At 41.1% G+C, this 56,411-nt stretch carries 60 protein-coding genes, 1 tRNA gene and 1 other RNA gene (2 of these 62 only partly in view); 39 read left to right on the forward strand and 23 right to left on the reverse strand.

The annotated features are described in order from the left end of the window. The 3 genes in view from ENLAB_RS13560 to ENLAB_RS13570 are tightly spaced (at most 12 nt apart) and all read right to left on the reverse strand, a layout consistent with a single transcriptional unit that may run on beyond the window. Positions 1-44, reverse strand: partial view of an ABC transporter permease gene (locus tag ENLAB_RS13560; protein ID WP_244351582.1) — the 5' portion only. It extends 1,117 nt beyond the left edge of the window; only the first 44 of its 1,161 coding nucleotides appear in the window; its start codon is at positions 42-44; the stop codon falls past the left edge of the window. Between the two features lie 12 nt (positions 45-56). Beyond that, entirely contained in the window at positions 57-938 is an 882-nt protein-coding gene (locus ENLAB_RS13565; RefSeq protein ID WP_244351585.1) for an ATP-binding cassette domain-containing protein, read from the reverse strand. Then, entirely contained in the window at positions 935-1,321 is a 387-nt protein-coding gene (locus tag ENLAB_RS13570) for a GntR family transcriptional regulator (RefSeq protein ID WP_170920129.1), read from the reverse strand. Before ENLAB_RS13570 ends, ENLAB_RS13565 begins: the two co-directional genes overlap by 4 nt. Before the next feature lie 100 nt (positions 1,322-1,421). Here ENLAB_RS13570 and ENLAB_RS13575 point away from each other — a divergent pair, with 100 nt between their 5' ends. After that, positions 1,422-1,991: a DNA-3-methyladenine glycosylase I gene (locus tag ENLAB_RS13575; protein WP_244351588.1), complete on the forward strand. Its 570-nt coding sequence runs from the start codon at positions 1,422-1,424 to the stop codon at positions 1,989-1,991. Between the two features lie 13 nt (positions 1,992-2,004). Continuing rightward, positions 2,005-2,538 carry a dihydrofolate reductase family protein gene (locus tag ENLAB_RS13580; RefSeq protein ID WP_244351591.1) on the forward strand — a complete coding sequence of 178 codons (534 nt, stop codon included), beginning with the start codon at positions 2,005-2,007 and terminating at the stop codon, positions 2,536-2,538. An 82-nt stretch (positions 2,539-2,620) separates the two neighbouring features. Here the strand turns inward: ENLAB_RS13580 and ENLAB_RS13585 are convergent, their stop codons facing one another. Further along, positions 2,621-3,172, reverse strand: a complete 552-nt coding sequence (locus ENLAB_RS13585; RefSeq protein WP_244351594.1) for an NADPH-dependent FMN reductase — start codon at positions 3,170-3,172, stop codon at positions 2,621-2,623. 253 nt (positions 3,173-3,425) lie between these two features. On the opposite strand from ENLAB_RS13585, the gene rpsP reads away from it, so the two are divergent. The 16 genes from rpsP (at position 3,426) to ENLAB_RS13665 (ending at position 14,315) form a co-directional block, all read left to right on the forward strand. Then, the gene (gene rpsP, locus ENLAB_RS13590; protein ID WP_005228917.1) at positions 3,426-3,701 is read left to right on the forward strand and encodes a 30S ribosomal protein S16; all 276 of its coding nucleotides are present in this window, start codon (positions 3,426-3,428) and stop codon (positions 3,699-3,701) included. Positions 3,702-3,712: 11 nt separating this feature from the next. Continuing rightward, the gene (locus ENLAB_RS13595; protein ID WP_005228918.1) at positions 3,713-3,958 is read left to right on the forward strand and encodes a KH domain-containing protein; all 246 of its coding nucleotides are present in this window, start codon (positions 3,713-3,715) and stop codon (positions 3,956-3,958) included. Between the two features lie 112 nt (positions 3,959-4,070). After that, on the forward strand, positions 4,071-4,328 hold the full coding sequence (locus ENLAB_RS13600; RefSeq protein WP_005228919.1) for a hypothetical protein: 258 nt from the start codon (positions 4,071-4,073) through the stop codon (positions 4,326-4,328). An 88-nt stretch (positions 4,329-4,416) separates the two neighbouring features. Continuing rightward, a complete protein-coding gene (locus ENLAB_RS13605; protein ID WP_244351598.1) occupies positions 4,417-5,241 on the forward strand; it encodes a hypothetical protein in 825 nt (274 codons plus the stop codon). A gap of 155 nt (positions 5,242-5,396) precedes the next feature. Next, positions 5,397-5,921 (forward strand): ribosome maturation factor RimM, encoded by a 525-nt coding sequence (gene rimM, locus ENLAB_RS13610; RefSeq protein ID WP_244351600.1) that lies wholly within the window; start codon positions 5,397-5,399, stop codon positions 5,919-5,921. Next, positions 5,911-6,657 carry a tRNA (guanosine(37)-N1)-methyltransferase TrmD gene (trmD, locus tag ENLAB_RS13615; protein ID WP_244351602.1) on the forward strand — a complete coding sequence of 249 codons (747 nt, stop codon included), beginning with the start codon at positions 5,911-5,913 and terminating at the stop codon, positions 6,655-6,657. Before rimM ends, trmD begins: the two co-directional genes overlap by 11 nt. A gap of 166 nt (positions 6,658-6,823) precedes the next feature. Then, entirely contained in the window at positions 6,824-7,171 is a 348-nt protein-coding gene (gene rplS, locus ENLAB_RS13620) for a 50S ribosomal protein L19 (RefSeq protein ID WP_002357176.1), read from the forward strand. Positions 7,172-7,297: 126 nt separating this feature from the next. After that, positions 7,298-8,068, forward strand: coding sequence for an aminoglycoside phosphotransferase family protein (locus ENLAB_RS13625; protein WP_244351606.1), 771 nt, complete (start codon positions 7,298-7,300; stop codon positions 8,066-8,068). 345 nt (positions 8,069-8,413) lie between these two features. Continuing rightward, positions 8,414-9,427 (forward strand): alcohol dehydrogenase AdhP, encoded by a 1,014-nt coding sequence (gene adhP / locus ENLAB_RS13630; RefSeq protein WP_086293046.1) that lies wholly within the window; start codon positions 8,414-8,416, stop codon positions 9,425-9,427. A gap of 101 nt (positions 9,428-9,528) precedes the next feature. Then, on the forward strand, positions 9,529-10,248 hold the full coding sequence (locus tag ENLAB_RS13635; protein WP_186366412.1) for a response regulator transcription factor: 720 nt from the start codon (positions 9,529-9,531) through the stop codon (positions 10,246-10,248). Between the two features lie 268 nt (positions 10,249-10,516). After that, the gene (locus tag ENLAB_RS13640) at positions 10,517-10,921 is read left to right on the forward strand and encodes a VOC family protein (RefSeq protein ID WP_081118438.1); all 405 of its coding nucleotides are present in this window, start codon (positions 10,517-10,519) and stop codon (positions 10,919-10,921) included. 192 nt (positions 10,922-11,113) lie between these two features. Continuing rightward, entirely contained in the window at positions 11,114-11,539 is a 426-nt protein-coding gene (locus tag ENLAB_RS13645; RefSeq protein ID WP_077454240.1) for an Rrf2 family transcriptional regulator, read from the forward strand. A 134-nt stretch (positions 11,540-11,673) separates the two neighbouring features. Then, positions 11,674-12,324 carry an NAD(P)H-binding protein gene (locus tag ENLAB_RS13650; RefSeq protein ID WP_244351609.1) on the forward strand — a complete coding sequence of 217 codons (651 nt, stop codon included), beginning with the start codon at positions 11,674-11,676 and terminating at the stop codon, positions 12,322-12,324. Positions 12,325-12,501: 177 nt separating this feature from the next. Then, positions 12,502-12,963, forward strand: coding sequence for a free L-methionine (R)-S-oxide reductase MsrC (locus ENLAB_RS13655; RefSeq protein WP_244351612.1), 462 nt, complete (start codon positions 12,502-12,504; stop codon positions 12,961-12,963). Between the two features lie 180 nt (positions 12,964-13,143). After that, on the forward strand, positions 13,144-13,371 hold the full coding sequence (locus ENLAB_RS13660; protein WP_005237217.1) for a hypothetical protein: 228 nt from the start codon (positions 13,144-13,146) through the stop codon (positions 13,369-13,371). 170 nt (positions 13,372-13,541) lie between these two features. Beyond that, on the forward strand, positions 13,542-14,315 hold the full coding sequence (locus tag ENLAB_RS13665; RefSeq protein WP_244351615.1) for a hypothetical protein: 774 nt from the start codon (positions 13,542-13,544) through the stop codon (positions 14,313-14,315). Positions 14,316-14,389: 74 nt separating this feature from the next. On the opposite strand, the gene ENLAB_RS13670 is transcribed toward ENLAB_RS13665, so the two are convergent. Beyond that, complete coding sequence (locus ENLAB_RS13670; RefSeq protein WP_077454236.1) at positions 14,390-14,725, reverse strand: antibiotic biosynthesis monooxygenase family protein; 336 nt, start codon at positions 14,723-14,725, stop codon at positions 14,390-14,392. Between the two features lie 711 nt (positions 14,726-15,436). Here ENLAB_RS13670 and ENLAB_RS13675 point away from each other — a divergent pair. The 4 genes from ENLAB_RS13675 (at position 15,437) to ENLAB_RS13690 (ending at position 20,091) form a co-directional block, all read left to right on the forward strand. After that, positions 15,437-17,098 (forward strand): peptide ABC transporter substrate-binding protein, encoded by a 1,662-nt coding sequence (locus ENLAB_RS13675; protein WP_244351618.1) that lies wholly within the window; start codon positions 15,437-15,439, stop codon positions 17,096-17,098. Between the two features lie 182 nt (positions 17,099-17,280). Continuing rightward, positions 17,281-18,354: a dipeptide epimerase gene (locus ENLAB_RS13680; protein WP_244351621.1), complete on the forward strand. Its 1,074-nt coding sequence runs from the start codon at positions 17,281-17,283 to the stop codon at positions 18,352-18,354. 21 nt (positions 18,355-18,375) lie between these two features. Continuing rightward, positions 18,376-19,290: a C40 family peptidase gene (locus tag ENLAB_RS13685; protein WP_244351623.1), complete on the forward strand. Its 915-nt coding sequence runs from the start codon at positions 18,376-18,378 to the stop codon at positions 19,288-19,290. A gap of 36 nt (positions 19,291-19,326) precedes the next feature. Beyond that, the gene (locus tag ENLAB_RS13690) at positions 19,327-20,091 is read left to right on the forward strand and encodes a serine hydrolase (protein ID WP_244351626.1); all 765 of its coding nucleotides are present in this window, start codon (positions 19,327-19,329) and stop codon (positions 20,089-20,091) included. Positions 20,092-20,144: 53 nt separating this feature from the next. Here ENLAB_RS13690 and ENLAB_RS13695 read toward each other — a convergent pair whose 3' ends face one another. Beyond that, positions 20,145-20,846 carry a GntR family transcriptional regulator gene (locus ENLAB_RS13695; protein ID WP_244351628.1) on the reverse strand — a complete coding sequence of 234 codons (702 nt, stop codon included), beginning with the start codon at positions 20,844-20,846 and terminating at the stop codon, positions 20,145-20,147. A gap of 171 nt (positions 20,847-21,017) precedes the next feature. On the opposite strand from ENLAB_RS13695, the gene ENLAB_RS13700 reads away from it, so the two are divergent. Together ENLAB_RS13700 and ENLAB_RS13705 are read left to right on the forward strand one after the other, a co-directional pair. Next, positions 21,018-22,322 carry a PTS sugar transporter subunit IIC gene (locus tag ENLAB_RS13700; RefSeq protein WP_244351629.1) on the forward strand — a complete coding sequence of 435 codons (1,305 nt, stop codon included), beginning with the start codon at positions 21,018-21,020 and terminating at the stop codon, positions 22,320-22,322. 15 nt (positions 22,323-22,337) lie between these two features. Further along, on the forward strand, positions 22,338-23,753 hold the full coding sequence (locus ENLAB_RS13705) for a glycoside hydrolase family 1 protein (protein ID WP_081119488.1): 1,416 nt from the start codon (positions 22,338-22,340) through the stop codon (positions 23,751-23,753). A 53-nt stretch (positions 23,754-23,806) separates the two neighbouring features. Here the strand turns inward: ENLAB_RS13705 and ENLAB_RS13710 are convergent, their stop codons facing one another. From ENLAB_RS13710 to ENLAB_RS13730, 5 genes are all read right to left on the reverse strand, one after another. Further along, entirely contained in the window at positions 23,807-24,907 is a 1,101-nt protein-coding gene (locus ENLAB_RS13710) for a mandelate racemase/muconate lactonizing enzyme family protein (protein ID WP_244351631.1), read from the reverse strand. A gap of 667 nt (positions 24,908-25,574) precedes the next feature. Next, the gene (locus ENLAB_RS13715; protein WP_244351633.1) at positions 25,575-26,633 is read right to left on the reverse strand and encodes an acyltransferase family protein; all 1,059 of its coding nucleotides are present in this window, start codon (positions 26,631-26,633) and stop codon (positions 25,575-25,577) included. Between the two features lie 19 nt (positions 26,634-26,652). After that, on the reverse strand, positions 26,653-27,510 hold the full coding sequence (locus ENLAB_RS13720) for an acyltransferase (RefSeq protein WP_244351635.1): 858 nt from the start codon (positions 27,508-27,510) through the stop codon (positions 26,653-26,655). A 169-nt stretch (positions 27,511-27,679) separates the two neighbouring features. Continuing rightward, positions 27,680-28,043, reverse strand: a transfer-messenger RNA (tmRNA) gene (gene ssrA, locus ENLAB_RS13725). A gap of 62 nt (positions 28,044-28,105) precedes the next feature. Continuing rightward, positions 28,106-28,876, reverse strand: a complete 771-nt coding sequence (locus ENLAB_RS13730; RefSeq protein WP_081119492.1) for a Cof-type HAD-IIB family hydrolase — start codon at positions 28,874-28,876, stop codon at positions 28,106-28,108. 145 nt (positions 28,877-29,021) lie between these two features. Between ENLAB_RS13730 and ENLAB_RS13735 the strand changes: the two genes are divergently transcribed. From ENLAB_RS13735 to ENLAB_RS13745, 3 genes are read left to right on the forward strand one after another with little or no spacing between them, the layout of a single operon-like run. Beyond that, a complete protein-coding gene (locus ENLAB_RS13735; protein WP_081119493.1) occupies positions 29,022-29,372 on the forward strand; it encodes an SdpI family protein in 351 nt (116 codons plus the stop codon). Then, positions 29,353-30,066, forward strand: coding sequence for a winged helix-turn-helix domain-containing protein (locus ENLAB_RS13740; RefSeq protein ID WP_077454215.1), 714 nt, complete (start codon positions 29,353-29,355; stop codon positions 30,064-30,066). Before ENLAB_RS13735 ends, ENLAB_RS13740 begins: the two co-directional genes overlap by 20 nt. After that, positions 30,066-31,526, forward strand: coding sequence for an ATP-binding protein (locus tag ENLAB_RS13745; RefSeq protein WP_244351638.1), 1,461 nt, complete (start codon positions 30,066-30,068; stop codon positions 31,524-31,526). Before ENLAB_RS13740 ends, ENLAB_RS13745 begins: the two co-directional genes overlap by 1 nt. A gap of 117 nt (positions 31,527-31,643) precedes the next feature. On the opposite strand, the gene ENLAB_RS13750 is transcribed toward ENLAB_RS13745, so the two are convergent. From ENLAB_RS13750 to ENLAB_RS13760, 3 genes are all read right to left on the reverse strand, one after another. Then, a complete protein-coding gene (locus tag ENLAB_RS13750; protein ID WP_244351640.1) occupies positions 31,644-32,117 on the reverse strand; it encodes a hypothetical protein in 474 nt (157 codons plus the stop codon). Continuing rightward, a complete protein-coding gene (locus ENLAB_RS13755) occupies positions 32,096-32,833 on the reverse strand; it encodes a hypothetical protein (protein WP_077454213.1) in 738 nt (245 codons plus the stop codon). Before ENLAB_RS13755 ends, ENLAB_RS13750 begins: the two co-directional genes overlap by 22 nt. A 180-nt stretch (positions 32,834-33,013) precedes the next feature. Further along, positions 33,014-35,098 carry an LTA synthase family protein gene (locus tag ENLAB_RS13760; RefSeq protein WP_077454265.1) on the reverse strand — a complete coding sequence of 695 codons (2,085 nt, stop codon included), beginning with the start codon at positions 35,096-35,098 and terminating at the stop codon, positions 33,014-33,016. A 237-nt stretch (positions 35,099-35,335) separates the two neighbouring features. Here ENLAB_RS13760 and ENLAB_RS13765 point away from each other — a divergent pair, with 237 nt between their 5' ends. Genes ENLAB_RS13765 through ybaK form a run of 3 tightly spaced genes read left to right on the forward strand, consistent with a single transcriptional unit; the run spans position 35,336 to position 37,805 of the window. After that, on the forward strand, positions 35,336-36,505 hold the full coding sequence (locus ENLAB_RS13765) for a class I SAM-dependent rRNA methyltransferase (RefSeq protein ID WP_279612829.1): 1,170 nt from the start codon (positions 35,336-35,338) through the stop codon (positions 36,503-36,505). A 5-nt stretch (positions 36,506-36,510) separates the two neighbouring features. Further along, positions 36,511-37,263: a type I 3-dehydroquinate dehydratase gene (aroD, locus tag ENLAB_RS13770; RefSeq protein WP_244351643.1), complete on the forward strand. Its 753-nt coding sequence runs from the start codon at positions 36,511-36,513 to the stop codon at positions 37,261-37,263. Between the two features lie 50 nt (positions 37,264-37,313). After that, entirely contained in the window at positions 37,314-37,805 is a 492-nt protein-coding gene (gene ybaK, locus ENLAB_RS13775) for a Cys-tRNA(Pro) deacylase (RefSeq protein ID WP_081119499.1), read from the forward strand. Positions 37,806-37,860: 55 nt separating this feature from the next. Here the strand turns inward: ybaK and ENLAB_RS13780 are convergent, their stop codons facing one another. Together ENLAB_RS13780 and ENLAB_RS13785 are read right to left on the reverse strand one after the other, a co-directional pair. After that, positions 37,861-38,898 (reverse strand): tagatose 1,6-diphosphate aldolase, encoded by a 1,038-nt coding sequence (locus ENLAB_RS13780; protein ID WP_081119500.1) that lies wholly within the window; start codon positions 38,896-38,898, stop codon positions 37,861-37,863. 139 nt (positions 38,899-39,037) lie between these two features. Continuing rightward, the gene (locus tag ENLAB_RS13785; protein ID WP_244351645.1) at positions 39,038-40,300 is read right to left on the reverse strand and encodes a BaiN/RdsA family NAD(P)/FAD-dependent oxidoreductase; all 1,263 of its coding nucleotides are present in this window, start codon (positions 40,298-40,300) and stop codon (positions 39,038-39,040) included. 160 nt (positions 40,301-40,460) lie between these two features. On the opposite strand from ENLAB_RS13785, the gene gdhA reads away from it, so the two are divergent. From gdhA to ENLAB_RS13800, 3 genes are all read left to right on the forward strand, one after another. Beyond that, positions 40,461-41,810, forward strand: a complete 1,350-nt coding sequence (gene gdhA / locus ENLAB_RS13790) for an NADP-specific glutamate dehydrogenase (protein ID WP_086293007.1) — start codon at positions 40,461-40,463, stop codon at positions 41,808-41,810. A gap of 102 nt (positions 41,811-41,912) precedes the next feature. Next, a complete protein-coding gene (locus tag ENLAB_RS13795; protein ID WP_005229134.1) occupies positions 41,913-43,259 on the forward strand; it encodes a glucose-6-phosphate isomerase in 1,347 nt (448 codons plus the stop codon). 352 nt (positions 43,260-43,611) lie between these two features. Then, positions 43,612-43,821 carry a hypothetical protein gene (locus ENLAB_RS13800; RefSeq protein WP_086292927.1) on the forward strand — a complete coding sequence of 70 codons (210 nt, stop codon included), beginning with the start codon at positions 43,612-43,614 and terminating at the stop codon, positions 43,819-43,821. A 61-nt stretch (positions 43,822-43,882) separates the two neighbouring features. On the opposite strand, the gene ENLAB_RS13805 is transcribed toward ENLAB_RS13800, so the two are convergent. The 4 genes from ENLAB_RS13805 to ENLAB_RS13820 form a co-directional block, all read right to left on the reverse strand. Continuing rightward, complete coding sequence (locus ENLAB_RS13805; protein WP_077454205.1) at positions 43,883-45,685, reverse strand: glycerophosphoryl diester phosphodiesterase membrane domain-containing protein; 1,803 nt, start codon at positions 45,683-45,685, stop codon at positions 43,883-43,885. Positions 45,686-45,856: 171 nt separating this feature from the next. Next, positions 45,857-46,456, reverse strand: coding sequence for a TVP38/TMEM64 family protein (locus ENLAB_RS13810; protein ID WP_077454204.1), 600 nt, complete (start codon positions 46,454-46,456; stop codon positions 45,857-45,859). 188 nt (positions 46,457-46,644) lie between these two features. Then, a complete protein-coding gene (locus tag ENLAB_RS13815; protein ID WP_077454203.1) occupies positions 46,645-47,115 on the reverse strand; it encodes a threonine/serine exporter family protein in 471 nt (156 codons plus the stop codon). After that, a complete protein-coding gene (locus ENLAB_RS13820; RefSeq protein WP_077454202.1) occupies positions 47,112-47,870 on the reverse strand; it encodes a threonine/serine exporter family protein in 759 nt (252 codons plus the stop codon). The genes ENLAB_RS13815 and ENLAB_RS13820 overlap by 4 nt, the downstream gene beginning before the upstream one ends. A gap of 278 nt (positions 47,871-48,148) precedes the next feature. Between ENLAB_RS13820 and ENLAB_RS13825 the strand changes: the two genes are divergently transcribed. Continuing rightward, entirely contained in the window at positions 48,149-48,715 is a 567-nt protein-coding gene (locus ENLAB_RS13825; protein ID WP_244351647.1) for a TetR/AcrR family transcriptional regulator, read from the forward strand. An 84-nt stretch (positions 48,716-48,799) separates the two neighbouring features. Beyond that, positions 48,800-48,887: transfer RNA gene (locus tag ENLAB_RS13830), tRNA-Ser, on the forward strand. 205 nt (positions 48,888-49,092) lie between these two features. On the opposite strand, the gene ENLAB_RS13835 is transcribed toward ENLAB_RS13830, so the two are convergent. Beyond that, positions 49,093-49,752: an Ltp family lipoprotein gene (locus tag ENLAB_RS13835; RefSeq protein WP_244351649.1), complete on the reverse strand. Its 660-nt coding sequence runs from the start codon at positions 49,750-49,752 to the stop codon at positions 49,093-49,095. Positions 49,753-49,980: 228 nt separating this feature from the next. Here ENLAB_RS13835 and ENLAB_RS13840 point away from each other — a divergent pair, with 228 nt between their 5' ends. After that, positions 49,981-50,169 carry a hypothetical protein gene (locus ENLAB_RS13840; protein WP_244351651.1) on the forward strand — a complete coding sequence of 63 codons (189 nt, stop codon included), beginning with the start codon at positions 49,981-49,983 and terminating at the stop codon, positions 50,167-50,169. A 59-nt stretch (positions 50,170-50,228) separates the two neighbouring features. Here ENLAB_RS13840 and ENLAB_RS13845 read toward each other — a convergent pair whose 3' ends face one another. Beyond that, a complete protein-coding gene (locus ENLAB_RS13845; protein WP_005229155.1) occupies positions 50,229-50,378 on the reverse strand; it encodes a hypothetical protein in 150 nt (49 codons plus the stop codon). 465 nt (positions 50,379-50,843) lie between these two features. Here ENLAB_RS13845 and asnB point away from each other — a divergent pair, with 465 nt between their 5' ends. Then, a complete protein-coding gene (gene asnB, locus ENLAB_RS13850; RefSeq protein WP_077454264.1) occupies positions 50,844-52,739 on the forward strand; it encodes an asparagine synthase (glutamine-hydrolyzing) in 1,896 nt (631 codons plus the stop codon). Between the two features lie 53 nt (positions 52,740-52,792). Here the strand turns inward: asnB and ENLAB_RS13855 are convergent, their stop codons facing one another. Beyond that, a complete protein-coding gene (locus ENLAB_RS13855; protein ID WP_244351653.1) occupies positions 52,793-53,596 on the reverse strand; it encodes a Cof-type HAD-IIB family hydrolase in 804 nt (267 codons plus the stop codon). 261 nt (positions 53,597-53,857) lie between these two features. Between ENLAB_RS13855 and ENLAB_RS13860 the strand changes: the two genes are divergently transcribed. Then, positions 53,858-55,297 (forward strand): NCS2 family permease, encoded by a 1,440-nt coding sequence (locus tag ENLAB_RS13860; protein ID WP_244351668.1) that lies wholly within the window; start codon positions 53,858-53,860, stop codon positions 55,295-55,297. Positions 55,298-55,397: 100 nt separating this feature from the next. Next, on the forward strand, positions 55,398-56,411 hold the 5' portion of the coding sequence (locus ENLAB_RS13865; protein ID WP_005231893.1) for a multidrug efflux MFS transporter. Its footprint extends 192 nt past the window's final position; 1,014 of the gene's 1,206 nt are visible here — the first part of the coding sequence; the start codon lies at positions 55,398-55,400; its stop codon lies off the right edge, out of view.

The following is a 56,411-nucleotide window of genomic DNA, read 5'->3' on the forward strand; positions in this document are numbered from 1 at the left end:
ATCAGCAGCTTGCCATAGCGTTCTTTAAATAAATTGCTTAACATCGTTTTCCACCTCTATCCTTCCACCAATGTTTCTTGTCGTAAATTTGCTTCAAACAGATCTTCCAAAGTCAAAGGTAATTCTTCAAAAACCAAAGGATCAAGTTGCTGAATCTCAGCCGCCAGCTCCTCTGTGTAATTGTCAAACAAAGCGGTCAAGACTCGGCCTTGCTTTTGAATCAGCTTGGAGTGCTGCTTGATAAGGGGAGGAATCTGTTTGCTGCGAAAGACGAGTTGTAGTTTGCGAGATTGCTCGCGAATCGTTTCCAAACGGTAGTCTCCTTCAATCGTTTTCCCTTTGATCAACAAGGCACGATCAATAATATGTTCTAATTCATTTAGATTATGAGAAGCGATCAATGCGGTACGATTCGATTCGCTGAGGCTTTCCAGCAATAGTCCGATCACTTTTTTACGGACGATCACATCAAGCCCATCAAAAGGTTCATCTAAAAGTAAGAACGTCGCATTTGAGGCAATCGCAAGAATCATTTTATAAAGACCTTGCATACCTTTTGACATCCGTCGGTAGGAAAGCGTCAGAGGAAGACCGTGACTTTGCATCAATTCTAAGTAAAGATTTTGATCGAAATTTGGATAAGCAAGCCGATAAAATTGATTGAGCTTTTTCAAAGAGTAGGCCGAAAGAAAGTTTTCTTTTTCATCAATATAAAAAAGTTGTTCTTTTAATTGCGGGTGCTGATCCAGGCGTTGGTTATCGATCGAAATTTCGCCATCATCTAATAAATAATGTCCAGCGATCGTTCGAAACAACGTGGTTTTCCCAGAACCATTGCGGCCGATCAATCCTACGATTTCTCCTTTTTCCAAGGAGAAGTTCACGTTTTCTATGATAGTTGTTTGCTCCATTTTCTTGGTCACATGTTCGATCTTCACTGTGGGTCGCCTCCTAACTCTTGTTCAAAGCCATTCATCCAATCGGTCAACTCGCGTATGCTGATCTGTAAATGGCGTGCTTCAATCATCAATTCTTTCAAACGTTCTTTCACTTGTAAGATCCGAATCTCATCGCGAGGCAAGTCCTCGGTGACTTTCACAAAAGTGCCTTTTCCTTTGATGGTGACAAGGACTTGCTCATTTTCCAATACTTTGTAAGCTTTGCTGACGGTATTTGGATTCATCAACAGGTGCTTAGCCATTTCACGAACTGAAGGCACTTGGTCTCCGGCGGTTAGAACACCGTTCAGAATATCTTCTTTTATACTTAAAACCAATTGCTCATAATAAGGTTTGCTGCTGGCTTTGTTAATGCGAACCACAAAATCAGCTCCTTTCATTTATGTGTACTAGTATACGTAGTACACTAGTGGAAGTAAAGTCTTTTATGATAAAATAAGCAAAAAGGAGCTGATGAGAACAATGAAGCGATGTGAGTGGGCCAACAGTACGCCAGCAATGCAAGAGTATCATGATTCGGTCTGGGGAAAACCTGAGTATGAGGATCAGCAGTTATTTCGAAAACTGGTGTTAGATATGAATCAAGCAGGATTGAGCTGGCAAACGATTTTAAATAAAATGGCAAATTTTGATGCGGCATATGATCAGTTTGAAATCACCAAAGTAGCGAACTATACGGAAGAAAAAGTGGAAGAGCTGATGATGAATCCAGGAATCATTCGCAATCGACGAAAGATTGAAGCAGCGATCATCAATGCCCAAGAAGTTTTGAAGATTCAAGAAGAATACGGCAGTTTCTCTGCATTCTTGTGGCGATATGTCAATCATGAGCCGATCATCAATGAATTTCAGCAGCAATCCGATGTACCGACCCATTCGGAAATATCCGATCAGCTAGCAAAAGACTTGAAAAAGCGAGGCTTTAAATTTGTCGGAACGACAACTATTTACGCCTTTATGGAAGCGGTTGGTATGGTCAACGATCACTTAGTCACTTGTGTTTGTCGAAGATCAGAAGCAATCGTAAAATAAAGGAGTGAGATTAATGGGAAAAGTGATATTTTATGGTGCAATCAGCTTAGATGGCTATTTAGCAGGGCTAGAGGATCAACTGGACTGGCTGTTTCAAACCGATACCGGTGTTGCAACGACCTATGAAGCATTTTTTGCGACTATCGACACGACCGTGATGGGAAGAAAAACCTATCAAGAAGCGAAAAAACTGATGGATGAGGGACCGTTGTATCCTGAAACGACAAATTATGTTTTTTCCCATACCCGAAAAGATCCGCTGCCGGATGCAACCCTAGTGGCATCGGATCCAGTTGCATTTGTTTCAGCATTGAAACAAGAGAAAAACGTATGGGTAGTGGGTGGGGGTTCCCTATTAAAACCCTTACTAGAAGCGGATCTGATTGATGAATGGTTTATTCAAATCGCGCCGGTGCTTTTAGGAGAGGGCAAGCCACTGTTTGAAGCGGGGGATTACGCGAGGCGCTTGACGTTTGTTGAAACAAAACAGATGGGGGAACTGACAGAACTTCATTATGTTCGAAAAGCTGAGCAAACAAGCGAGTAAAAAATACAAACTATTTTTCTACGCAAAAAAGACCAAGAAACTCAACGCTGAGTTCCTTGGTCTTTTGATACAGATTCATGGATTAGTTGAATCGTTGAAAGAGTTCAATATATTTTCCAATGATCGTTTCAAAGAAGCTTACTGTATCTGGATTGATTTCGTTGTTTTCATCAATCAAGTTGGTGATTCCACCGATATAGGCTTCTGGTTGTTGCAGAGTAGGCATATCCAAAAAGACTAATGATTGACGTAGGTGATGGTTTGCACCAAAGCCGGCGATTGCTCCTGGAGAAACGCTGACAACCAATGCTGGTTTACCACCCCAGCTGCTAGCACCATAAGGACGAGAACCGACATCTAAAGCATTTTTCAACGCTGCAGGAACAGAGCGATTGTATTCTGGTGTAAAGAAGAAGACACCATCAACGGCGCTTAATGCTTCACGAAATGCTGTCCATTCAGCAGGAACTTTTCCTTCAACTTCCAAATCTTCATTGTAAAATGGCAAGTTGCCGATCTCAATGAAAGATGCTTCAAAACCTTCTGGTAATAATGATGCGAATTTTTTCGCTACGAGTTTATTAAATGAACCTTCCCGTAAACTGCCGACGATAAAACCAATTTTTTTTGTCATGTAAAATTCCTCCTTGTTGTTTTCTACTCTTTTAGCTTACCAAAAGTAAGTGAATGGTGCAAATAAAACGATTTGACTTAAAAAGTTTCTCTATCACTAATGATACGCGTCCTGATCCATTCTGGCAAAAGATAACCATGCTCAGAAAATAAGAAAGAAGAAACTTTTTTTAGCTGTAAAGAAAAAACTCTTTACACCACCAGAAAAACCTGTTAAACTAGCTCTTGTGATTAAATCAATGGAGGTGTAAATAATGGCAGTAAAAATTCGTTTAAAACGCATGGGTTCTAAAAAGAAACCTTTTTACCGTATCGTCGTAGCAGATTCACGTTCTCCTCGTGACGGACGTTTCATCGAAACAGTTGGTACTTACAATCCTTTACTAGACCCAGCTGAAGTAACAATCAAAGAAGATCTAGTTCTTGATTGGTTATCTAAAGGTGCGCAACCTTCAGATACAGTTCGTAACATCCTTTCTAAAGAAGGCGTTATGAAAAAACACCACGAAGCAAAATTCACTAAGAAATAAGGTGACTTTGGATGAAAGATTTGCAAGAATTAGTCTTAACGATCGTTTCACCACTTGTTACCAAACCTGAGGATATCAAGCTTGAGCTGGTAGAGTCAGATGATTTCTTGGAATATAATCTTACTGTGGCACCAGAAGATATTGGTCGTATCATCGGTAAACAAGGGCGGGTTGCCAAAGCAATTCGAACGATCGTTTACAGTGTACGGACAAATGGACCAAAAAAAGTTCGTTTGAATATCATTGATGGTAAATAAGCAAGAATGAAAAGCATTTCTCTTTGAGGAATGCTTTTTTTGTAAAATTCATGCTTAAGATGGAGGACAAAAAAAGGTGGTTTTGAGATAATCAAAAGGAGGAGGTGCTTGTATGTCTCAACTAATCGCATGGATCGTCGTTCTTTTGATCCTCGTCTTTATTTATAAAATTGGTTCTTTTCTTTGGCGAACGCTAGGGATCTTGTTGTTGCTCTTTTTAATTTGGGTCTATCGTGAGGAGATCATGACGCAATTGAACCAATGGACACAAAACTTTCGTTGGGGCGACCTATCGACGATCGCCAATCAAGTTTGGCAATGGATCAAGGATGGCTTTCAATCACTGCAAAATTGGGTGACAAATCTTTAAAAAATCAACAAAAAAAATGACAGACAATCTGACTTGTTTGTCATTTTTTTTTATTGAGGGGTATCCTTTGTATAAGGAGGGGAACATCATGAAAAAAGAACTAGGATTACTCGTTACGCTGCTGACGATGGGCGCCTTAGCTGGCTGCAATAATCAACAGGAACCAGAAACAAGTCAAGCCAGTAGTGCCGAAACAACAGCGACGAGTATGGTGGAAAGTACCCAAACGCAAGCAAGTAGTCAATCAGAAACCAGTCAATCAAGTACGTCTTCTAGTCAGGCGGCTTCTAGGGATTCTTCAAACACGAATAGTACTGCAGATATCTACGCTCAAATACAAGCGGTATTCCCTGATCTTGTCTTGCCCAAGGACATTCCACTTGCTTCAGGTAAAGTGTTGAATGCAGCCACAGCTGGCAGCCAAGCCGATGCCTCAATTCTTTATTATGGACTTGATCAGCAGTTGCCTCTCAATGACAAGGCTTTGAACGAGGAAACACCGATTGCTGCTTTTCAATCAAAAGACTATCAATCAGCGGATGAAGCTGCTGCAGCGGTCAATGTAACAGCTGATGATGGCGGACAAGCCGTTGATCTCGGATATGGCATTACTGGGCATATACAAGGAGCTGCTGGCTCCAGTTATTTGAGCTGGCAAGAAGGAAATTGGTCATTGACTGTTCGAGCAGTCAATCAAGAGGAACAAGATCCAGTTCCGGTTGCCAAAGAAGTGGTAGCGTATCTGGAAGAAGCTATGCTCCCAGCGCCTGAGGCCGGTCAAATCACCATCGATATGGGAAAAAATGACCATACAGCAACTACCGTGGTCTGGCAACAAGAAAAGACCCTTCGAACGGTGCAACATCAAGATGCACGTTCGGCATTGAAAATGGCCGTTTCTATGAATCAATAAAGCCTATATTAGGACAATGCCCCTTTGATCAAGCGTCGAAGGGGCGTTTTTCGCGCGATGATTTTGAGGAAAACATGGGACGCTAGGAAACGGCTAGAATTCACTACTTTGCTATGCTAAAATAGAACAGAAGCTAGAAGAAATGGGGAACGAACGTGACAGAATATTTAAACGTAGGGAAAATCGTCAACACACATGGGATCCGTGGAGAAGTACGTGTGATATCACAAACGGATTTTCCAAAGGAACGCTACCGAAAAGGGGCCGAATTGACACTTTTTCGTGAAAATAAAGAGCCATTACCATTGATCGTTTCAGGTCATCGCAAACACAAAAATTTTGATTTGTTAACATTTGAGGGCTATCCCAACATCAACGACGTTGAACCGTTTCGTAACGGCATTTTAAAAGTTACCAAGAATGATTTGGTGGATCTAGCAGAAAATGAGTTTTACTACCATGAAATTATTGGTCTGGAAGTCGTCGAAGAAGATGGCACAATCATTGGTAAAGTAAAAGAGATCCTTTCACCAGGTGCCAATGACGTTTGGGTCGTTCAACGAAAAGGGAAGAAGGATGCCTTGATTCCTTATATCGAGTCGGTTGTCCACACGATCGATCTTGAAAATGGTCAGGTCACTGTGGAAATCCCAGAGGGGTTGTTAGACGATGAGAATTGATGTATTGACACTATTTCCGCGAATGTTCGAAGGTCCTCTAGGAGAATCGATCATCGGCAAAGCACGGGAAAAGGGACTGTTAGAAATCAACGTCTCTAATTTCCGTGACTATTCCGACAACAAACATCAAACAGTGGATGACTATCCTTATGGTGGCGGAGCAGGAATGTTATTAAAAGTCCAACCTGTCTATGACAATATCAAAGCGATTGAAGCAGCGGCACCAGAAACGAAAAAGCGGGTGATCCTATTAGACCCAGCGGGAAAACCCTTTGATCAAAAGATGGCGGAAGAATTCTCTACCGAAGAGCACCTTGTTTTTATTTGCGGTCACTATGAAGGCTATGATGAACGAATCCGTTCATTGGTCACTGATGAAGTGTCACTGGGGGATTACGTCTTGACTGGTGGCGAATTGGGGGCAATGGTCATGATCGATGCGACAGTCAGGCTATTACCAGAAGTTTTAGGCAATCAAACCTCCGCACAAACCGATTCTCATTCCACTGGTTTATTAGAACATCCGCAATATACACGCCCAGCAGAGTTTAACGGAATGAAAGTGCCGGAAGTTTTGATGAATGGCAATCATAAATTGATCGAGCAGTGGCAATTAAAAGAATCATTGCGCCGCACCTTTCAGCGCCGACCTGATATGCTAGAGAATTATCCGTTGACGGCAGAAATGCAGAAACTTTTAAAAGAAATTGAAGAAGAAGCGAAAGCTGGCAACTAAAATAGTGCCAGTTTTTTTGATATTCTGCGCCATGACAAGAAAATTCTCTTTACAGCCTATGGTCGTCTGTGGTAAGATGTTTCAGTGAGTGTGAACTCAACTATTACGATGTTCCGCTGGAGCTTTCATGCTTTAAGAATGTTTGGGAATAAGGAGAATGATAAACATGAATCCATTGATTCAAGAACTAACTCAAGAACAATTACGTACGGACATCCCAGCTTTCCGTCCTGGGGACACTGTTCGCGTTCACGCGAAAGTTGTCGAAGGAACTCGCGAACGTATCCAGTTATTTGAAGGTGTTGTCATCAAACGCCGCGGTGCTGGTATCAGCGAAACTTATACAGTTCGTAAAGTATCAAACGGTGTAGGTGTTGAACGTACCTTCCCATTGCACACACCACGTGTTGCACAAATCGAAGTTGTTCGTTACGGTAAAGTACGTCGTGCAAAATTGTACTACTTGCGTGCATTACACGGAAAAGCAGCTCGTATCAAAGAAATTCGTCGTTAATCATTTATTATCAGATGAAGCAAAAGCCCTTGATTTCAAGGGCTTTTTTCTTTTGACTAAGGGGAAAGAAACTTCTATTTGTTGTGATAAAATGAAGAAACGACTATACAAATAGGAGGGGTTTCATTGAATGAAAGAAGTAACAATCTTGGACGAGAAGAAATAATCATCGAAAAGGAGTTCGTCAGACGGCCAAAGGTTCCATGGTCGAAGGACGTTCAACGCTTTTTACGTTTTTTGCATGATCAGCAGATAAATTATGTGCCGAAACCATTAGGGTTTGATCAGGAAGAACATGAGTTAGTTTCTTTTGTTCCAGGGGAGGTATATGATCAGCCATTGCCGGATGAGCTTTATACTGATGAGGTTCTTTGTTTAGTAGCTGAACGATTAAGAGATTTTCATGATCGAAGTGTTGGTTTTCTGGAAAGGTTAACTGGTGAGGAACAGTGGATGTTGGATTACTCTGGCCCAATACAAGTGATGTGTCACAATGATTTTGCTCCGTATAATATGACGACCGTGGATGGGGAGCCATTTGGTCTTTTTGATTTTGACACAGTAAGGCCAGGAAGCAGGTTGTGGGATGTTTCTTATGCTGCTTATCGCTGGGTACCCTTGTACTTTGATGGGAAAAGTCGTCTGAGTGAAACACAATGTCATCGATTGGAAATTTTTGTGGATACTTATCGGCTGTCCAATAATGACAGGTTACAGATTGTCGATTGTTTGATCGACCGCCTTTCAGCGCTAGCTGCTTTTATGATCAGAGAAGGAGAAGAAGGGAATGGAAATTTTCAGAAAAACATTGACGAGGGACATCTCTTTAAATACCAACATGACATTCAGCGCCTGAAAGAAAATAAATCCCAAATCATCGACTTGATAAAAAAATAGAAGGATAGGGAATGATTTAAAAAAAGTTTACATGATAGTGGAAGTCTCTCTTGATATTTTTTATTATAGAATCGTTATTTATATCGGTGATTTCACTCATTTTTTCGTCTTCATCTTTTATCTAATTCGGTATTAAAGAAAAAAATTGAATTATTTCATTATTTTTTTCTAATAAATGATTACAGAAAAAAAGCAATATATTCCCCTTTTTCCGATGATTTCTATGGTAATCTTCTCGATAGAGAACTTTCTTTTATCTAGCTATTACTGACCTCTATGCGTTAGTTAATTACTTCACAAATAAAAGGAAGTTCTTTATTTAAACGAATTGAAAGAGGTGTCTTTGTGAAAGCAGCTGTAGTATCAAAAGATAAGGTTGTAAAAATCGAAGAAAAAGAATTGAGAGCGCTTCGTCCGAATGAAGCATTATTAGAAATGGAGTGTTGCGGTGTCTGCCACACTGACTTGCATGTAAAAGATGGCGACTTTGGCGATGCATCTGGAATCGTACTTGGTCACGAGGGAATCGGTAAAGTCGTTGCGATCGGTGATGATGTTACTTCTCTAGCAATTGGTGACCGTGCAAGTGTTGCTTGGTTGTATGAAAGCTGTGGATCATGTGAATACTGTGTGAACGGGAATGAGTCATTATGTCGTTCTGTTAGAAATGCCGGCTATTCTGTAGATGGTGGTATGGCTGAAGAGTGTATCGTTGTAGCTGACTATGCAGTGAAGGTGCCTGAGGACTTAGGTTCTGCTGAAGCCAGTAGCATTACTTGTGCAGGCGTAACGACATATAAAGCGGTGAAAGTTTCTGATATTAAACCAGGTCAATGGATCGCCATCTATGGTTTAGGCGGATTAGGAAACTTAGCCTTGCAATATGCAAAAAATGTCTTCAATGCAAAAGTGATTGGGATCGACATCAACGACAAGCAGTTGGACTTTGCAAAAGATCACGGCGCTGACCTTGTGATCAATCCCGCGAAAGAAGATGCAGCGAAAGTCATTCAAGAAGTAACCGGTGGCGCACATGCAGCTGTTGTAACTGCTGTTTCAAAAGCAGCCTTCAACTCTGCTGTCGATGCCGTTCGTGCGGGCGGTACGATTGTAGCAGTCGGTCTTCCACCAGAAAGCATGGACTTGAACATTCCTCGACTTGTATTGGACGGTATTAAAATCGTCGGTTCCCTTGTTGGAACACGGACTGATTTAGCAGAAGCTTTCCAATTCGCAGCTGAAGGAAAAGTCGTTCCTAAAGTTGTTATGCGTCAGTTAGAAGAGATCAATGATATTTTTGATGAAATGCTCTCTGGCCAAATCAAAGGGCGGATGGTCATAGATTTTCAAGAGAAATAAATGGAAAGAGAAATACCAACAGATAAATTTTAAACGAAGGAGAAAATTTCGTGTGTAATTTATTGATCATTGACAGCAATGAGCGGGGAGCAGTTAATGATATGATTCGTTTGATCGATCGTCATTTCCCAAATGTCATCTTACTTCCGACGGTTGATTCGAAAAAAGCGCTTCAGCGAACATGTCTTGAGCAAACGGTTGAAATTGCAGTGATCAATGCGGATGGCGAAGGAGACTGTTTTGAATTATACAAAGAATTGCTCTCTTTTTGCCCGAATGCAAAAGCAATTTTGTATTCTGCAGTAGAAAGCTTTGCTATCGCTCAAAAAGCGTTGCGTTACGGCTTGATCGATTATTTAGTGGAACCGATCACCAATGATTTTGTTTATGCATTGGACCGAGGGATTCAATCCATCAATCAGATTTCTTTGCTGCACGTCGAGAAAAACAATGAGGCTTCTCCTTCGCTTTCTTTAAGACATAAGATATTGCGCTATATTCATGAAAATTATAGAGAACATATTACATTAGACACTTTAGCAGATCACCTGCATTTAAGTCGGTATCACACCAGCCGTTTGATCAAGAATACCTTAGGGATGACCTTTTCATTGTACTTGATGATTTATCGTATTGAGGTTGCTAAAAAAGAACTTTCAACAAGTGATCGATCAATCAGTGAAATCTCTGTCAGAGCGGGATTCAATGATCCAAATTATTTTAGTAAGAAATTTAAAAAAGCAACTAGTTATACGCCCAAAGAGTATCGAAAAATTTATCGTGGGAAAGCTACCGTGATCGATTCAAGACTTGAGTTTTGAGTATTAAAAAAAGTAGAGCAGCTTGCGTTGAATTGATCAGCGAAAAAATGGCTTCTATGCGATGCGTATTTGGTTACTTTTTCATAGGTAAGAAAAGCAAAAAGGTCTTGCATACAAAGACCTTTTTTTACTTAAAAAAACATTTTTGGATGAGCTGATAGAAACCAAGAGCAAATGATAAGGTTTGATGTTTTTGTGAATCAACTGATAGGTGGTATAATGAGAGCGGATTCGTTAATGCAGCTTATCAAAGAAAAGAGGCAAGAAAATGGCGAACAAAATGGTGTTTATAAATTTGCCTGTCACTGATATCAAACGTGCAACCTCCTTTTATGAAGCGTTGGGATTTGTCAAAAATGAAGAGTTCTCAAACGAGACTAGCAGCGGGATGGTTTGGAGTGAATCGATTTGGGTGATGTTGTTAGAACATGAGTTTTATCAACAGTTTCTGAATGGCAGACGTATTGCGGATACGAAGAACACAAGTGGTGCATTGATTGCGTTTAGCTTCGATACTCCAGAAGAAGCGAAGAATTTTGCGAAGATTGCAGAAGAAAATGGCGGCCAATCGTTCCAAGTTGACATGGGTATTCCAGAAGACGTGATGGTCGGCTATGAAATCGTTGATCCCGACGGCAATCAGCTTGAATCAGCGTGGATGAATGGCTATTAGCAAAGTGATCGTTTAAATAAAAAGTAAAAAAGTGGTTCAGTATGCAGTTCCTTCAAGAAGTTAGGCTTTTGTGCTAACTTTTTGAGGGCTGTTTTTTCTTGACGGGATTCTTGAGTTTTGTAAGATTGATCAGTCCCCTTTGTCTAAATGCTAAAAAAGAGGTATGATACAAGAAAAAGGAGTGGAGACGAAGTGAAATATTCAACCAAATACAGCGACGCCATTCACATCCTCGCTTATATCCACCTCTTTAAAGGAACTGATTTATCAAGTGATCGGATCGCCCAGAGTGTTGAAACGAATCCTGCCTATGTTCGCCGGATTATGAGTGATTTACGGGTTGCTGGATTGATCGAAAGCCAAAGAGGAAAACCAAACCCTAAACTAACGAAGGAACCAAATGAGATTTCTTTGTTAGACATTTATGCGAGTGTTGAAAAAGATCACCATCTTTTACATGCGGACAAAAAGACCAATCCCAATTGCTTGATTGGGGGGAATATCCAAACGGTATTAGAGGAAACTTACGATGTGCTGCAAAAGAAAATCGAGCAGGAGATGAGTGCCATCTCGCTGCAATCAATCATTGAAGGCATTCGAGGAGAAGCCAAACAGTAGATTGAACGGACACAACACAGTAAAAAGAACTTTCACCTGCTAAGCAATTTCTTGACAGGAAAGAAAGTTTCTTTTATACTCTAGTTGTAACTTGATTAGTAACAACTTGTTTTGAAAAAACAAAAGTAGGAAGGATGATCATTATGAAAATCGGTATTATTGGCGCAACAGGGAATGCAGGTTCAGCAATTTATCAAGAAGCAGTACAGAGAGGACACGAAGTGACTGCTATCGTGAGAAATGAAGCGAAGGCCAAAGAACAACTTGGTGAGACGGTCAAAACACTTACAAAAGATGCTTTTTCGTTAACAGAAGGAGACCTCGACGGGTTTGACGTATTGGTCGATGCGTTTGCGACAAGTCCTGACCAAGCGTACTTGCATGTGGATTTGGCAGCAAAATTAGTGCACCTGTTTCGAGAAAAGAACACACGCTTGTTCTTCATTTTAGGAGCTGGCAGCCTGTTCAACGAAGCGGGCGAACGCAATCTTACCGAATTGAAAAAAGCCCCAGGAAGTGAAAGCTGGATTGCGATTCCAGAAAATCAGCTAGACGAATACCTCTTTTTAGAAACCGTCAAAAATGTCCCTTGGGTGGGGATTTCTCCTGGGAACGTCTTTCAAGAAGGACCAGCTAAACCAGCGATTTTAGGGAAAGATCACTTGCTATTCAATGACCAAAAGGAATCAGTAACATCCAGTGGTACGTTAGCCAAAGCAATCCTTGATGAAATCGAAACAGTGCGACATGAAAATACTCGTTTTACTGTGATTGATGCAGAGTAGTTCAGCAGATGATTGAGAAGGAGAACCCAATCGATCAAGATCGGTTGCTGACAAAGGTTAGTAAGTAGACTGATTCAGGCGACTTCTCTTTATTCACATTTTTTGTTTCCAGTACCCAGCAATTTAGACGAGACAAATCCTCTGTGTTTGCTTATAATCAAGGACAGAGGTGAGAAAATGAATAAAAAAATCGAAGCGTATGAATTGATGCTTCTGCAATTAAAAGGGTTGTTAGAAGCGGAGAGTAATTGGATCGCCAATCTAGCCAACTCTTCTGCTTTACTGAATGAAACATTGGAAGATACAGTATTTGCCGGCTACTACTTATTTGAAGAAGGCGAACTGATCTTAGGCCCATTCCAAGGAAGAGTATCTTGCACCAGAATCACTATGGGCAAAGGGGTTTGTGGGGAGTCAGCCGCAAAACAAACGACATTGATCGTCCCGAATGTCAAAGAACATGAGAACTATATTTCTTGTGACTCAGCAGCAATGTCTGAAATCGTAGTTCCCATGGTAGCTGGTAATCAGCTGCTTGGCGTGCTGGATATCGATAGTGGAAAAACAAATAGTTATGATGCGATCGATCAGAAATATCTGGAAGAATTTGCGGCGTTATTGGTAGCAAGTCGCCAATAAAACACTTGTTTTTAATATTAACCTAAAAACAACATAATGTTTTAAAACGAAGCGTTCATTGGATTATGAACGCTTTTTTTAGTTATTATTTACAAATTACGGGCATATTGCTTTATTTAATTAAAATTAGATGATAATATGATAATACAATTAGAAAAATGAATTTTTAAGGAGAGAATTATGGAAGCAGAAACAATTGTATTAGGTAAAGCATATGAATGTAAACCAGTTGGCTTACAAAGCCGTGTGATCGGTGAAGTGGTCAGAAAAATGGAAAGGTGTGTCGTATTAAATGTGATTCGCTATGATGGAATCGATCATGAAGATATCGAAGAACGTTGCGGACGAGTAGTTGCAAAATACAATGAGATCTATCAACCAGCACTAGTTGAGTGCTTTTTTAGCTGATCCATTGGTAATCACCCAATCAAAATAAAATGAAACCATGCACGTAAACCAATTCCCTTAAAAAAGGGGCTGTTTCTTGGAAGCAGCCTCTTTTTTTGATTCTTCGACACAGCTGCGTAGAAAAATACATGCTATAATGGGCGAGAAACTAGCAGAAAGCAGGGAGCAAAATGGAATTAGAAAAAACGGTCATTGATGACAAACAGATGCTTTTTGAATTGCCGCAGGAAGCAGGGCAACTGCAAATTGTTAAAGGAAAACTTATTGAAGCAAAAGACAATACCGTCCTCTTAGCCATAAAAAAAGGCCAATTACTATCAGTCGCAGACGAGAAAACATTTGATGACAAGCAAGAATATGACCGCTTAATAATCCTTACACCACCTTGGGAGATCATGGCGCCATACTTAGCAGCCTATTATCAAGAGAAATACCAACTGTCCGATGCTTCCAACGCACCTATCGTGATTCCACAGGAACTGCAACAAAAGGTCGCTGTTTGTGCGGAACCATTTGATTGCTTGATCGATTTTCTGGGTTATGTATCCACCAGCAAAAAGGAAACGAAAGAGGTGAAAAACGGGGGCAAGCCTCGTCATAAATGGTCAAAAGAATTACAAGATGAACCCTTTATGGTGGATTATCAAGGAAGTACAGCAACGGTCTATTGGCAGAAACGCAACGAGGTTCGAATTGAAAAAGGCGCTACCTTGCGTCAAGAGGTTCCATTGAACAAAGACGGCTCGGTGGGATTTTCAGCTCGATTAGCAGAAAAGATACGGCAAGAGAATCAATCAGCGATCAAAGAGGGACGAACGATTGAAGACGTCGTATTAAAAAGTGTCAATGAGGTAGGCATGTTTCTTTACTATGGGGGGACCAATGGCTGGCTTCAATTAAAAGATCAGCAAGGAAGAACCCTGAACGAGCGAACGGTGGAATAGAAAAGAGAGATACTGAACAAGAAAGCGATCCACCAAAGCGAACGGGATCAGCTTTGGTGGATCGCTCTTATAGTTTAACTAGGACTAGGTTCTTCATCGATCAAGACAAATTCTTGGCCGGTCTTGGACAAAACAAGGCTCGGTTTTGCAGTTCCTTCTTTTTCTGCTCGATACGCATCTCGGTGCTTTTGCAAATGTTCGGGACGTTTTAACCAAGCTTGAAAGGCTTTTTTCTCAGTCCATTTTGACACTAACTGGAAAACGAGGCTGTCTTTAGATTCTGAAAACCAAGCTTCAGCAGAGTGACACCCAGCAAATGTTTTCATTGAGGCGGTATCTTTTTTCATTTTAGCAAGAAAGATCTCTTTGCCTTCTGGAATGACTTCAAACGCAACGGTACGGATATACATGAAATTCCTCCTTTGACTGTGAGTGATTTCATTTAGTATAGCGCTAATTGAGAATCATTGTCAATTAGCTTTGGGAATTGGTACGTTTTTATCGATTTTTACTTTTTGATTAAATCTTTCAAAAGCCTTGAACAAATGAAAAAAGTACGTATAATTAATATACGTACTGAAGAGTCCGAAGAGTATTGGAGAAAATGGATACTTGGGGAAGTCTTTCTTTTCTCACGTGCAGTACTCTTCGTTTGTTTAGTGTACCACTCCCATTTTAAAATAGATACGTTTTTTTTACTTTCTGAGGAGATTTCTTTTATTCCTTGAGTTGAAAGGCAAAAAAGTGGGAAGGTTCTGAGAAAGCGCTATGAAGACGAAATTTGTGTCTTCTTTTTTTTGTGTGGAAGGTAAGGAAAATTTTGAAAGTTTTTTTATCCATTTTACCTGCGAAATGATGTATAAGAAAGTATCGAAAGTTCTGATCACTAGAAGATCAGAACTTTTTTGTATGCTTTCTTGGCACGACTCCTGTCAACGATAGTCAGCATAAAGTCGCACTTTTCTAATTTTTACATTCACAAGAGCGCTTCTGACACAACCGTGTAACCTCTTACATTTTTTGGTCGAGTTAAATTGACAGGCTGCATAAACATGCGGTAAACTCGGTACAACAAACAGAATTTTTTGAATTATCTGAATGTTAGAAGGGGATGAGTAGAAATGGGGAAACGTAGCAAGTATGCAGTATCGCTTGTGTTACTAGGCAGCTTCTTTTTAGCAGCTTGTCAAAATGGCGCGCAAGAAAACGAGACGGATTCATCAGCAGCTTCTTCTGCAGAGCAAGTGATCAATGTGCAATTTTCAGCAGAGATGGGCAGTGCCGATATTTCTTTAGCAACCGACTCTTATAGCTTTATTACTCTGAACAATGCTTATGAAGGCCTTTATCGCTTGGATGAGAACAATGTTCCTGTAATTGCTGGGGCAAGTAAAGACGCTGAAGTCAGTGAAGATGGCCTGACCTATACCATTTCACTGCGAGAAGAGGCAAAATGGTCCAATGGTGATCCAGTTACAGCGGCTGATTATGTTTTTAGCTGGCAGCGAACCGTTGATCCAGCTACAGCTTCCAATTATGCCTATATGCTAGCACCCGTTAAAAATGCATCTGCTATTTCAGATGGCACGCTAGATAAAAGCGAGTTAGGGATCGAAGCAGTCAATGATCATGAGTTGAAAATCACGTTAGAAAAACCAACACCTTACTTTTTATCTTTACTGGCGTTTCCAACCTTCTTCCCACAAAACGAACGTGTCGTGGAGGAATTTGGTGATCAATACGCCTTAACAAGTGAAAACGCGGCGTACAATGGACCATTCCTATTGACCAATTATGCTGGCCCAGGCACCGATATCCAGTGGTCATTGGAAAAAAATCCGGATTATTGGGATGCCGATTCAGTCAAACTTGAAACAGTTAATTTCGATGTCGTGAAAGACTCATCGACTGCTTATAACTTGTACGAAAGCGGGCAAGCCGATGACATTATTTTAAGCGGTGAATTGGCGATGCAGAATGTGAATCATCCTGATTACATTGTTCAGCCTAGTGCAACCACTCAGTATTTAGAAATGAATCAAGCACCAGAAGATTCGCCTTTTCGAAATGCAAATTTGCGGCAAGCCATTTCTTATATCATGAATCGGCAACAAATCGTTGAGAATATTTTAGGCAACGGCTCATTACCGGCTGTCGGTTTTGTTCCTTCTGACCTAGCTTTCAATCCAGAGACAAAAGCTGATTTTGTCGAGGATGCGGCAACCACGTTAGCCTTTGACGAAGAAAAAGCCCAAGAGTATTGGGAAAAGGCCAAGGCAGAACTGGGTATCGATACATTGTCTTTTGAACTGCTGACCTCAGATACCGACCAATCGAAAAAAATGGCGGAATACATTCAAGGAACCTTGCAGCAAACACTGGATGGATTGACTATCGAAGTCACAAATGTTCCTTTTTCTGTTCGTTTGGATCGTTCCAATAGCGGCGATTTTGAGATGGTCATGAACAATTGGATCGGGGACTATGCAGATCCAATCAACTTTTTGGAATTGTTCAAAAAAGACAGTTCCTACAATCGTGGGAAATGGCTAAATGATGACTACGACCAATTGATCGAACAAGCCTCCAATGAAAATGCCAACGACCCAGAAGCCCGTTGGGAAAATATGGTGGAAGCAGAAAAAATCTTAAATGAAGATTTGGGCGTTATACCGCTTTTCCAAAGTGCAGAAGCACATCTGCGGTCGCCTAAGATCAAAGGCCTCATCGTTCATAGTGTCGGTGCTGCCTATGATTATAAAAATGTGTTTGTCGAAGAATAAGTAAAAAAAACAATTCTTTCATACATCTACCGACTGACGTAGTCAAACAGTACTGCAGAAAAGAGGAACGCCAAGCGTTCAGCAACTAGAGCAAGGAATAAAGCCGTTCTTTATCTAGCAGTGAAGAGGAATGATTCATTCCAGCTAGATAAGAACGGCTTTTCCTTTTGGGAGGAACACGAATGAAAATCACAGCAGTTGAAACGAAGCTAATTCCGATCCAGCTGAATGCACCGTTTAAAACGGCGCTCAGAGAAGTGCACGCCGTCGAAGTGGTTCGAGTGCTGCTTTCTTTTGATAATGAGATCGTTGGCATCGGAGAAGCAGCACCTACCGAAGTGATCACCGGTGACACGAAAGAAAGTATTTTAAAAGATATCGAAACTGTTTTTTCCCCTTTCCTGTTAGGTAGAAAGGTAGATGCGCAATTGTCGGTAATGGATGAGCTTCATGCGTTGATCCAGCATCATACGAGCCCTAAAGCGGCGATCGATATCGCGTTGCATGATGCACTGGCAAAAGCGGCTAACTTACCGCTTTACCGTTATTTAGGAGGTTCTGTCAATACACTGACAACCGATTATACGATCAGTGTCGGCTCACAGGAGCAGATGCTACAGGATGCGCAAGCAAAAGTCCAAGCGGGATTTCGCTCCTTGAAAATCAAACTAGGGGCAGAAACGATCGAAGAGGAAGTTGCGAAAATTCGCCGCATCAATGAACGCTTGGCAGGAACGACCCCCTTTCGAATTGATGCCAATCAAGGCTGGACCAAAGAAGAAGCGGTGCAGATTTTAGACCAATGGCAAGACATTCCGATCGAGTTTGTTGAACAGCCAGTAAAAGCCCATGATTTTGCTGGACTCAGCTATGTGACTGCTCGTACGACGATTCCGATCATGGCCGATGAAAGTCTTTTTTCCTATGAGGATGCCAAACGTTTGATTGCTGAAAACTGCTGCAATTATTTGAACATTAAATTGATGAAAAGCGGCGGGATCAAAGAGGGACAAAAAATTTATCAATTGGCAAAAGAACATCAAGTGCCGGTGATGGTCGGTTCGATGATTGAAGGGTATGGTGGAATGGCTGCCGCCGCCCATTTTGCCTTAGGGATGAACGATGTCCAATTTTATGATCTGGATGTTCCTTTTATGTGGGAGACCCAAACGACTTCCCCTGAAACGCAAGGGATTCTTCAGCGTCCAGGAAGCTTGAGCGTCACCGAACGCATCGGACTAGGAATCAACGAATAAACAGTTATGAGAGGTGCAAAGATGAAACAAATTGTTCAGGCTGGCTCTTCCTTCTTATGGAAGGAACCCAAAGAAAACAAAGTACTAGCAAAAATCAAAGCATTCCCTTTAGAAGCACTGCACACTTTTTTGACTGATGAAGATACGATGCGGCTTTATCAGGAAAGCTTAGTGGACTCCGAAGTATTATATGGGACGATTGTAGAAGTCATCGACCAAACGGATGGTTGGGCCCATGTGATCGTCTTGGATCAAAAAAGCAATAAACACCCACTTGGCTATCCCGGCTATCTACCAAACGAGGTATTGAAGCCATTGCCACCAGACTATTCAACAGCTAAAAGAATGCTCGGCGTGACTGCCAAAGAAGCTTTGCTTGTTTTTGACTCTGCGACACGGATCGTTTCTTTTGGGACGGTTTTACCCCTAGTTGGGGAAACCACAGATTCCTATCGAGTGGCTACGCCTAATGGACCAGCAACGATCGCTAAATCCTTTGCTCAAGTCATTGTGGATACATGGACAAATCTGCCCGAGAAAATGATTGCACTAGCAGAACAATTTTTGAATCAGCCCTATGTCTGGGCAGGCATTAGCGGCAGTGGCTTTGATTGTTCTGGATTCATGTATTCGCTGCATCGACTTCATGGTATTTTGATCCCCCGAGATACGATTGAGCAAGCACAACAAGCAAACATTGTACCTTACAGTCAGGCACAACCGGGAGATCTGTTGCTATTTGCTTATGAAGAAGGAAAAGGTGAAGTCCATCATGTTGGGTTGTATTTGGGGGATGATGAAATGATTCATTCAAGAACACCCGGATCGCGGGTCATGAAAACCAAAATCGCTGGTTCTAATTATGAACCGGAACTAGCAGTTGTGGCGCGCTATTGGCAAGACAAACCAAATACACCAATTGAACCGGGCACATAAGCAATCCTTTACTGACTTTGAGGAAAGGAGCGTTTGATGACAAAAGATGACGTTTATTTAGAAATAAATCATATCCTAAAAAAATATCAAGCAACATTGGAAATGGGGTTATGGATTGGTACGCCAACGAAATGTCTTGTTGACTATCAGAGTCATAAGTCATTTCCAGCAGCAAGTATCAGTAAGCTTGTATTGTATGCCTATTACCTTGAACAAATCATCGAAAAAAAGATCAATCCCCAACAAGTAATTTGTGTGAGCCCCGTTGATCTGACAGGTGGCGCTGGGGTCCTCCGTCTTTTTCCTCAGAAAAAAAGCTGGGCTATCAGTGAACTGCTTACAGCGATGATCGCCGTATCTGATAATACCGCCACCAATGTACTGTTGGACTTAGCTGGGTTGCCCACACTTCAAGCATGGATCCAGGAGCCGGAGATCCAATTTGAACGGTATATGATGCGACCGATTAAAGACAAGGAGAACCGCTTGACCCCTTCGGCGGCTGCCAAACTACTACTAAGGTGTGTTAAACAAGAAGAAGCTGCCCTAGGATTTTCAGCCTTAAATCAGCAGCAATTTCAAGAGGGCATACCAGGGACTTTTGCTGAAACAACGCATCCTGCGTGCCGCATTTTTAATAAGACAGGCCGTCTTGACCGCATCGAACACGATGTAGCGTATTTACAAGCCAATGAAACGACGATCATCATTGCGGCGTTTTCCTATGATAAAACCGGTAGTGGTCAAGGGATCAGTTGGCTAAGAGAAATTGGTCAAACAGTCTATCAGCAATATTTTTAAGTAAAATACGCTGCGTATCGATCCTCACTCAGAGGTACTCGATACGCAGCGTATTAATTATTTACGACGATAAAATCTCCCATATCATAGCGGTGCCGTGACTGAGAAAATTCGAAAGGTGTCCCATCGCCGAGATAAACCGTTTGTTCCACTTCTAAAATGGGATCGGTGGCAGCACAAGCTAAGTATTGCTGATCATAGGTATCTGCACGATCCGCTTTGATGCGACGGACAGATGTCCCAATCGAGGAGTGTAGCTGGTTGGTGATATAACCGTAGACCGATGAGTTTAAGACTTCCTCGGTAATCCCGGGAATGACATGAAGCGGCATGATGGTATATTCTAAAACAACAGGAATATCGTCAAACAGGCGCAAACGAACGATATCATAAATTTGCTGGTCACTGCGGATTTTTAGTTTTTCTTGTTCTTTCTCATCGGGAAAAAGAATGGCAAAAGAAATGATCTTGCTGGTGATTTTTCCTGTCTCTCCAAGGCGCTTGGTCAGCCCGCGATTGATCTTAGCGTTGTAATCGAAGGTTGAATAGGAATCATTGATAAACGTACCCGTGCCTTTTTTACCGTAAATAATGCCTTCCATTTGTAAAATATTCAATGCTTTTTGAATCGTCACGCGGCTCGTTTGATAATCCGCAGCCAGTTCGGATTGCTTCGGCAATTTTTTCTCTTCTTCGTAAAACCCGTGATTGATTTTGCTCCGTAGATCGGCAGCGATGTCATGGTAGTTCGCCATTTGCTTCACCTCAAAATAATAATAAGTGATAAAACGAAGTATGTAAACTTGGAGCTTTACATACCTTGTTTTAAAGGCTTTTCCTGCGTTTACATTCTTCAGGAAATGAATTACATTTGTAATGTAATCGTTTTCTAACGATTGAAGAATAGGGGTATAGGAGGGAGTTTTATGCAAGGATTTATGGATCGACTCGCTGACGTTTTAGGAAAGTTTGCCAATAGGATCAACAATTTACGCTACATCATGGTCATTAAAAATGCCTTTGCTGCTTTGATTCCAGTAATCATTACCGGGGCATTTGGTACTTTGTTTTCAGCAATGGTTTTTGATGCTGAAAATGGATTGGCACAAATCGAGGCACTGCGCTTTTTAGAAAGTTTAAAACCGATCTCATCTGCGGTCAGTTATGTGACGTTGAGTTTCTTAACGATCTATGCAGTGTTTCTGATTGGGATTGAGCTAGCAAAATTAAATAAGATTTCTGGGGTCTTTCCAGGAATCATCGCCGTGATGTCTTATCTTTCTGTTAATCCAATGATCTTTGAATTTTTGCACGAAGATGCGACAGTGGTTGCCGAAAACGTGCTGGCTAAGCAATATACGGACACGAAAGGCCTATTTTTAGGCATGTTCGTTGCGATCGTTTCCATCGAGCTTTATGCGTGGCTAGGAAGACAAAAACGGCTGCAGATCACGATGCCTGATAGTGTTCCAGGGAATGTTTCGGCAAGTTTTTCGGCATTGTTTCCAACGATTTTCACCGTGACCATCATCGCCGCCGCTGGCTTTGCTATCAAAGCACTCACAGGGATGTATGCCTACGATATCATCTACAATGTCGTCCAACGACCACTGGAAGGGATCGTCCAAGGATTACCAGGTATCTTATTGTTGATGTTTATCGCACAAGTCTTTTGGGTCATCGGGATTCATGGGAACCAGATGGTCAAACCAATTCGTGAACCATTGTTGCTGGCAGCAATAGCCGTCAACACAGAAGCTTTTGAAGCTGGAAAAGAAGTACCCAATATCATTACGATGCCGTTTTGGGATATGTATATGAGTATGGGCGGCTCTGGCGTGACGATTGGGTTGCTGATTGCGATTTTGATCGTCGGTAAACGAGAGGATATGCGCCAAATCACTAAATTGTCATTAGCACCTGGGATTTTCAATATCAATGAGCCAGTGATCTTCGGAATGCCAATTATGTTGAATCCCATTTTGGCGATTCCCTTTATCCTGACACCATTAGTAACAGGAACGATTGGGTACGTGGCCACAAGCCTAGGCTTTGCCGCTAAAGCAGTGGTAATGGTCCCATGGCCAATGCCACCGATCGTCAATGCTTATCTAGCTACTGCTGGAGATATCGGGGCTGTCATCACGCAAGTTATCTGTATTGTCGTGGCGATTTTGATCTATCTCCCTTTTGTTTTGGTAATGAATCGTACGACCAATGAAGTTGCATAAAGGAGTTTTGAAAAAATGGTAAAAATACCTGAGACATTTATTTTAGGGGCTGCTTCGTCTGCTTGGCAGACAGAAGGCTGGCAAGGAAAGAAAGAAGGGCAAGATTCGTATCTCGACCGCTGGTACAAAGAAGAACGCTTTGTTTGGCATAATGGCTATGGACCGGCTGTTGCGACGAATTTTATGGAAAAGTTTTCAGAGGATATTCAACTGATGCAGGAGGTTCATTTGACCCATTACCGAACATCGATCAACTGGGCGCGCTTCTTTACCGACCATGAACAGCTGATCGTTGATGAAGACTATGCTGCTCATATCGATCAGCTTATCGACCAATTGCTTGCGGCTGGAGTCGAACCGATGCTTTGTTTGGAACATTATGAACTGCCAGCTAGTTTGATGGATGCCTATGATGGCTGGAGCTCGCGGAAAGTGGTCGATCTGTATACCCGTTATGCCGAGATCGCCTTCGAACGTTACGGTGATCGAGTCAAACATTGGTTTACCTTCAATGAGCCGATCGTTATTCAGACTCGTTGTTATCTCGATGCGATCCGCTGGCCCCATGAACAAAATACGAAAAAATGGATGCTTTGGAACTATCACAAAGTATTGGCATCCGCCCAAGCAGTGGCTGCCTATCATGAAAAAGGCTATGAGGGGCGCATCGGTTGTGTGCTGAATCCAGAAATGGTTTACGCACGCTCTTCCTCACCGGAGGATCAAAACGCGCAAAAAATGTATGATCTCTTTTTCAACCGGATCTTTTTTGATCCAATGGTCAAAGGTCATTATCCAGAGGAACTTATCACACTTTGCCAAACCTATGGCATCTACTTTGATCCGACAGAAGAAGATTTGGAAACGATCCGCACCCATACGGTGGATTTCTTAGGGGTCAATCAGTACTACCCGAAACGCGTGCGGGCACCACGGTATCAATGGCATTCGGATACACCGTTTCATCCGGAAATGTTTTATGAGACCTTTGATTTGCCAGGAAAACAAATGAATAACTCTCGTGGCTGGGAAATCTATCCGAAGGTCATGTACGATATGGCTAATTACCTGAAAGAGAATTATGGGAATATTCCATGGCTGATTACTGAAAACGGTATGGGGCGGGAAAATGAAGAACAGTATATGGATGCAACAGGACAAGTTCAAGATGACTATCGAATTCAATTTATTACTGAACATCTTTACTGGCTGCTAAAAGCTGTCGAGGAAGGTGCCAACTGCGAAGGCTATATGCTTTGGGCATTTACCGATTGTGTTTCACCTATGAATGCATTTAAGAACCGCTATGGTCTCGTCCGAATTGAGTTAAATGAAGAACGGACCCGGTCATTAAAAAAATCAGCCGCTTGGTATCGTTCCCTGATTGATGAACGGTGGCTGCCATTTGAAGAAAAACCATTGATTCTGTAATAAAAACCCACGTTGATTTCCTGATAGTAAAGGAAATCAACGTGGGTTTTCAGTTAAAAGGGTTGTTTATGAGGAGCAAGTTTCTCCCAGTCAAAGGTGACGCCAATCCCTGGTTCTTCTGGTGCAATCGCGCAGCCATCGGATGGATCGATCACCAACGGTCTCGTGGTGTATTGATCGATTGGGAAACTGTGCATTTCGAGATACCCAGCATTAGGCATCGCTGCTAAGAGACTGACGTGTAATTCCTGCATGCCATGTGTAGAAACCGATACGTTGTTCGCTTGTGTTAAGGCAGCAATTTTCAACCAGCCGGTGATCCCACCGCAATTGGAAGCGTCGGGTTGTGGAAAATCGACATTGCCATATTTGATCATATGAGCAAATTCGATCGGGGTGCGCAAGTTTTCCCCGCCTGCGACCGCAATTTGCCCTTCTTTAGCGATACGCGCGTAGCCTTCGTAATCTTCGGGGATCGTTGGTTCTTCAAGGAACAAAATGTCATAAGGCGCCATCAGTTTGGCGGCTTTGATCGCTTTTTCAACCGACCAGCTCATGTTGGCATCCACCATAAAGACCACATCGGGACCAATCAATTCTCTGACCGCTTTTATGCGAGCAATATCTTCGGCAAGGGTTTTTTGCCCCAATTTGATTTTGACCGCTTTTAATCCCATGTCTAAATATTTTTGATTATTGGCTAAGAGTTTTTCAAGGGGAAAGTTTAGATCGATCGCACCACCATAGCATTTGACTTTGTTACTTGCTCCGCCTAAAAGTTTGTAGAGGGGTTCTTGTGCTTTTTTCGCACGTAAGTCCCATAAGGCGATATCACAAGCAGCAATGGCGAAACTCGCTAAACCGCCTCTGGCAACATAATGGATGCCCCAGTTCATCTGATCCCACAAGGCTTCCACACATGCTGGATCTTTCCCTAAAAGGATTGCTTTTAGTTCTTTATCGATCAGTTTGGCGATCGACTCACCACCAAAGCCACCGGTGTACGTATAGCCAACACCCTCGCGTCCATCATCGGTAACGATTTTGACGATAGGTACTTCAAAGTGGGTGTGTAGGCCGTGTTTTGCGTCTTCCATGATTTCCGGAAGCGGAATCCGATAATACGCTGTTTGAACATCTGAAATTTTTACCATAAAAAATCCTCCTCAACATTAATGTTCACGTGTGCATTTTAGATTGTTAACGTTTGCATAATCATGTTAGCATGAGAATACTCGATTGACAAGGCAAAATCACTCAAATTCAATACTTAAGAAACAAAAATGCTTCTTTTTTACGAGTTCATTCAGTTAGGAGAGAAGGTAAAGGGATCGAGAATATAAATAGAAATAGGAAAGATGTTATTAGAAATGAATTGAAAACCCTATAAATTGTCATAAAAAGGCATTTTTTATGATTTTTGGACATATTTATTGAATAAAAATCATTTTTGTATTATTATTAAAGTAACAACGAGCAATGAAGAGTACTGGGGCAAATGAAAGCTTGGGGAAGTCTTCCATTTGAACTACCTAGTACTCTTATCTTTCTTAAACGACATGAAAAATACAAGCAAACGACTGAACTTTTTTGGTTCAGTCGTTCTTTGTGTTTATTGAGGTGAGCTGAAGTAACTTCTATTAATGAAGATGAAGTTCTTTCTCATTACGTGAAGGATGTCATTGTCGTTTAGACTAGCAAAGCGATAGTTTATTTGTAGTTCTTTTGGAAATGGCAATCTTTATTGTCTTGTAGGAACATGATGTATCAGTTCGATTTTTATTTTCAAGAATAAGGGGATAATTAAAAAAGCAAAACAAATCATGAATGAAAAATTCTCTTTCTCAAATTATCTATAACCAAATTGACAATTCTCATTACATATTTATCAAACAAAATAGCAATAATTAAAGTTGAAAAAAAACTGATACCGATGAATATAAAAGGATGTCTAGTACTTATTCCATGATAATGGAGAATATTCATTGGAAGCCTTTGTAGAATATATATGCTAAAGATGTGATTTCCTAACCATTCAATAAATGTATGCTCAAGTTTAATTTTTTTTGTAAAAATAACAAAAGAAAAGGCAAAAAATATTGACCAAATTGAATACATTTGAATTCCAGAAGTAATATGAATTCTGCTGTAAGATAAAATTACAAAGGTAAATAGTATTAAAATGAGATAAGTTAGATCGTTTTTTATTAATTTATCAAATGTGGGTTTGAAATAAGCGAATATCATACCAGCCGGTAAGCAAATCATTGTGTTATAAGTATATGCTGGGCGATCAATTCGCATAAGAAAGTAAACTACCAATATAGTGAATAGAGTAGTAAGAACGATTCCTACAAAATAATTCTTTCTTGAAATTGTAAAAGCTAAACCGATCAATAGGCAAAATATAATCATTGAAGTAATATACCAGTTGCTATTACCTATAGAAACCCATGTTGTGAAAGATAGCAGTATGGTTTTTAAAGGAAAGTTTCTGTCGATAAACATATTCGTTATCAGATAAAATATGACAGCAATATCAAACTGAATCAAAAGCTTAAAAGCTTTTATTGGCATTTCTTTAATATAGTTTTGACTTTTTTTCTGAATAGAGCTCATCATTCCAAATCCAGAGTAAAATAAAAAAGTAGTAACAACTGCTTGACCTAAGAATCGTCGTAGCAAAACATAAACTTCATTATGGGCACCGTCCAAGGATATATATTGTGCACCGTGAGAAAGAAATACCAAGAATACGAAAATACCGTTTATTGTAGTTGTCTGTTTTTTTGACATGTAGTCATTATTAAATTTATTTGGTTCGGCGAAATTAATTCCGGTGATAGACAAAGCTAAGAAGAAAAATAATATATAAGTCATAAGATGAGACTCCCGTTTCCTATTTTTTTAAAAATATGTTGAAAAACTTATTTTGTTTTTTGGGCGGAAAATGAATTATTAGACTATCTAAATCAGATATACTGGAAATAGATTTTATTTTTGTTAGAGAATCATTAATTGAAGCAATTTCATTTATATTACTTTGCCAATAACTCGAATTATCAACGCCTTTAAATATATAGTCTGAATTACTGTTTTTGTATTCCAATGAATTGGTGGTGTCAAAATCACTAAATGGTTGAGAAGAGGTACGATCCCAAAAAATACTTTCTTTTTGAAGTATACTTGGATTACCGGCGTAAATAGAGTTACTTTGCACCCGAGATTTCACTACACTCCCCATTCCCAAAATCGATCCCGATCCTATAAAAGGACTTTTAATAATGCTTACATTTTGACCAATCCAAACGTGATCTCCAATAACAATATCTCTGCTGATGTTTACTCTTTTGCATGATTCAATATCATATATTAAATGACCATCGGAATTTCTTATCCAACATTCTTGAGAAAACATACAATCTTTACCAATAATTATATTTTTGTTTTCAGATATTATAATTTTAATATTCATATTAATAGAGCAACCTTTGTCCATGAAGAAAAAGGAATCGTTATATATATCAATAATCATATTAATCTGATTATTTTTCGTTTTTTTTATAAAAATAATTGAGTTGTTTCCTTTAAAACTTATTCGTGAATTTATTATGTTCGCATCTTTTTCAACCACCAAAAAGTTGTTAGTACCAAAAAAAGATATGATGGAATTAGTTATCTGTATATTTTCTTGCTGACAGATTATATGGTTGTTTTTCAATTTGTTTAAGTCGTTGGTGGAAGCGACTTTTTCCATAAAAAACCTCTTTTCTTTTTAATTAATTTTATCAGAAATGCGCAAAGTGTATATAATTTTTTCCGAAAACTAAATACTTTACTTACAACTTTTGATTTCAAAAAAAAAGAAAAGTAAGAATGTTGATTTAACAACATTTCTTATCTTCTCTAAAAGCGTGTAAAGCATAAAATGGAGATGGCGGGAGTCGAACCCGCGTCCAAACATATTGCTACCTAAAAATCTACGCTCATAGTCAACTCATTTGAAGGTTCGCTTTACAGCTTGCCGAGTGACAGGCAGTCTGTATCGCTAGTCTGATGAGCTCTTTTTTATCTTACAGACGGAAAGATAAAACGTATCCCACTTAGAATAGGACCCTTACTCGAGCACATGGGCGATGCCGAGAGGATCTACGCTAACTGTTTTTAGGCAGCTAAAGCGTAAGAGTTTTCGTTTTTAGCAGTTATATTTAACTGTAACGTTTTAACGTAGACGTAACCTACGAAGCGCAATTCAGGCTCAACTATGCCTGTCGAATCCGTAACATCCCCTCGATAAAAGGGGTATCGCTACCATTCACTAGTATACCATATTTTTGTTCATGTGCAAAGGATCAGATCAAGTCAAAGTGTTTCAGGGCGTGCACGATTCCGCCTTCGGTATTTTTCAGGGTAACGAAATCTGCCAGCTCTTTCAACTCTTGAATCCCATTTCCCATGGCAATTTTGTGGTCACAGGCTTCTAAAAGGGCGAAATCGTTGCTGCCGTCACCAAAGCCGAAGGTAGGTACATCTTCTAGACCCAACAATTCTACCAAGGTTTTTACGCCAGTCCCTTTAGAGGTGCCAGATTTTACGACATCGATCGAAAAAGGCGTATTACGATAAAAAGTTAATTCGGGAAAACGCTCATGATAATAAGCATCGTTGCCGACACCTAAAACCAACAACATATTGGTCCGGTCCGTTTCATAATGCAGAGGATCGATTTCTGGGAGAGGGCTACGAACGTAGTTGTATGCACCGACCATTTCCTCGGTGTGACCAGTTGCCCAATAGCCTTTCTCATTGTAATAACACAGCTCATCACCATTGTCTTTGACGGCTTGGTACATTCGTGCGCAAAGCTCAGGTTCTAGAGTATCAGAAAAAACTTCTTTGCCGTCAATGCGAATAAAAGCCCCGTTCATGACGATGTTTGAGGTGATCCCAGCTGCTTCACGAATGGCGGTAACTTCAGGTTCGGTTCTTCCCGTTGCAATGATCGGCAGTACTTCGTTTTTTCGCAACATCGCCATCGCTTCAGCAATTTCCGAAGTGATTTGCGAGTGCTCATCTAAAAGCGTACCATCAAGATCAAAAAAAGTTAATGCTTTATAGGTCATGTATCTTACTCCTAAGGTTTATAGTCATAGTCCACTCACAATCTTATCAAAGATTGAAAAAAAGGCAAACCTTTATGAATAATCGGTGAAGTTGTTGGTAGAAGAAAGAAATTCGAGTATACTATAGGAAGAATGGAGTGAAACGATGATTTTTTTAGTAATTGGCAGCATTTTTTTCTTGATTGGTCTCACTTTTTTTCTTTTTCCATCAAAAAAAATGAACCTTATTTATGGCTACCGTTCCTATCTGGCAAAACAAAATGAACGAAATTGGCGACAGGCCCAAAAACTATCTGCCCGATTCTTTCTGCTTTTTGGCGGAATCATGGCGCTCATTGGGTTTGTCTTGAAATGGCAAGAATGGACCAACTTTTTTCTAATTGAAATGATCGCGATCCCTTGGTTCATCGTGCCGATCTTTGGCCTGATCGAAGAGAATCTGCAACGATTTGATAAAGAACATAGAGGTGAAGAAAATGAATATATTAATGATTGAAGACAACGAATCTGTTTCTGAAATGATGCAAATGTTTTTCTTGAATGAAGGATGGGAAGCAGTGTTTAAGTACGATGGCAAAGAAGGACTTGAGGCCTTTGCTGCTGAACCAGAAAAATGGGACATGATCACCCTTGATCTGAATCTTCCTTCCATGGACGGCATGATGGTGGCACGCGAAATTCGTAAAATCTCTAGTACAGTCCCTATTATTATGTTGACGGCCCGTGATTCAGAAAGCGATCAAGTCATTGGATTAGAGATGGGGGCGGATGACTATGTGACGAAACCCTTTAGTCCATTGACCTTGATTGCACGGATCAAGGCACTACATCGCCGCAGTGAATTGGTTGACAAAACAACACCTGAAGCTTCCGATGCCACCTTTGATATCGTCACCGATCATTTCAAAATGAACACAAAAACACGGGAAGCCTATTTAAATGGTCAACCCATCGATGGGTTGACGCCGAAAGAATTTGATTTGCTTTATACGTTAGCGAAAAAACCGCGACAAGTATTTTCGAGAGAACAGCTGTTAGAACTGGTTTGGGATTACCAATACTTTGGCGATGAACGGACCGTCGATGCACATATCAAAAAACTAAGACAAAAAATTGAAAAAGTGGGGCCACAGATCATTCAAACCGTCTGGGGCGTTGGGTACAAATTTGATGATGCGGGTGCTGCTTAATGCGCTACCTGTATCAACAGCTGATTGCATTTTTTGTGGTGATCTTCGTGATTTTGATGACGATTGGTATTGCGTTTACTCAAATGACACGCCAAACGTTACAAGAACGGAATTATGAGCAGTTAATGGGGTATGCTTCGTCGGTCGCGACGATTTCGCAAATCAGTGACTCAGAATATTTACAGCAAAATATGACCCGGGATGGCTATCTACAGTATTCCTTGCGTTTGGCTGAGAATATTTTGAGCAACCAAGATATCTCCTTTGCCTTCTTTAAAAGTCCTGATGATATTATTTATCCACTAGATACTGCTCATGCTGTTGATTTTCCGATCTCTGAAAAAGACTGGCAGTCCTTAGAAAATGGGGCGCGTCTACAACTGACCTCCGCCACAAATTTATACGGGGAAAAAGAACTGACTTCCTATGTGTTGATACCTTTTTCTGTCAATCGCACGGATTTTTACGGGGTAATGGTGGTTTCGCAATCGGCAAGCAGTATTTTGAATCTTGTCAGTGCCTTTAATCAAAACTTGTTTAAAGTTTGTTTGATCTCGATCGTTGTCTCATTATTAATCAGTTACCTTTTCGCTACGTTCCAAGTAAGGCGGATCAATCGCATGAAACGGGCAACCAAAGAAATTACTAATGGCAATTTTGATATTTTCTTGCCGGTGCATAATCGGGATGAATTTGATGAATTAGCCGAAGATTTTAATTTAATGACGAAATCCTTAAAAGAATCCCAAGAAGAAATTGAACGGCAAGAAGAACGTCGTCGGCAATTTATGGCCGATGCTTCTCATGAGATGCGTACCCCATTGACGACCATCAATGGCTTATTGGAAGGCTTAGAGTACAACGCAATTCCTGAGAATCAAAAAGACAATGCGATCCGCTTGATGAAAAATGAAACCAATCGCTTGATTCGGTTAGTCAACGAAAACCTTGACTACGAAAAAATCAGAACCAATCAAATCTCGATGGTTATCAAAAAATTTGATGCGACGCAAACCATCAATAATCTGTTGACGCAACTGGAGAGCAAGGCAGAAATCGCCAAAGATGTGTTGATTTTAGAAACAACAGAGCCAATTGACGTTTACGCGGATTATGATCGGTTTGTCCAAATCATGGTCAATATTTTACAAAATGCGATCCAGTTTACGGAAGATGGAGAAATTCGGGTTCGAATCGAAAAAGGCTACTTGGAAACGATCATCGAAATCAGTGATACGGGAATCGGCATGTCTGAAGAACAAGTCAAGAATATTTGGGATCGTTACTACAAAGTTGATCCTTCCCGCAAAAACCGTCAATTTGGTGAATCTGGTCTAGGACTATCGATCGTTGAACAGCTCGTACGCCTGCACAAAGGAAAGATCAGTGTAGAAAGTGAACTTGGCAAAGGCACGACCTTTAAAATCTCTTTTCCAGATATCGACTTAAATGAAGAATAAGGAATCGACCGGCAGCAATTTGCTTAGCCGGTCGATTTTTTTGCGTTTCATTGGCAGCATCTCAAACAAAAAGACTTGCTTTTGCAAGCAAGCCTTTTTGTTTGAGGGCTATGTAAACTATAGATAAGTGGTATAGGGCGTATGGGCAAAGCATTCGTCTTCATGGATCAAATAGATGGCAACAGCAAATTGTTCGGCGATTTCTTGGCACAAAGGCAGCAGGATTTGGACCTCTTTTGTTGTTAACGTGCTCAAGACATTTTCGATTAAAAGGGTTTCTCTTTCTGAAAGTAACGCTAAGAGCAGTTGAATTTTGATTTCCTCAAAGGGGGTTAACTCTGTCCGCTCTTTTTTTAAAGCTGATAAGGGAAGCTGAACATAAGGCAGTACACTCTCTAAATCGTCCCCTTTTTTATTTGCAAGAGATACATTGTCCATCACGGATAAAAAGGGAACGGAGGGCCATTGAGCACGAATCAAGATTGCTTTTTTTTGTGCAAGTAGCAAACTTAATTCAGAAGTTTTTGTTTCATTGTCTTTCGAAACATAATAGAAACCAATTGATTTCGTTAGCTGAGTTGGTTTTTCCATTGTTTTTTCCTCCAATACAGACTATGTCCGCTGGCAATCAAACCAGTAAAACCGGTCACAGCGGCAAGCAAGACGACAAGTGTGTGACGTGTGCTTTCAAATAAAATAGCAAGCCAAGTGGTGCTGTTCAAATCGACATTTTGGACCAGAATTTGACTATTTTGCGGAATCGTAATGGCGAATTCTTGTCCAGGAAGACTTTGGACAGCCTCCCAAAAGTTATCAGAAGCACGCTCTCGATCAAGGGCAATGATATGCCCACTAAGTAATTCCCGCTGGAAATAAGGCTGGAAGAGTAGCAATAACACAAAGGCGATCGCAGCGGCTGCTAAGAGCGGTAAGAGCATTTCAATGATCTGCATTGCTACCCATTGTCTGGTGGTAGCGCCACTTGCTAACCAAGCAGTGTATTCCGAGCGTTTATATAGTTGGTAGTAAACTTGAAAGCCGATAAAGACCAGCGTAAAGGCGCTGAAAATCAAATAGAACAGTTGATGATAGATCGTCGTAACTGGTTGGATCTCTTCGGCTACTTTCGTTTGCAGATCTTCTGTCGCTAAGAGATCTCTTGTCTGAGCGATCACTTGATCCATCGAGTAGATCAAGGCAAACGTCACGATCAAGCCAATTACGGCAAAGAAGGATACAAGCGTATAAAGCACCATGGCTTTTTTATGATAAAAAATGCTAGCAATCGCAAAATGTATAGTTTTCATCTAATTCACCTCATCCTAGTACATAGTATAAAAGGGGAGTTTGAATAAAGTATGAAGTTCTTGTAGTAAAATATCGAAGCTAAAAAAGTGGCGAGAAAGTTCGACGTTTTCCTAACAAATAGCGCAAAAAAATCCAGCAAGGCAGGCGCCTTACTGGATTGATCATTGGTTGTTCTTAGTTTACTCGCCGCTATCTTGTTCCATCATCTGCTGGTATTCTTGGAAGGTTTTTGTTTGGTACAGATCGACGGTCGATTGATTCCCGTTTTGAGAAAAGACACTGGTTGAATCACTGCCTAGATTCTTTTCGATATCCATCATTTGCTGAAGGGCATCTTTGTAATTATAGGTCGAAGGATCAACTTCTTCTAGACCGCTCTTCGCGTAGAAACGTAAGAGATCACCATTGTTGATCTGATCAGAAACCGAAAGCTGTTTGTCGACTTTGGCTTTCCATTCATCGACTTTGGCTTGCAATTCATCGGATGGATCGTTGATCGGCATGCCGGTACGATTGTCATACAATGTACTGCTATAGTAAGTGTAGTCTGGTGTCACAAAGTCGCCATCACGGAAGGCAACCAGTTGTTCATTTTGATCAGAGAATAAATCTTGTCCGAGTTGAATATAGTTCGATGTATCCACACCCAGTAAGTGCAATAGGGTTGGCAATGCATCAACTTGACCGCCATACGTATGATTGATGCCGCCATTTGATTGTCCTGGAATATGAATCATATAAGGGACACGTTGTAACGACGCATTGTCAAAGTTTGTCCACGTAGAACTTGTTTTTCCAAGCAATTCTGCTAAGTTACGGTTACGAGAATTGGAAATTCCGTAATGGTCACCATATAAAACGATGACTGAGTTTTCGTACAAGCCACTTTCTTTCAAGTAATTGAAGAACTCTTCCACGGCTTTATCCAAATAATTCGCGGTTGCGAAATAGCCATTGATCGTTTGATCAGAAGTGTTCGCTAGCGGGAAGCCGCCTTCTTCATTGGTAAATTCAGAATAAGGGTAGTGGTTAGAAACCGCAATGAATTTTGAATAGAACGGTTGTTGCAGACGTTCTAAGTATTGTACCGATTGTTCAAAGAACGGTTTGTCATGCAACCCGTATTGGAATGAATTTTCATCATTGACATCATAATAAGAAGCGTCAAAGAAATAATCATAGCCAAACCGTTTGTAAGTTTCATTTCGGTTCCAGAAGGTACCAGTATTTCCGTGGAAAACGGCACTGGTATAGCCTTGCGTTTGACCTAAAATATCTGGTGCTGCTTCAAAGGTGTTTTTCCCACCCAGTTGAGTGAATAACGCTCCTTGATTCAATCCAAACAGGGAATTTTCGAATAATGTTTCGGCATCACTGGTCTTCCCAGCTTTTACTTGGTGGAAGAAATTATCAAAACTAAAGGTACTATCGCTATGGTATAAACTATTGATAAACGGCATGACTTCATGTTCCACGCCATCTTCATCTTTCAATTTATAATCGATCAAGAATTGCTGAACACTTTCTAAGTGAATATAAATGACATTCTTGCCTTTTGCGATACCAAACAGATCATCATTTGGTTCTGCGTAATGTTCTTTAACATAGCTCTCTACTTCGTTCATGTCGTTGGGACTCGCTTCGGCACGTACTTGCGAAGCTTGATAAGTTTGTACGCCATCATAAACTGTAAAGGCATTGATCCCAAGATATTTGACTAAATAGTCACGAGAAAACGTTCGAGTAAGCAATTCAGGACGATCCGCTTCTGCTAAGAAAAGATTGGCAGAAAAGACCATAACAGCTAAGGTTGAGATCGCAAAAGCCATCCGTGCCCGCACAGGACGAGTGTCCATTTTGATTTTCTTCATTGAAAAGGCTGCAATCAGCACGATAAAGTCAATGAAATACAACACATCGTAGGGACGGAACAAGCGAATCGCGCTTTCTCCTAGACCACTTGCCACTTTTCCAACACCAAGCATCGTGTTGATGGTGATAAAGTCAGTGAATTCTCGATAGTATGAAACATTGGAGAACAAAAGCAAGGTCATCAAGAAATAAATCACAAGCATCGTGATATAAGCTGCTTTGGTTCTTCTTACGTACAATGCGATCGACAGCAGTAATAAGGTCGTTGCGATCGGATTGATGAATAAGATGAAGTACTGAATGCTGCTTTCAATCCCTAGGTGGAAGTCCACCATATAGGCAAAGATATTTTTTAGCCAAAATAATAGGGCTAATAGGAAAAAAAAGCCCATTCTTGTATTCACAAAGGTGGATACTTTATTTTTTTTCAAAGGAATCGTCCTCTCTTTTTCCAGTATAACCGGTACATTACGATTTTACATCACAGTACATTTTACTAGGCTGGGAAAGACGTGTCAAATGAATTCCTTGTCATGACGCGGAATTAAGTATTTCTTTACTTTCAAGGATACAGACAATACAGTCGCTTTTTGCTATACTAAAAAGGAGAATGAATGGAGCAGATGAACATGAAAATAAAACTAACGAAGCAAGGGTCAGCGAAGCTTCGCAAAAAGAATCCGTTGATCCAACGAGAAGACCTTCAACAAGCATTCGAGACAAAGGAGTGGGTCACCTTTACTGATCAGGCCAACCAATTTTTAGGTATCGGCTATCTAGGTGAACAAAACAAAGGGATCGGATGGGTCGTATCCTTTGAAGAAACAGTGATCGACCAAGCATTCTTTGCGCAACGCTTTGCAAAAGCAAAAGGCAAGCGTAGTGCGTATTATCAAGATGAACTGACAGATGCGTTTCGTCTTTTTAATGGCGAGGGGGATCAATTGGGGGGACTTACCGTAGATTTGTATGGCGAGTATGTCGTTTTTTCTTGGTACAATGCCACCCTTTATCAACATAAAAAAGCGATCGTGGCGGCTTTTCGTCAAATCTTTCCCGAAATCAAAGGGGCTTATGAAAAAATCCGCTTTGCGTCTGAACTGCCTGAATCAGCATGGGTCTATGGGGAAACGGCGCCTGAACCCTTACTGGTGAAAGAAAATGGCGTCACGTATGCGACGTATTTGAACGAAGGACTAATGACGGGCATCTTTTTGGATCAAAAAGAAGTTCGTGGCCAACTCGTCGATGGTTTGGCAGCTGGCAAGTCTGTTTTAAATATGTTCAGTTATACGGGGGCGTTTTCTGTCGCTGCTGCTGTCGGTGGGGCTACTCAGACCACGAGTGTTGATTTGGCAAAACGCAGTTTGGAAAAGACCCGCGAACAATTTTCAGTTAATGGCATTGATCCAGATACCCAGCGTATCCATGTCATGGATGTCTTCAATTACTTCAATTATGCCCGCAAAAAAGACTTGCGCTTTGATGTGATCGTCTTAGATCCGCCGAGTTTTGCCCGCAACAAGAAAAAAGTCTTCTCGGTTGCAAAAAACTATGGCGATTTAGTCACAGATAGCTTGGAGATTTTAGCGCCGGATGGTTTATTGATCGCCTCAACGAATGCGGCCAATCTGTCCTCGAAGAAGTTTCAAGAAATGATCGAAGCGTCATTAGAGAAAGCACATGTTCCTTATGAATGTATTCAAAGCTATCGTCTACCAGCTGATTTTGCGGTAGATAAGCACTTTCCAGAAGGTAATTATCTGAAAGTATTCTTTTATCAAATGAAAAAGGAGTGAAGGAGATGAGCCGATCAAAACCAGTAACGTTAGATGGGAAAACACCCCTAATTTGTGTCCCATTGATTGGAAAAACCAATGAGGAAATTTTAAAACAAGCCCTTGCTGCTGAGGAATCAGAAGCACAGATCATTGAATGGCGCGTTGACCATTACAAACATGCAGACGATCAACAAGCGGTCTTAGATGCATTGTCTCATATTCGCACGACTTTAAAATCAAAAGAGCTACTTTTTACTTTTCGAACCATAGAAGAAGGGGGCGAGCGGCCGTTCACGTTGACCCAATACAAAGAATTGTGTTTAGCTGCTGCTGATTCAGGCTTGATCGATTGGATCGATGTCGAATTAGAGAAAGCTGAATTTTTAGGTCGCGGCTTTATTCAAGAAATCAAAAAGGCACAGGTAAAGCTGATATTGAGCAATCATGATTTTGAGAAAACGCCAGAAGATGCTGTGTTGATTTTAAAGATCGGCGTAATGAATCAATTTGGTGCCGATGTTGGTAAGTTAGCGATGATGCCCAAGCAAGTCCAAGATGTTTTGCGTTTGATGGGGATCATTACTAAAGCGCGTGGCTTCAACCAACTGCCGTTGGCGATCATGTCGATGGGGGAGCTGGGGAAAATCAGCCGTGTTAGTGGGGCATTGACTGGTTCGGTCTTTACTTTTGCTTCGTTGCAAGGTGCTTCAGCCCCTGGACAAATACCGATCGAACGAATGACCAACTACTTACAAGAATTTTCACTCAATGAGTAAGACCAGCCAAGGCCTTCTCTTAAAAGAAACCAAAACAAAAGAGGGATAAAATGGCGAAGAAGAAACAAAAAACCAATGCGATCCGTCAAGTAGAACAACAGAAAATCGCTTATAACGAATACACCTATGAGTGGTCGGAAGACCATCTCGATGCGCAATCCGTCGCTGCGCAACTAGCACGCCCGCAAGCTATCTACAAAACGCTGGTGGCAGTGGGGAACAAAACAGGACCGCTGGTGGCTGTGATTCCTGGAAATAGAGAAGTGGATCTGAAAAAGTTAGCCAAAGTCAGTGGAAACAAAAAAGTAGAGATGCTGCATCTGAGAGATTTAGAAGAGACGACTGGCTATATTCGCGGCGGCTGTTCGCCGATCGGGATGAAAAAGCTCTTTCCTACTTATATTGATCGTGGGGCGCAGACACTGGAAGAAATCGTGGTTTCTGCAGGAAAGCGCGGGTTGCAGATGGGGCTTGCCCCACAAGCGTTGCAACAATTGACAAGGGCGGTCTTTGCCGATTTGTTGGCAACTGAACACGAATAAAAAATCCCCGTGAACCATCTAGAGATGACGCTCACGGGGATTTTTTTGTGCTGTTTTATTCCATGACCTCAATATCGAAAACCTCGATATTTTCTAAACCACCATAAAAGTCAAACCACGGAGTGGCATATTGTTTTAGAATGGCGTTTAATTCTTCAACATTTTCTTTTCCTTGGGTGTCCAGCCATTCCAATAACGCTTTGGCCCCTTGTTTCCCATAAATTTCGACACTATCGCGCCAAGTTGCTCGACCACCTAAGATTCCTGAGAATTTGGCACCATGTTGACCAGCAAAGGTCAATTCATCGCGAAAGACATTCGCTGGAACTCCCGCACTCAAATAGATGAATGGTCGTGTCGCGGCGTCACTGGCTTCTTTGAAGTAATCGGCGGCTTCTTCTTGCGTATAAACGGCCTCTAAGCCTTCTTTTTGGAAGCCTTCAACTAAGTCGAACTGAACCGGTACTTCGACTTTCAAAATATCGATATGGTAGTGATCTTTCGTCAATTCCTGAATGGTTCGGATGACCTTGCTCGGTTTGATCTTGGCAAAAGCAGGTGATTTGTCATCTGTGATCTCATCATCATAGACGATTGGTTCCACAAATAACGGAATATCGGCCGCCTGCGCCTCCGTACCTAAACGCTCCAAAAACGCATGTTTGGTATCTAAAATCTCTTGCGGTTCATCTGGATTATAATAAACCAAGACTTTCGCAGCATCTGCCCCTTTTTTCACCAGGCGCTGCAACGATTCATTGGGTAAAATCTCAGGCAAACGACCCGGCGTGTTGACATCATACCCTGTTTTTTCATAGGAAAGGATCAAGCCAGCATTGGGATTCTTTGCTTCGATCCCTAAGAAGCCATATTCCTCATCTAACAAAATACTGCTGACATATTTGGTCAATTCTTGGGAAACCAACTGCTTGAACTCATAAATGTGTTCCATCGTAAAGTCATCCGGTCCAGTTGCTGCCTTCATCATTTTTTTCATGGAACCACGTTGGTCGATCGCTAGTGCAGCAATCACACCATCCTCATTTGAAAGTTTTTGCATTCGTTCAAATTTACCTCTTGAAATTCGTTTCATTAAAAAAACCTCCCTCGATCTTGCTATCTTTAGTCTACGCCTACTTTGAGAAAAACCCAACTAATAAGCAAAAAGAGGGGGAGACCCAGGTGTTGACAGCAACGGGCAAGGATATTGCTGCCAACACCTGGGTCATCGATCAATAACTGAAATAACTCGCTGTTTCAGCTGCATTTTTTCCGGAGACATGTCCAGTACAAAACGCTGCTGTAATGTTGAAACCACCTGTATACCCATTGATATCCAGCAATTCACCGGCAAAATACAAGCCATTGATTTTCTTGCTCTCCATGGTTTTTGGATTGATTTCTTTCAGATGGAGCCCGCCGCCCGTCACGAAGGATTTTTCTAATGGGAACGTGCGGACAATGGTGATTGAAAAGCCTTTGATCAAGGAAGCGAGCGCCGCCAACTGTTCTGGTGAGGCTTTTTCAGCAACCAGCTCATGCAGGTCTAGTTGCTGCAAAAAGAAGGTCATCAAGCGCTCAGGCAAAAAGCCAGCTAAAGCATTCGGCAATTGTTTCTTCGAAGCCGCAGACTGAATCAATTCTTGGGTCAAGGCTTCATGAGATTTTGCTGGCAGACAATCCAGAGCAACCGTTACGGGTTGTTGCTTTTTCAATTCTTGATTTACGAAGGAGGAACAGCGCAAAGCAGCTGGACCAGATAATCCAAAGTGGGTAAACAAAAGATCCATCGTATGGGCGACAATAGGCTTTCCTTTTTGATCCAAGACACTCAACGTGATGTCTTGCAAGGAAATGCCTTGCAACGTCCGCTCTTGAATAAAGGATTCTTCTGAAACAAGCGGCGATTCGGTTGGATAAAGCGGCGTAATGGTATGGCCGACTTTTTTTGCCATCTTATAGCCGTCCCCCGTTGCGCCCGTGGAAGGATAGGTGCGGCCTCCTGTCGTCAGAATCACACTAGGGGCAGAGAACTCATCGGTTTCGGTTCGCACACCGCGAATTTGACTGCCGTCATGGATCAACTTTGTGACGACCGTGTTCGTCAACAGGGTGACGTGATGATCGTTGATTGCTTGAAGTAACGCTTCGACGATCGTTTTTGATTTGTTCGTCACAGGGAACATCCTTCCGTGGTCTTCTTCTTTTAAGACGACCCCCAAGTCAGCGAAAAACGCCATTACATCATAGTTATTGAATTGGGAAAACGTGCTATACAAAAATTTGCCGTTTCCCGGAATATGAGCAACTAAATCATCTACCGGCCGATTATTGGTTACATTGCAGCGTCCGCCGCCAGTCATCAATAATTTCTTGCCGATTTTTTTGTTTTTTTCGATTATTAAGACCCTAGCACCTTGTTTGGCAGCAGTGATCGCAGCCATCATGCCGCTCGTACCTGCACCCACAACAATGACATCATAGGTTTTTTCCATTCTTTTCACCTCTTTGGGATTGTAACACATCGGCTACGACTGCTGAAAGGATTGGTCGATTTTTTTCGAATAATAAAAAATTCTGACAATTCTAAAAAAAAGCGTGCAATTTCAGAAAATTTCTTTAAAATAGAAAATATCTTAAAGGAGGTAATGCACTATGACCAAAGCTTCAGCTTACGTGAAAGAAATTCAAGCGAAGATTCACGAGAAAGACCAACACCAACCGGAATTTCTTCAAGCAATTGACGAATTTTTGCCTACGATCGTTCCCTTTTTAGAGGAGCATCCAGAATATATTGAATCAAATATCCTTGCACTCTTAACTGAACCAGAACGTTTTATCCAATTCAGAGTCCCATGGCAAGACGATCAAGGCAACTGGCAAGTAAACCGTGGCTATCGGATTCAATTCAACTCGGCAATGGGGCCTTACAAAGGCGGCTTGCGTTTTCACCCAAGTGTCAACTTGAGTATCTTGAAGTTTTTGGCGTTTGAGCAAATCTTCAAAAACAGCTTGACAGGTCTGCCGATCGGCGGCGGCAAAGGCGGAAGTGATTTTGATCCAAAAGGCAAATCAGATGCCGAAGTGATGCGTTTTTGCCAAAGCTTTATGACGGAGCTGTCAAAACATATCGGACCTGACTTAGATGTTCCTGCTGGCGACATTGGTGTCGGAGGACGGGAAATCGGCTATTTATTTGGTGCCTACAAACGATTGAAACAATACGATGCCGGTATTTTAACTGGTAAGCCATTAGACTTTTGGGGCAGTAAAAACCGCACAGAAGCAACGGGTTATGGTGCTGTTTATTTCGTTAAGCATTTATTGACAGACCTAGGTGAAACCTTTGAAGGCAAAAAAGCGATCGTTTCTGGAAGCGGCAATGTTGCAATTTATGCAATTGAGAAATTGCAAGAATTAGGTGCGATCCCTGTCACCTGTTCTGATTCCTCTGGTTTTATTTATGACAAAGACGGCATTGATCTGGCCTTATTAAAAGAAATCAAAGAAGTGAAGCGCGAACGTCTGACGGCTTATGCGAAAGAACGTCCATCAGCAGAATATCATGAAGGGGCATCTGTCTGGGATTTTGATACACCAGCGGAATTAGCCTTTCCTTGCGCGACCCAAAACGAGATTGATCTCTCACAAGCCAAACGTGCAAAAGCCAATGGTGTTCGGGTCGTTTCTGAAGGCGCGAATATGCCTAGCTCATTAGAAGCAGCAGAATATTTTATTGAAGAAGGAATTTTCTACTGTCCAGGAAAAGCAGCCAATGCTGGCGGCGTAGCCGTTTCTGCGTTAGAAATGAGTCAAAACTCCCAACGACTGCAATGGGAAAAAGCTGAAGTCGATGCCAAATTGGACGATATCATGAAGTCGATCTATGAAGCATGCCGTGATACTGCTGAAACCTTCGATCAAAAAAATAATTTTATGTTAGGTGCGAACGTCGCAGGCTTTGAAAAAGTTGCTAAAGCAATGTTTGCTCAAGGACTTGTCTAAAATCACCCAACAGGCTACCTATCAGGAATTACTTGAAAAAAGTTGGAAAAAAACGTAAAGTAGGTAGTGTATGAAAAACTATTTTTTCAAGGAGGACAAATCATGTCACACATCAAGTTTGACTATTCGAAAGTAGCACCATTCGTAAACGAATACGAATTGAGCTACATGCAAAGTCAAGTTACAGCAGCAGACAAACAATTACGCGAAGGAACAGGTGCTGGTAGCGACTTTCTAGGTTGGATCGACCTTCCTAAAAATTATGACAAAGATGAATTTGCGCGTATCAAAAAAGCGGCTGAAAAAATTCAATCTGATTCTGAAGTACTAGTCGTGATCGGGATCGGCGGATCTTATTTAGGAGCGAAAGCAGCGATTGATTTCTTAAATCATTCTTTCTTTAACTTGTTACCAAATGAAGAACGCAAAGCACCACAAATCTTTTTTGCCGGTAATTCAATTTCTTCAACTTACTTAGCAGATTTGATCGAAATCATTGGTGACCGTGACTTCTCTGTGAATGTGATCTCAAAATCAGGAACTACTACTGAACCAGCGATCGCTTTCCGTGTTTTCAAAGAACGTTTGATTGAAAAATACGGCAAAGAAGAAGCCAACAAACGGATCTACGCAACAACGGATAAAGCGAAAGGTGCAGTAAAAGTTGAAGCAGATGCTGAAAACTGGGAAACTTTTGTGATTCCAGATGACGTCGGCGGCCGTTTCTCTGTATTGACTGCTGTTGGTTTATTGCCAATCGCTGCCAGCGGAGCGGATATCGATGCCTTGATGCAAGGGGCAGCAGATGCTAGCGATGCTTACGCAAGTGACGACCTTGAAAAAAATGAAGCGTATCAATATGCAGCAATGCGTAACATCCTTTATCGCAAAGGCAAAGTAACCGAATTGCTGATCAACTACGAACCAGGCATGCAATACTTCTCAGAATGGTGGAAACAATTATTCGGCGAGTCTGAAGGAAAAGACCAAAAAGGGATCTATCCTTCAAGTGCAAACTTCTCAACAGATTTGCATTCTCTTGGTCAATACATCCAAGAAGGCCGTCGCAATATCTTTGAAACCGTCGTAAAAGTTGAAAAACCACGCAAATCAATCGCGATCCCTACACAAGAAGCCGATCTTGATGGTCTTGGCTACTTAGAAGGAAAAGAAGTTGACTTTGTTAATACGAAAGCTTTTGAAGGAACGTTACTTGCCCATACAGATGGAGATGTACCAAATCTGTTAGTAAAAATCCCTACAATGGATGCTTACACGTTAGGGTACACGATGTACTTCTTTGAGATCGCTGTAGGAATTTCTGGCTACTTAAATGGCGTGAACCCATTTGACCAACCAGGAGTTGAAGCTTACAAGAAAAACATGTTCGCCTTACTTGGCAAACCAGGTTTCGAAGATCTTGCAAAAGAATTGAACGAACGTCTATAATAAGATAAAGAAACGCCTCGAGCCAGTTCTGATCTGCTCAAGGCGTTTTTATTTTATTTAATAACAAATCAGTAATCCAAAAAATCAGCGGTCTTCTTTTAATCCCCAAAGCAACGCAGCAGACAATAGTCCAAAGATACAGGTTTGAATAATTGGCATTTGACTCATCTCCTTTTGATTTTCTTTAGTATAAAATGAATTCTATTCAGTGGCACGAACAAAGCAGTGGGTTTCAACGAACGAAACTGTCATTTCTTGGTGACAAATGCGTGATGAATGGAAATAAACCGTTTTCATTTTGATGCTTTTTTGTTATTATATCTTTAAGAAAGAAAACGGTTGAGGTGAGGATATGGAGAATATTACGATTGGTGAAAAATATGTCTGCCGACCAGTAGGGGCGAGTAAGCCTGTGATCGGTGTGGTGGAAAAACTATACGTAAATACGGCGTTGATCGTCGTTTCAAGTTGTGAAGAAGAAGATCAAGTACAAGTAGAAGCTTGTAATCGTCGGATGATCGTCAGCTTCAATAAAATTTTTACACAAACCAATGTTGCTTAACAAAATAGTAAAAAATGCTGCTCCACGGATTACCGTGAGCAGCATTTTTCTTCGTGTGAGATCAGCCAACACCAATCACAAAGTTCAATAGTTTGTCTGAATAAGTCATGTCTTCTTCCGTCACACTCAACTCTTCATTTAAAATCCCCATTTGGTCGGTAATGATCCCGTCCACACCGTAAAAACGCATCCGGCTGATGGTATCCGCATCGTTGGGGGTCCAAACGAACACTTCCTTGCCGTCAGTCCGAGCAGAAGCGATGAAGTTGCGGTTGATCGTACTGTATTCCATTGTCAGAAAATCGGCACTAGTCAGTGGTGGTCCAACGACATTGAAGGGCATGATGTATCCTGACGTCAATTCAGGTGCTTTATCCTTTAATTCTTCAACAACTGTATAGGAGAGGCTTTGCATAATATGCCCATTTGCAACTAAATCCTCTTGGTATCGTTCTAAGAAGTCATCTACGAGCTGCGCAGTATCTTTTTGCTGAGTTTTGATCTCCACCAGCAGTTTTTGATCCAATTGGTTGGCAAGCGCCAAGTACTCGTCAAAAGTTGGAATACGGGCTGTCTGGTTGTTTTCCGAAACTGTCAGTGATTCGGCATAGCTCAAGGGTAATTGTTCTGGTTTTCCTTTGCCGCCGGTTAGTTGGCGGTAAGAAAAATCATGATAGACAATAAAATGACCATCACTTGTTTGCTGGACGTCCATTTCAACATAATCCGGATGATACTTCTCACTAGTAAAGCGTAGTGCTTCAAGAGAATTTTGGACCCCTTGTCCGTCGCTTACCCCTCGATGGGAGATCGTTACCGGATGAATCGAAGCAGCTGAAGTCAGATAGTTCATATTATATAGACTAACACCGACACCGAAAAGCACCGTCACCAAGGTAAACAAGGAACTTTTTAGACCTAAGAAATGACGCTGGTTCAATGGTTCTTGGTGGAACCATGAAGGAATCTCTGGTAAAAAACCTTCGTCATCCATGAAATCAACGATGATATAAAAAATAGCTACGGTCGATAAAATGACATTCAGTAACAAAATAAACTGTAAGAAAGTCATAATAAAAACAGCACTATACAAGGCATAATTCGGTGCAACAGCTTCGATTACTGCTTGAATCGTGATCAGCAAAGTAAAGCTAAGTGTCGTGATCAATAAGATGCTGCCACTAATAAAAACAAACTGACCAACGATAGCAAAAAAGCGGCGTTTAGTCACTTGAAGGCTTTCTTTGATCGCTTTTCGAAAAGGCAAATCACGCAAAATCATTTCTGGCAAGGCAAAAATCACGCGAATTCCTAAATAGATCAACAAGACATAGATCAAAAGCACTGCTCCGATGATTACGACACGGTTGGCAAAAATGAAATCCATGATAAAGGCAGGGATTTTGATTTTTGCGAGTAAATCCGAATTAAAGCTCAACCCACCGATGGGTAGAATCAGTAAGAAGTAAAAGAGAAAAAATAAAAAGGTCATCGGCCGTAATTTTCGCAACTGCAAAACAGTCATCCGTAACAATTGGCGCAGGCTGATGGGTTGTTTCTTTTTGATAAAATAGACACTCAACAACAAGAATGTAAACTCAAAAAAGACGGCTAATAAGATCAAAAGCAAAATCACTGTTAGTGAAAGCAATACGACAGGATGATCTGTAAAAATACTCCCGATATTGTCGAATGAAAGGTAAGGTAAGCCTCCCCGTCTTAGAACGAATTTGGTGGAAGAAGTTAATATTGGAATTACTAAGAACAACAAGGCACCGTGCATCAATAAGACATCACGGAAGTAGGCGTTGCTGTCTTTCAAAAAATCCCAAGTGTTGATGAAGCTGTTTTTTAAATAATTCATGGTTGTCATCCTAACAATAGTAAGTATTTTTGGTTCTCTGGGTAATAAAGGTAAAGGCGGGAAAAAAGCCGAACAGTTTAGCAGCAAGTTCGTCACAGGCATAGATCCTGTCTCAAACGTAGCTCCTTCACATTCGGCTCAATAAATTGATCGCTTTTCTTACTCTAATTCTTATCCGCCTAACAAACCAGTTAAGAATGTCCCACCATAAATCAATGCCATACTGTACAAGAAAATTGAGGCAGGTTTTGCTAATAAAATAATCAACGTAAACTTCTTAACGGACATGTTGGTCAACCCAGCCATAAGACAAAGGGCATCATCTGGGGCAACCGGTAGAAAGATCGCAAGGGCGAAAAGTTTTTCAAATCGGCTTTGGTTATCTAACCAGCCAATGTATTTATCGTAAGTTTTGTCACTGATCATACTTAAAATGAATGGTTTACCGTATCGTCGGCCAAGCAGGAAAATAATGACAGAACCAATACTGATTCCTACATAGTTATAAACGAATCCTAGGTAAGGACCGAAAATCAAAACACCTGCAGCGCTGGAGACACCACCGGGAATGATTGGGATCACGACTTGCAAGATCTGCAATAGGATAAAGACGATTGGTCCTAAGATAACAGAATTTCCAACTAGACCTCGTAAGGCATTAATGTCTTTGAAAACACCTAGATTGATAAAATAGATCGTTAGTGCGATAGATAAACCTAAGCCAATAATAGAAATCGTATTAATGATACGACGAGAAGTTGCTATGCTCACAGGACTTCATCTCCTTTTTGTTTCATAATCTCACTATACGGGGTGAGACCAGAAAAATCCAGTAAAACAAATGACAAACGTCAAACAGTTTTGTAAGGTATGCCTTTATTATAAGAGAAGTCCGCAAAGAAAACATTGTACCAAAGTCTGAAATAAGAAAAATTTATAGTTTCGGCACGCCATTAGTTTTAGGAGGCTTTTTTATCTGGGTGACGTTTTTTTGTGCGCTTCACTTGCCAACGATTGACGATCTTTTCAACCACACTCGTCATCATGAAGCCTCCGGCGATCGCCCCAGCAGTGATAACCACGATCATCAGATTTTCAAAGCCGACAAAGTTGTCCCCTAAAGCAAATTCTCGAACGGCTTTATAGGCAGGTCCACCCGGTACGAGGGGAACGAGACTAGGAATGTTAAAAATGATCATAGGCATTTTTTTTCTGCGGGAAAAAAAGATGCTGACACAACCGACAGCAAATGCGGCTAAAAAGTTGGCGCTACCTAAACCATAGCCAATCGTTTTTAATGACCAATAGATCATCCAGCCAACGGTTCCGGCAATGCCTGTGGCAACCAAAGCTCTTTTAGGAATATTAGTCAAAATGCCAAAGGTCACGGTGCTTAAAAAGCTGAAGGAAAGGTGAATAAAAATCGTCATGAGATCCCTCCAAATAAGGTGAAGACCGTGGCGATGCCGACACCGATCGCGGCAGCTGTGAAAATGGCTTCAGTACCTCGGGCGGTTCCGCTGATGAGATGGCCCGCCAAGATATCGCGAAAGGAATTGGTGATCGCTACACCAGGAACTAAGGGCATGACGGCACCGATAATCAAATTATCGACGTTTTGTGCGACATGAAGGGAGACCGCTAAGACAGACAAAGTACCGATTAGTAAAGAGGCGCAAAACATATCCAAAAAGCGGATATCGATCACTTTCTTGACCCAATACGCGCATAAAAATCCCAGACAGCCAATAATGAAGGTCGGTAGAAAGTCAAACCAAGCACCGCCAAAAATAATCATTAAGGTACTGCTGACTACACCAGCACTAAGGACCTGCAGCCAGTAGGGAAAACTTGGTGTTGTCGGATTGACCTTTTTTAATGCCTCGTGCAGTTCCGCTAAAGAAATTTTCTTTTCTGCATAAGCACGAGAGAGTCCGTTAACGGCAACGATTTTTTCGAGATTGATGACTCGATCATGGACATTTTCTACTTGCGCATAGTGACTGCTGCGCAAACCCATAAAAAGACCAGTTGCTGTTACATAACTAATGCTACCTTGCTCCCCAGCGTTGGCCGCAATTCGATTCATTGTATCTTCTACTCGATAGACTTCCGAGCCGTTTTCCATCATAATTTTCCCTGCTAATAAGCAGGTCTCCAATAATAGCTCTTTTGATTCAGCCATTTCCAAACCCCTTTTTCAATCGAATTTGCGCACTACATTCTTAGTGTACAATTTCAGCGAGTTTTCAACAAGAAAGAAAAGTAGATTTGAAAAATAACTAGCAACCTCTACGCAGGATTTTTTGTGATAAATGAAAAAAGAGGCACTTCTCTTTATTCGTAAAGATTCATGTTTAATGAACAAAGTGAATAGAAATAAGATAACGGATGGAGTGTTTTATTTTAAAAAAATGAATAACTCGGTTACAATTAAATAAATAAAAAAAGGGGGATTTATTGATGCGAAGGAAGGTCTATACAAGAGAACACATTTTGAAGGCCGCTTATGAACTGATCAATAGAGAAGGTTTTGGCAACTTTACGGCCCGGAATATCGCCAAGCACATGGGAATTTCTACTCAACCAATTTATCTTGAGTTCGAAAATATGCAGGACTTAAAAAATACTTTGGTAGAGGCTGTTTTCAAAGATTTATCGGAAAATGTTTTTCCAGTTGTTCGAACAGGAGACAAACTTGTTGATTTAGGCCTGAATTATATACGCTTCGCGCAAGAGCAGCACAATCTCTACATCGCCCTTTTTATCGACGACTATGGCGGTGGGAAATTGATGCATGATTTTTCATCCACCTATTTCAAATCCTTGATCAAATCAGAAGAAAAATATGCAGATCTACCCGAAGATGCGATAAATGCACTACATAATGGCGCATGGATCGTTGTGACTGGTTTGGCTTCCTTAATGTCGGCGGGTATTATCACACCCACCGATGACCAAATCATCAAAATCATCAACGAGACGATCGAAGGCGTAATCGAAAAGAAAGAAAACTATATTTTCGATTAAAAAATAAAAAATCTGTATCCATTTCTATTTTGGATGCAGATTTTTCTTGACATTTTTTGTGAAACTAGCGAAAATAACTGTTATGGAGAGTTGGCAGAGTGGTAATGCAGCGGACTCGAAATCCGCCGACCCGGTTCATCCCGGCGCGCAGGTTCAAATCCTGTACTCTCCTTATACCAACGCTTTAGAGCGTCTAGCCTATCTTTCGAGATAGGCTTTTTTGTTTGTTACGGACAGAAGAATATAAATAACTGTCGAACTTGATCGATAACCATCTGAAAGGCGATTAACCTACACTCGGTCTAGAAAACAGCATAATTGTTCCGTCAACTTGCCGATATCTTTTTTGCTTGTGGTCCTGCAACAAACGAAAAGAATCAATCGGGCAAACGTGTTAAGGCGTATTCAATTTGTTCAGAAGTAAAGCCTTCATAGGAAAGTTGGTTCGCCACACGCTCATCTGATAAGGATAAATTTTGCGAGTAGCGAAGCGCTCTTTTCAATGCTTGCTCATTCCAATCGGCATTCACGGTGACTACGGCAAAGTCTGCGGCGCTCTCAGAAAAATCTTCATAGAGTAGTTGGCGTTTTAAACGTGATTGAGAAAACGCGCTGCTGGATAAGTATCTTTCTGCACGATTCAGTGCATTTCTTTCTTCACGAGAAAGTTGAGGTGTATGTTGCTCGTTGTTTGCGGGTTCTTCTTGTTGCGCGCTACTTGCTTCGTTATTGCCAGCTGTTTGTTCTCCTTGTGGTTGTTCCATGGAAGCAGCGGCATCGACAAAGGATTCATTTTTTCTTGCTTCGTTACGTAATGAAGGGCTTACTTGCGCAGTGATGCTATCGAAAGACGTCACATCTTGGTAGAAGGACAAGCCACCATACGAAAACAAAACAATAAAAGCGGAAGCGACAATGAGAAAAACATTTCGATCTCGTTTGTTTTTTTGAGTTATCAACCCAATATAAAATAAGATAATGCCAAAAATGAAACCAATCAAACCGATAAAAAACAAACCAGCGAAAAATGTAGCCATAAGCATCCCCCCTAATAAAACAGTTTCCTAAAGTTAATAGTACTATGTCTGGAATCAGAAAACAGATTTGTCTTTTCATGAACAGAGGAAAAGAATGATTTGACAACTGTAACGTGTATGCTATTAATGGATCATTTATATGTATTAAAGAAGTGACGCTCAAGAATTACTGGTGAAATTGCTAGTAAACGAAATGAAAGTACAGTTGTATCAGTAGGAGGGAAGAAGATGGATTTTGAAGAAAAAGATTACTTTATGCGTTACACAAAAATTGCGGCACAGGGATTGAGCAAATTTATGACACAAGGATCTGTTGATGAAATATTACAGCTAGATGAACAGCAAAGCGGTCAAAAGCAAGAAACGGATACTGAAAAAGATAAGAGCGAGCCAAAAAACAAGAAAGCACCTAGCTAATTATTTCCTTAGCGAGGTGCTTTCAGTACGAATCGGTATCCTTCATTTGGATGAACTCCTTATGCAGTTTTTTTCAATTCTTGTACAGCTTGCTCGATCGTAATTCCAGTCGCAAAATGATTCGCATCTTTTTTATCGAAAACGATAAATAAATTCAATTTGGTATCCAGAGTTACACGATATTGTAGATCTGTGTTATAGAATGTCATAGTCATTCTCCTTTCTTAAAACTTGTCATTGAAAGGCAACGGTTAGTTGATAACGAAATTCCATAGTTAGAATAACACTTTTTTTCACAATAGTCCAATAAAACTATCAAACGAAAAAATCTGACTGATTATTTTCAGGAAATCAATGCTGAGAATGGAAGCAAAAGAAGTTTGCTGGAGTCAGTAAATTCGGGAAAAGTATCTTTGTATATTTTCAGAAAAATAGAATTCATAAAAAATTTCTTAAGAATTTTGAGGATAGCTATTTTCTTAGATAACAAATTTGTAAGATTGAGAGTATGAGATGATTGGAAACCTTGATATCATAAGGTTTATCTTCAAATTGTGTTTTGTGCAAAAATATATTGATTGTATTTTTTTGAAAAAGAGATCGTATCTCTTGAATTCTATGGTATGATTTACTTTAGAAAAATGAAAATGGATTATGAAAACGGATGTGAAAATATGTGCGGAATTGTCGGCTTTGTCAATTCAAAAGATCAAAAAGAAATCATTATTGAACGCATGATGGACCGGATCGTTCATCGCGGACCAAACAGTTCAGGGAAATTTACCGACGACCGAGTGGCATTAGGGTTTCGTCGTTTATCGATCATCGACTTAGAAGGTGGCTCACAACCAATTTTTAATGAGGATCAAACAAAAGTAATCATTTTTAATGGTGAAATTTACAACTTTCAAGTATTGCGGGAGGAATTGATCCAAGCAGGTCATGTCTTTTCTACCCATGCGGATACCGAAGTAGTCTTACATGGCTATGAAGAGTGGGGCATTGATGTGTTGCAGCGCCTGCGGGGAATGTTTGCTTTTGCCATCTGGGATACTCAAAAACAAGAGCTTTTCGGCGCGCGGGATCACTTTGGCATCAAACCGTATTACTATGCGCAAATGAACGGCAGTTTCCTGTTTGGCTCTGAGATCAAAAGCTTTTTGCCTCATCCAGATTTCAAGAAAGAATTAAACCAGGAGGCGTTGAAACCTTATTTGACCTTCCAATACTCGCCTTTGAACGGAGAAACCTTCTTTAAAGGCGTTCATCGTTTGCAAGAAGGGCATTATTATTTGTTTAATGAACAAGGATTGACGATCAAGCAGTATTGGGATGCAGATTTTTCAGTGAAAGAAAATCATTCAAGAGAAGAATGGGTCGACAAAATCGATCAAGCAGTCCAAGAATCGATTGCCGCTCATCAAATCAGTGATGTTGAAGTCGGCTCATTTTTATCCAGTGGTGTCGATTCAAGTTATGTGGCCTCGGTCTTGCGACCAGATCGCTCGTTTTCAATCGGATTCGATGACAAAACCTATAACGAAGCGATCGAAGCCCGCAAATTGACGGAAAAACTCGGTTTGAACAACACAGCAGCGGTCATCGATGGTGAAATGTCCTTTGAGGCATTTCCGCTGATTCAGTATCACTTGGACGAACCGGATTCTAACCCAAGCTGTGTCCCTTTGTACTTTTTAGCCAACCTAGCAGCACAGCAAGTGCGGGTCGTTCAATCTGGGGAAGGGGCAGATGAATTATTTGCTGGTTATGCTGCCTATGGCTTCCACACAAACTCTAAAGCGGTTCGCGTTTTTGCCCAAGGCTTGAAAAAACTGCCGCAAAACATCCGCTTTCGTTTAGGGCGTCAAATCGGCAAAATGAAAAACTTCCATGGTCGAATTCATCTTTATGAAGCAACGGCACCTGCCCAAGACTTCTTTATCGGGCAAGCCCTGGTCTTTGAAGAAGAGGAAGCACTACAGCTTTTAAAACCAACGTATCAAAAAGGACCCTCTGTTGCTGAAATCGTTGCGCCTCATTATGAGAAAGTCAATGGTCTCAAAGACGAGGTCAATAAGATGCAATATTTGGATCTTCATCAGTGGATGCCGAAGGATATCTTGTTAAAAGCAGACAAAATGTCCATGGCGAGTTCCTTGGAATTACGGGTTCCTTTATTGGATATCGAGATGCAAAAGTTGGCGCAAACGATCCCGACGAAATATTTGATCAATCAAAACAACACGAAAGATGTGTTCCGACAAGCGTCAAACCGTCATTTGCCAAAAGAATGGGCAAACCGTGAAAAACTAGGCTTTCCTGTACCTATCAAGGCATGGCTGAAAGAAGGAACCGGGTATGAAGCAGTCAAAGCACTTTTTGAGTCAGACTTTGCGGCAACCTTCTTCGATCAAACAGCGATTTTGCAAATGCTAGAAGACCATCGCCAAGGAAAACCGAATCTTCAACGAAAAATCTGGACGATCTTTACGTTCTTGACCTGGTACAAAGTGTTCTTTATTGATGAATCGATTCCCGAAGCCAAAGAAATCGTTTATGAAACACTTTGATTTGAATATGGAAGCAAAAAAAAGCTGATGCGGATATCCCGCATCGGCTTTTTTTATAGACCTAAATATTTTTCCAAGTAATCGACCATGCCATCTTCCGCATTGGTTTTGTCGGTAACATCATTGGCGATTGATTTTAATTGCTGCGTGCCATTCGCCATGGCAACGCCCCAACCCGCATAATCCAGCATCTCCAAATCGTTGTGTTCATCACCAAAAGCGATGATATCTTGCCGATCCAAAGACAAAGCATCCGCGATCACCGAAAGACCAAGTGCTTTATGGACTCCTTTTGGTACGATCTCTAAGATGGCTTGAGGTCCGCCCCATGTTCGAACATCGACTGCATCGTCAAATTGATCCTTGATACGTAAAGAAACAGATTCTGCTAATTCATTTTCGGTTTTCACCAGTAATGAAGTGGGATCCGTTTTTAAATTTGCTAATAGATTTTTTTCGGAAGCATTGCCCGAAAAGAAAAAGTGTTGATCAAATCCGCTTAGGTCATCGATGAAAAAGGTTTCGCGATTTTCTGCTGCCACAAACGTCAGCCCCAGCTGCTCTTTTTGTGCCATGAGCTCAAACGCAATTTCTCGAGAGATCGAATGCTCCATTTCATTTGCCCATACTTGTCGAGGTTTATGGACCAACCCACCGTTAAAATTGACCATTGGTGTTGTGAGCGCCAATTCTTTATAGAATTGATCGCTCATCCGAAAAGGTCTTCCGGTAGCGATGGTAACAAAGTGTCCCGCTTTGGTGGCGCGAACCAGTACCTCACGTGTGCGAGGGGAAAGTTGGGATTCAGTATTTAAGGTTGTGCCATCTAAATCAATGGCGATGATTTTTGGTTTCAAAAGACTCGCTCCATTCTCTTATACTAGTGGCTTAAGTGTAACATATTTCTGTCATTTCACAATACAAGTAAGTTTTCGATAAGTTTTCATAATATTTACAAAGTAAAACACGAACATTAAACGTTTTTGGTTCGTTTTATTCGGAAAAAGGTTTGAAAAGCGAAAATTATTCCCTTATAATTTGTAATTGTTCGATGAAAAGCGTAATTATTCATTTTTTCTTTTCATAGAAACGATTAAAGTTCAGGAGTGAAACATAACATGGAAAAGTTTTTCAAATTAAAGGAGAATAAAACGACGGTTTCAACAGAAGTAATGGCCGGGGTCACCACCTTCTTCGCGATGAGTTATATTTTGTTTGTGAATCCGACGATTTTATCTGCTGCAGGCATGCCGTTTCAAGCTGTTTTCTTAGCAACGATCATCGCTTCAGTGATTGGTACCCTGATCATGGGCTTATTTGCAAATGTGCCTTATGCGCAAGCGCCTGGAATGGGACTTAATGCATTCTTCACCTTTACCGTTGTTTTTGGTTTGGGCTATTCGTGGCAGCAAGCATTAGCGATGGTTTTCATCTGCGGCTTGATCAACATTTTTATCACGGTCACTCGAATCAGAAAAATGATCATCCATGCGATTCCAGAAAGCATGCAGCACGCAATCGGTGGCGGGATCGGGATCTTTGTGGCTTATGTAGGGATCAAAAATGCCAACTTGCTAAACTTCAGTGCAGACACTGCCGCAGTGACTGGTTCAGTTGTTGACGGTGAGACGATCGTGAGTGCCAATTTTAATGGGGGGATCGTCCCAGCTTTGGCGAATTTCAATAATGCACCTGTTTTGTTAGCAGTGATTGGTTTAGTAATCACTACTTTGTTAGTAGTGAAAAATGTTCGTGGGGCAATTATTTTTGGTATTTTAGGAACGACGATCATCGGTATTTTGATGGGTGTGGTGGATTTAAGTGCCATTGATTGGCACGGAAATTCATTAGGTAGCTCGATCAGCGAACTAGGCATCACCTTTGGGGCTGCGTTTGGCTCTGAAGGAATGGGCTCATTATTCAGTGATTCTGCCAAAATCCCTCAAGTAATCATGACGATTTTGGCGTTTAGTTTATCAGATGTCTTTGATACGATCGGTACCTTTATCGGGACTGGACGTCGTACAGGGATCTTTTCGAAAAAAGATGAAGAAGCGGTTGAAAATAGTAACGGGTTGAATACGAAGATGGATAAGGCTCTTTTTGCAGATGCCGTAGCCACTTCTGTAGGGGCCATCGTAGGGACCTCAAATACAACGACTTATGTGGAATCAGCAGCTGGCATCGGTGCTGGTGGACGCACGGGCTTGACTTCCGTTGTGGTGGCAGCACTCTTTGCGATCAGCAGTATCTTTTCTCCACTGATCTCAATCGTTCCCGCACAAGCGACAGCACCGGCGTTGATCTTAGTTGGGGTAATGATGATGGCTTCTTTTGCAGACATCAAGTGGACTGATCTAGAAGAAGCAGTTCCCGCTTTCTTCGCGTCTATTTTTATGGGCTTGTCTTACAGTATTTCCAACGGGATCGCTGTTGGCTTCATTTTCTATGCCTTAGTGAAAGTAGTGAAAGGAAAAGCCAACGAAGTGTCTCCGATCATCTGGGTCGTCAATGCGTTGTTTATCCTAAACTTTGTCATTTTGGCTTTGATCAGTTAAGTTTAATGAAGAAAATCTTTCTGTATTTTAAATGCAGAAAGATTTTTTATTTGATTATTACTCACGATACGGTATAGTATTTGTGAAAGAAGGTTTGTAAATGAAGATTGATTGGAAACGAAATCTACTGATTTCATGGGTAGGTTGTTTTTTTACGGGTGCCAGTTTTAGTCTTGTCATGCCATTCATTCCCTTATATATAGAAGAGTTAGGCGCTCCAGAGAGTCAAATTGAGTTGTTTTCTGGATTAGCAATCTCAGTAACGGCGTTTGCGGCGGCTATCATTGCTCCAGTATGGGGAAATCTAGCAGATCAAAAAGGTCGTCGTTTAATGATGATTCGCGCGGCTGCGGGGATGACAGTGACGATGGGTTCTTTGGCTTTTGTACCGAATGTCTATTGGTTATTGATCATGCGTTTCTTTACCGGAATTTTATCGGGGTATATTCCAAATGCGACTGCGTTGATCGCTTCGCAGGCGCCTCGAGAAAAAAGCGGTTGGGCGCTTGGGACATTGGCTACAGGAGCCATCGCAGGGAATTTGATTGGTCCTTCCATGGGTGGGGCGTTGGCGCAATGGTTTGGCATGAAAAATGTTTTTATCATTACTGGTGTTGTGCTGCTAATTACGCTCTTGCTTACGATTTTTCTCGTTCAAGAAGATTTTGAGCCGGTTGAAAAGGGCGATTTGCTGTCCATCAAAGAAATTTTTGGTCAAATCAAAAATATGCAGTTGCTTGTCGGTTTGTTTATTACGTCACTGATTTTACAGCTAGGTGTAACGAGTATCAGCCCGATCCTTACATTGTATATTCGTGATCTAAGCGGGAACAGTGGCAATATTTTGTTTGTCAGCGGATTGATCGTCTCTGTTGCTGGTGTTTCGGCAATCATCTCTTCGCCATTTTTAGGCAAAATCGGTGATCGTTACGGCAATCACAAGGTATTGTTAGGCGGTTTATTGCTATCATTTTTCTGTTTCATTCCGATGGGCTTTGTTTCTACTCCGTTTCAATTAGGCGTGTTGCGCTTCTTGCTTGGTTTTTCTACCGGTGCCTTGATGCCGTCCATCAATACACTGATCAGCAAGATCACCCCGATGGAAGGGGTCAGC

The sequence above is a fragment of the Enterococcus innesii genome (assembly GCF_022846515.1).
Classification (GTDB): Bacteria; Bacillota; Bacilli; order Lactobacillales; family Enterococcaceae; genus Enterococcus_D; species Enterococcus_D innesii.

Excerpts from the sequence above, each read along its gene's own strand:
- ENLAB_RS13780 (WP_081119500.1), bottom strand. The coding sequence starts at position 38,898 with ATGAAACGAATTTCAAGAGGTAAATTTGAACGAATGCAAAAACTTTCA.
- ENLAB_RS13640 (WP_081118438.1), top strand. The coding sequence starts at position 10,517 with ATGGCGAACAAAATGGTGTTTATAAATTTGCCTGTCACTGATATCAAA.
- ENLAB_RS13730 (WP_081119492.1), bottom strand. The coding sequence starts at position 28,876 with ATGACCTATAAAGCATTAACTTTTTTTGATCTTGATGGTACGCTTTTA.
- ENLAB_RS13650 (WP_244351609.1), top strand. The coding sequence starts at position 11,674 with ATGATCATTATGAAAATCGGTATTATTGGCGCAACAGGGAATGCAGGT.
- ENLAB_RS13835 (WP_244351649.1), bottom strand. The coding sequence starts at position 49,752 with ATGGCTACATTTTTCGCTGGTTTGTTTTTTATCGGTTTGATTGGTTTC.
- ENLAB_RS13755 (WP_077454213.1), bottom strand. The coding sequence starts at position 32,833 with ATGAAAACTATACATTTTGCGATTGCTAGCATTTTTTATCATAAAAAA.
- trmD (WP_244351602.1), top strand. The coding sequence starts at position 5,911 with ATGAGAATTGATGTATTGACACTATTTCCGCGAATGTTCGAAGGTCCT.
- ENLAB_RS13670 (WP_077454236.1), bottom strand. The coding sequence starts at position 14,725 with ATGTATATCCGTACCGTTGCGTTTGAAGTCATTCCAGAAGGCAAAGAG.
- ENLAB_RS13765 (WP_279612829.1), top strand. The coding sequence starts at position 35,336 with ATGAAAATAAAACTAACGAAGCAAGGGTCAGCGAAGCTTCGCAAAAAG.
- rplS (WP_002357176.1), top strand. The coding sequence starts at position 6,824 with ATGAATCCATTGATTCAAGAACTAACTCAAGAACAATTACGTACGGAC.
- ENLAB_RS13580 (WP_244351591.1), top strand. The coding sequence starts at position 2,005 with ATGGGAAAAGTGATATTTTATGGTGCAATCAGCTTAGATGGCTATTTA.
- ENLAB_RS13715 (WP_244351633.1), bottom strand. The coding sequence starts at position 26,633 with ATGACTTATATATTATTTTTCTTCTTAGCTTTGTCTATCACCGGAATT.
- ENLAB_RS13750 (WP_244351640.1), bottom strand. The coding sequence starts at position 32,117 with ATGGAAAAACCAACTCAGCTAACGAAATCAATTGGTTTCTATTATGTT.
- ENLAB_RS13695 (WP_244351628.1), bottom strand. The coding sequence starts at position 20,846 with ATGGCGAACTACCATGACATCGCTGCCGATCTACGGAGCAAAATCAAT.
- ENLAB_RS13685 (WP_244351623.1), top strand. The coding sequence starts at position 18,376 with ATGAAACAAATTGTTCAGGCTGGCTCTTCCTTCTTATGGAAGGAACCC.
- ENLAB_RS13700 (WP_244351629.1), top strand. The coding sequence starts at position 21,018 with ATGCAAGGATTTATGGATCGACTCGCTGACGTTTTAGGAAAGTTTGCC.
- ENLAB_RS13710 (WP_244351631.1), bottom strand. The coding sequence starts at position 24,907 with ATGGTAAAAATTTCAGATGTTCAAACAGCGTATTATCGGATTCCGCTT.
- ENLAB_RS13785 (WP_244351645.1), bottom strand. The coding sequence starts at position 40,300 with ATGGAAAAAACCTATGATGTCATTGTTGTGGGTGCAGGTACGAGCGGC.
- ENLAB_RS13575 (WP_244351588.1), top strand. The coding sequence starts at position 1,422 with ATGAAGCGATGTGAGTGGGCCAACAGTACGCCAGCAATGCAAGAGTAT.
- ENLAB_RS13795 (WP_005229134.1), top strand. The coding sequence starts at position 41,913 with ATGTCACACATCAAGTTTGACTATTCGAAAGTAGCACCATTCGTAAAC.
- ENLAB_RS13760 (WP_077454265.1), bottom strand. The coding sequence starts at position 35,098 with ATGGGCTTTTTTTTCCTATTAGCCCTATTATTTTGGCTAAAAAATATC.
- ENLAB_RS13585 (WP_244351594.1), bottom strand. The coding sequence starts at position 3,172 with ATGACAAAAAAAATTGGTTTTATCGTCGGCAGTTTACGGGAAGGTTCA.
- ENLAB_RS13840 (WP_244351651.1), top strand. The coding sequence starts at position 49,981 with ATGGATTTTGAAGAAAAAGATTACTTTATGCGTTACACAAAAATTGCG.
- gdhA (WP_086293007.1), top strand. The coding sequence starts at position 40,461 with ATGACCAAAGCTTCAGCTTACGTGAAAGAAATTCAAGCGAAGATTCAC.
- ENLAB_RS13655 (WP_244351612.1), top strand. The coding sequence starts at position 12,502 with ATGAATAAAAAAATCGAAGCGTATGAATTGATGCTTCTGCAATTAAAA.
- ENLAB_RS13720 (WP_244351635.1), bottom strand. The coding sequence starts at position 27,510 with ATGGAAAAAGTCGCTTCCACCAACGACTTAAACAAATTGAAAAACAAC.
- ENLAB_RS13675 (WP_244351618.1), top strand. The coding sequence starts at position 15,437 with ATGGGGAAACGTAGCAAGTATGCAGTATCGCTTGTGTTACTAGGCAGC.
- aroD (WP_244351643.1), top strand. The coding sequence starts at position 36,511 with ATGAGCCGATCAAAACCAGTAACGTTAGATGGGAAAACACCCCTAATT.
- ENLAB_RS13845 (WP_005229155.1), bottom strand. The coding sequence starts at position 50,378 with ATGACATTCTATAACACAGATCTACAATATCGTGTAACTCTGGATACC.
- ENLAB_RS13745 (WP_244351638.1), top strand. The coding sequence starts at position 30,066 with ATGCGCTACCTGTATCAACAGCTGATTGCATTTTTTGTGGTGATCTTC.
- ENLAB_RS13740 (WP_077454215.1), top strand. The coding sequence starts at position 29,353 with ATGAATATATTAATGATTGAAGACAACGAATCTGTTTCTGAAATGATG.
- ENLAB_RS13665 (WP_244351615.1), top strand. The coding sequence starts at position 13,542 with ATGGAATTAGAAAAAACGGTCATTGATGACAAACAGATGCTTTTTGAA.
- ENLAB_RS13815 (WP_077454203.1), bottom strand. The coding sequence starts at position 47,115 with ATGACGATTTTTATTCACCTTTCCTTCAGCTTTTTAAGCACCGTGACC.
- ybaK (WP_081119499.1), top strand. The coding sequence starts at position 37,314 with ATGGCGAAGAAGAAACAAAAAACCAATGCGATCCGTCAAGTAGAACAA.
- asnB (WP_077454264.1), top strand. The coding sequence starts at position 50,844 with ATGTGCGGAATTGTCGGCTTTGTCAATTCAAAAGATCAAAAAGAAATC.
- ENLAB_RS13605 (WP_244351598.1), top strand. The coding sequence starts at position 4,417 with ATGAAAAAAGAACTAGGATTACTCGTTACGCTGCTGACGATGGGCGCC.
- ENLAB_RS13595 (WP_005228918.1), top strand. The coding sequence starts at position 3,713 with ATGAAAGATTTGCAAGAATTAGTCTTAACGATCGTTTCACCACTTGTT.
- ENLAB_RS13680 (WP_244351621.1), top strand. The coding sequence starts at position 17,281 with ATGAAAATCACAGCAGTTGAAACGAAGCTAATTCCGATCCAGCTGAAT.
- ENLAB_RS13820 (WP_077454202.1), bottom strand. The coding sequence starts at position 47,870 with ATGGCTGAATCAAAAGAGCTATTATTGGAGACCTGCTTATTAGCAGGG.
- rpsP (WP_005228917.1), top strand. The coding sequence starts at position 3,426 with ATGGCAGTAAAAATTCGTTTAAAACGCATGGGTTCTAAAAAGAAACCT.
- ENLAB_RS13600 (WP_005228919.1), top strand. The coding sequence starts at position 4,071 with ATGTCTCAACTAATCGCATGGATCGTCGTTCTTTTGATCCTCGTCTTT.
- ENLAB_RS13635 (WP_186366412.1), top strand. The coding sequence starts at position 9,529 with ATGATTCGTTTGATCGATCGTCATTTCCCAAATGTCATCTTACTTCCG.
- ENLAB_RS13805 (WP_077454205.1), bottom strand. The coding sequence starts at position 45,685 with ATGAATTATTTAAAAAACAGCTTCATCAACACTTGGGATTTTTTGAAA.
- ENLAB_RS13860 (WP_244351668.1), top strand. The coding sequence starts at position 53,858 with ATGGAAAAGTTTTTCAAATTAAAGGAGAATAAAACGACGGTTTCAACA.
- ENLAB_RS13825 (WP_244351647.1), top strand. The coding sequence starts at position 48,149 with ATGCGAAGGAAGGTCTATACAAGAGAACACATTTTGAAGGCCGCTTAT.
- ENLAB_RS13800 (WP_086292927.1), top strand. The coding sequence starts at position 43,612 with ATGGAGAATATTACGATTGGTGAAAAATATGTCTGCCGACCAGTAGGG.
- ENLAB_RS13660 (WP_005237217.1), top strand. The coding sequence starts at position 13,144 with ATGGAAGCAGAAACAATTGTATTAGGTAAAGCATATGAATGTAAACCA.
- ENLAB_RS13705 (WP_081119488.1), top strand. The coding sequence starts at position 22,338 with ATGGTAAAAATACCTGAGACATTTATTTTAGGGGCTGCTTCGTCTGCT.
- ENLAB_RS13735 (WP_081119493.1), top strand. The coding sequence starts at position 29,022 with ATGATTTTTTTAGTAATTGGCAGCATTTTTTTCTTGATTGGTCTCACT.
- ENLAB_RS13690 (WP_244351626.1), top strand. The coding sequence starts at position 19,327 with ATGACAAAAGATGACGTTTATTTAGAAATAAATCATATCCTAAAAAAA.